Genomic DNA, 54,887 nt, shown 5'->3' with positions numbered 1-54,887 from the left:
AACCCGGAGACCCGGCGCATGTTGCAGGTCGGCATCGAGGATGCGATCGCGGCTGACCAGATGTTCTCGATGTTGATGGGCGAGGCGGTCGAACCACGCCGCGACTTCATCGAGGCGAACGCGCTGAAGGTCGCCAACCTGGACATCTGAGCCGTCTCCGCCGGCGCGATCGCATCCAACGATGGCCCCGGCGTGCGTGCCCATTGGAGCAGGTGAGCGCACGGAATGACGGCCGATGAAATGCAAATAATCGCCGCGTGGGCCAGGGAAGGTCGCCAAGTAATTGATTTTTAACAGGCTTTGATGCGGCGCTGCAACTTGTTATCCCTTGCCGGGTCGAGTTACGCTTCGTAATCCCCCGCGTCATTACGACACGCCCAGAACAGATGAGGATCACCATGAAGCATGTCCGAGGGTTAACCGCGCTGGCGAGCATTGCCTTGCTGCTGGGTGTGGCCAGCAGCCCGGTGATGGCGCGCAAGAGCGACGATGCCAAACCCAAGAAGGAAGTGCTGTATCCGAACGCGACCCGCGCCGAGCCGAAGCTCGACCTGACCAGCGAGAAGGATCAGAAGAACCTCAACGAAGGCCTGGATGCGGTCAACGCCGGCGACAAGGCCAAGGCCCAGCAGATGCTGCAGCCGATCATCGACAGCAGCAAGAGCAAGTACGCGCAGGCGCTGGCGCTGCAGGGCATGGCCAGCCTCCACTACAACGACGGCGACTACAAGGGCGCGATCAGCTCGCTGCAGCGCTCGCTGGCGCTCGGTGTGATGCCGAACGACACCTACTTCCAGCTGATGTACATGCTGGCGCAATTCCAGATGGCCGACGAGCAGTACCAGCCCGCGCTGGACACGATCGCCAAGTGGCGCGCCGAGGGCAAGAAGGAAACCGCCGATTCGTACGCGCTCGAGGGCAATGCCGAGTACCGGCTGGGCAAGTACCCGGAGGCGATCGCTTCGATCAACAAGGCCAAGTCGCTCACCGACAAGCCGCAGCCGACCTGGGACCAGATCCTGATGGCCAGCTACGCCGAGTCCGGCCAGGATGAGAAGGCCGCCGAGCTGGCCAAGAGCCAGCTCAGTTCCAATCCGAGCGATCCGAACGCGCTCAACAACGCGGTCGCGGTGCTGATGCAGGCGCACAAGTACCCGGAAGCAATCCAGATGATGGAAAAGGCGCGTGCCGAGGGCAAGCTCAGCAAGGACACGCAGTACGTGAACCTGGCGAAGCTGTACCTGGTCACCGGCCAGGAAAGCGCCGATCCGGCGCCGAACGCGACCAAGGCCCAGCAGGTGCTCGAGGAAGGCATGAGCAAGGGCGTGGTCAAGCCCGACGCGGAAACCTACGTGCTGCTGGGCCAGTCCGCCGAGATCGCGAACAACATCGACAAGGCGATCGGCTACTACAACAAGGCGCAGCCGATCGCCACCGATGGCGAGGCCGCACTGCGCGCCGGACGCCTGCTGCTGAGCGAGAACAAGTACAGCCAGGCCAAGGGCCTGATTCAGCAGGCGCTCGACAAGGGCGTGAAGCACAAGGGCACGGCGTACATGCTGCTGGCCGAGTCCGAGCGCGGCTTGAAGAACAAGCCTGCCGCGATCGATGCAATGAAGAAGGCCGCACAGGACCCGGAGACGGCGGCAAAGGCAAAGGATTGGCTGAAAAAGACCGGTGCTGGCTGACCGGCTGAAGCACTTGGCAAACCGCGGGGTGGATGGACGTCCATATCGTCTACCCCGCGGTGCTATACAAATGCCATGTGCTGTTGTACCGTTGAAACCTTTCCCTAGCGTCTCCCCAGTGGCTAAGTTCCCTCCGGGTCCGTCCAGGCATCAGACGGTTTCGGGCCAAGCCCTGCGGCAACGTTCTCCTTCGGTTTGATCAGCTTCAGATAGTGACAGATGGCCTCAAGTAACGAAGAAATCGGGCGCGAGCCGTTTAGTTGGAAACGCACCTGGGCATTGGCAGTTGCCATCGGGCTGCATGCGTTTGCATTCCTGTTGATCGTGGCGCCCATGGCGCCGCCGAATCAGAACCACAAGGAAAAGGAGCGCATCGTCCAGGTGAACTTCATCGAGCCGCCGCCGCCGCCGCCGCCGCCACCGCCGCCGCCGCCGGAGCCGCCGAAGCAGCCACCGCCGAAGATCATCCAGCAGATCAAGCCGCCGCCGACCCCGCCGCCGCCGACCCCGCCGCCACCGGTGGAAGAGGTTTCGGCGAATGCGACCCCGGCACCGCCGCCGGCACCGCCAGCTCCACCGGCGCCGCCTTCGGATATCACGGCCAGCTCGGATCTCAGCTACAACAGCCGTCTTCAGCCGAAGTATCCGCCGCAGGCGATCCGTCAGCGGCATGAAGGTACGGTGGTGCTGATGATCCTGGTGGGCGTGGATGGTTCGCCGAAGGACATCAAGGTCGACCGGTCCAGCGGTTATCACGAACTCGATCGTGCTGCCATGGATGCCGCACGTCGTTGGCGCTTCAATCCAACGATTCGAAATGGACAAAAAGTTGAAGGGTACGCGCGCGTTCCGGTCAACTTCAATCTCAACCAGCTGTAACCAGGTTCGTCTGGTTTACAGTTACAGTTCACGCTTGACTTCCCTAGGGTAGCGTTATGTTCCTACAGACTCCTGCAACGACCGATGCCGCACAGGCCTTGGGTGGCAATACCAACGCCGAAGCCATGAAGCAGATGGGCTTCGACAACCTGATCCAGAACTTCGACTGGCTCGGCTGGGTCGTCTTCGTGACCCTGGTCGTGATGTCGTTCCTGTCGTGGTACTTCATCATTGCCAACGGCATCCGCAATGCGACGGTGAAGGCTCGCGCCGACAAGGTCATCAACGGTTTCTGGGGCAACGGCTCCACCCAGGACGCGATCCGCGAACTGGAAGCCCAGCCGCGCAGCGAGCCGTTCTCCAAGATCGCACTCGACGCCGCCTCGGCAGTGGCCCACCACCAGCAGGCCACCTCGGCGGCAGGCACCACGGGCCGTCTGGCCGAGTCGCTGAGCCGTTCGGAGTTCATCGACCGCGCCCTGCGTCAGGCCGTGGCTCGCGAGAGCATGCGCCTGGAAGGCGGCATGACCCTGCTCGCCACGGTCGGTTCCGCTGCGCCGTTCGTCGGTCTGCTCGGTACGGTGTGGGGCATCTATCACGCCCTGATCCGCATCGCCGCTTCCGGCAACGCGTCGATGAACGCGGTGGCCGGTCCGGTGGGCGAGGCGCTGATCATGACCGCGTTCGGTCTGTTCGCCGCGATCCCGGCGCTGTTCGCCTACAACTTCTTCAGCCGCTCGAATCGCGTGGTCTACGCCCGCTTCGACGAGTTCGCGCACGACCTGCACGACTTCTTTGCGACTGGTTCGCGCGTCGAAAGCCAGAAGTGAGGGATTGACCCATGTCGATGAGCGTAGGAGACAATTCCGGCGGCCCGATGTCGGAGATCAACGTCACGCCGCTGGTCGACGTGATGCTGGTCTTGCTGATCATCTTCATGATCACCGCGCCGCTGATGTCCCACTCCATCACGATCGATCTGCCGATTGCGAATCCCAAGACGAAGGATGCGGAGCTGCCGGTGGCGCCTCTGGATCTGGCGGTCAAGCAGGATGGCAGCATGTACTTCAATGACCACCTGGTCACCGAAGCCGAGTTGCGGGCGCAGTTTGTGGTGAATGCGCAGAAGTCGCCCCAGCCGGAGCTGCAGATTCGTGCGGACAAGAACACCGAGTTCAAGGTCGTGAAGAAGGTCATCGGCGACGCCAAGGACTCGGGCATGGTGCATGTCGGCTTCATGACCACTGATGCGCCGAAGGGGTGATCTGAAATGGCTTTCACTACCAAAACCAGCGGTCCGATGTCGGAGATCAACGTCACGCCGCTGGTCGACGTGATGCTGGTGCTGCTGATCATCTTCATGATCACGGCACCGGTGCTGGCGCACAAGATCCAGGTCGACCTGCCCCAGCCGAACCCGAACCCCACGCCGCCCACCACGCCACTGGAGCCGATCCATTTGAAGATCGACCAGGCCGGTGCGCTGTACTGGAACGACACACCGGTCGACGAGCTGGGCCTGAAGGCACAGCTCGCGGTGATCGCCCAGCAGAGCAATCAGCCGGAAATCCAGATCGCCGCGGACGACGCGGTGGCCTACCAGTACGTGGCACGGGTGCTGGCGGACGCGAAGAGCTACAACCTGGTCAAGATCGGTTTCACCGAAAACTTCTGACCCGGCGCTGCCGCGGCAGCACGCAACATCAAGACCCCCGCCTGGTGCGGGGGTTTTTGTTTGTGCGGCGGATGTGGCGGTGCAACGGTCAGCGCAGGATCTGCAGATAGTTGCGCACGGTGGTGGCCAAGCCCTCGTACAGCGCCTCGCCGATCAGGGCGTGGCCAATGGATACCTCGGCCAGACCGGGAATCGCCGCCTTGAACGTACCCAGATTCGCCTGGCTGAGGTCGTGTCCCGCGTTCACCGCCAGCCCGGCCTGTTGCGCGCGCCGCGCGGTGTCGGCACACGTCGCCAGGGCTGCCGCGGGCTGGCCGTCGGCGAATGCCTCGGCGTAGGGACCGGTGTAGATCTCGATGCGCTGCACGCCGATCACCGCGGCCAGGTCGAAATCCTGGCTGCCGGCGTCGACGAACAGGCTGACCCGGCAGCCGAGATCGCATAGCTCGCCGACCAGCGGGCGCAGCTGTGCGATGTCGCGACGCAGGTCGAAGCCGTGGTCGGAGGTGATCTGGCCGTCGCTGTCCGGCACCAGGGTCACCTGGGTCGGGCGCACTTCCCGCGCCAGCGCGAGCAGGCCCGGATAGTCGCCGCGGGCGCCGGCGAACGGGTTGCCCTCGATGTTGTACTCGACCCGCCCGCGCAGCATCGCAGCCAGCGCACGCACGTCGTGCGGCTGCACGTGGCGCATGTCCGGGCGCGGGTGCACGGTGATGCCGCCGCAGCCGGCCTCGATGCAGGTCTGGGCGGCGCGGCAGATATCCGGTTCCCGGCCGCCGCGCGAGTTGCGCAGCACGGCGATCTTGTTGAGGTTGACGCTGAGCAGGGTCATGGCGGACGGACGATCCTGGGCGGTTGAAAACGGTCGGCATCGCTGGCCCCGGGCTTGCGCGGGGCCGGTCGATGGACCGGAAACAGTGCGCCGATCAGGCGCCGCTGGCAAGCGTGCCGAGCCGGATCCGGCGCTCGCCGCCGCGCCACGCCAGTGTCGCGACCAGGCTGCTGTCGATGTCCAGCCGCTGCAACTGCCAGGCGCCGACGTCGTCGCCCTCCAGCCGCTGCAAGTGCAGGCGGTCGATGGCGCTGGCGATGCTGAGCCGATCCAGGCCGAATGCGATGCCGCGTCCCAGCGCCTTCAACACCGCCTCCTTGGCGGTCCACAACTCGAGGAAGGCGGCGCTGCGCTCGGCCTCCGGCAGTGCGGCCAGGGCCGCGGCCTCGTCGACGCTGAAATAACGTTCGGCGATCTCCAGTGCACGTGCGCGCGGGCGCAGGCGCTCGAGATCGATCCCCGGCGCGATGTGCCGGCCGATGGCGATCAGCGCCTGCCCGTCGCTGTGCGACCAGTTGAAACCGAGTGACGGATCGAGCCCGGCGGCGAGCGCCGGGCGGCCGTGTTCGCCATCGGTCAACGCGACCCGCTCCGCGGCGATACCGAGGTAGGCGGCCAACACCCCGCGCAGCGGCGCCCGCTGGTGCGACGGCCGGTAGTCCAGCCGCCACACATGAATCTCGTCATCGCGCAGGTGCTCTGCTACGTTGGCAAGCGTCGGTACGTGCGCGGCGGTCATCCGTGCATGGTGCCGCCGGCACCGCCATGGCACAAGCGCGCGGCTGGTGCCGGCGTAGCGGTTGTCGATCGATCCGTCTGGCTGGGGAGAACGAGGCTTGATCCAGGGCTGGCTGCTGTTGCTGGTGTCGCTGCTGTACGTCGGGCTGCTGTTCGTGGTGGCCTACGCGGGCGACCGTCGGCCGCTGTATCCGCGTCAGCCGCGCCTGCGTCCGATCGTCTACAGCCTGGCGCTGGCGGTGTACTGCTCGTCGTGGACGTTCTACGGCGCGGTCGGCACGGCGGCGCGCGACGGCCTGGCCTACCTGCCGATCTACCTTGGGCCGATCCTGCTGTTCGTGTTCGGCTTCGGCCTGCTGCGCCGGCTGGTGCAGGTGGTGAGGCAGCGCAACATCACCTCGATCGCGGACTTCATCGGTGCGCGTTTCGGCAAGTCGCACGGACTGGCCGCGCTGGTGGCGGTGATTGCGGTGATCGCGGTGGTGCCGTACATCGCGCTGCAGTTCAAGGCGGTGGCGATGTCGTTCGGCGTGCTCGGCGGCGTCCGGCACGGCATGGTGACGGCCGGCGGCATCGACAGCGCGATGTGGTGCGCGGCGCTGCTGGCGGTATTCGCGATCCTGTTCGGCACGCGCAGCATCGACGCCACCGAGCATCACCACGGCATGATGCTGGCGATCGCGCTGGAGTCCCTGATCAAGCTGCTGGCGTTCGTGGCGCTGGCCGGCTACGCGCTGTGGCAGGGGCCGGGGCTGGCCAGCACGGTGCAGCTGCCGGTCACGCAGTTGGGCCACGGCCTGTCGCCGGGTTTCCTGGCGCAGACCATGCTGGCGTTCTGCGCGATGTTCTGCCTGCCGCGGCAGTTCCAGATCGGCATGGTCGAGTGCGAGGACGCCGGCGACCTCACCCGCGCGCGCTGGATGGTGCCGCTGTACCTGGTCATCGTCAGCGTGGCGGTGCTGCCGATCGTGGCGGCCGGCGCGCACATGCCGCTGGTGCGCGATGGCGCCGCCGACGCGTGGGTGCTGACCTTGCCGATGGCGTACGGCGATCGCGGCATGGCGCTGCTGGCCTTCATCGGCGGTTTCTCGGCGGCGACCGGCATGGTGATCGTGGCCTCGGTGGCGCTGTCGACGATGATCAGCAACGACCTGGTGATGCCGGCGCTGCTGCGCATCCGCCGGCTGCGGCTGGAGCAGCGCAGCGACCTGTCGCAGCTGGTGCTGGGCGTGCGCCGGGTGGCGATCATCCTGTTGGCGGTGATGGCCTACGCCTACTACCGGGTCGCCGCGAACGCGGAGAACCTGGCCGCTACCGGCCTGCTCGCGTTCGCCGCGGTGGCGCAGTTCGCACCGGCGCTGATCGCGGCGCTGTACTGGCGCGGCGCCAGCCGCCGCGGCGTGATGGTGGGCCTGGTCGGCGGCTTCGTGGTGTGGCTGTACACCTTGCTGCTGCCGGCGCTGATCCGTTCCGATCAGTGGCTGCAGGCCGGGCCGTTCGGCTGGGACTGGCTGCGCCCGCAGGCGCTGTTCCACCTCAGCGGCTGGGAGCCGGTGATGCACGGCACGTTCTGGTCGCTGCTGGTCAACGTGGGCTGCCTGGTGTTCGTCTCGCTGCGCCTGCGGCCCAGCCTGGAGGAACGCCTGCACGCGGCGATGTTCATGGACGCCGATCCGGCCAGCCGCAGCGGCAGCGGCGACTGGCGTGGCCGCGTGGTGGTGGCCGACCTGCGCACCATCGCCGAACGCATCGTGGGCGAGCGCAGCAGCGTGCGCGCCTTCGAGGAATACGGCCAGCGCCGCGGCAAGCCGTTGCTGCCCGGCGAGGCGGCCGACCGCGCCTTGATCCAGTACACCGAACGGCTGCTGGCCTCGGCGGTGGGCGCGGCCAACGCGCGGCGCATCCTGATCAGCGCGCTGTCCGGCAGCGGCCTCGACGTGGCCGAGTCGATGGCGCTGCTGGACGAAGCGTCGCAGGAGCTGCGCTTCAATCGCGAGCTGTTGTCCACCACGCTGGAAAACGTCTCGCAGGGAATCAGCGTGGTCGACGCGCAGATGCGCCTGGTGGCGTGGAACCGGCGCTACCTGGAGTTGTTCGACTATCCCGACGGCATGGTGCACGTGGGCGTGCCGGTGGCCGAGCTGATCCGCTGGAATGCCGAGCTGGGCGAATGCGGGCCCGGCGAGGTGGATGGCCACGTGGCCAAGCGCATCGACTACATGCGCGCCGGCTCGTCGCACCTGTTCCAGCGCATCCGCCCGGACGGCACGGTGATCGAGATGCGCGGCCGCGCGCTGCCCGGCGGCGGCTACGTCACCACCTACACCGACGTCACCGCGTACAAGCATGCCGAGCAGGCGCTGATCGAGGTGAACGAGACGCTGGAGCAGCGTGTCGAGCAGCGCACCGCCGAACTGTCCGAGGCGCTGGTCGCCACCGCGCAGGCACGTCGTGCGGCGGAGACCGCGAACATCTCCAAGACCCGCTTCCTCGCTGCGGCCAGCCACGACCTGCTGCAGCCGTTGAATGCGGCGCGCCTGTTCACCTCGGCGCTGCGCCAGCATCCCGGCCTGGATGCGGAAGCGAGCGGACTGGCCGAACGCATCGACGCCTCGTTCCGTGCCGCCGAAGACCTGCTCGATGCGTTGCTCGACGTCTCGCGGCTGGATGCCGGCAGCTACCATCCGGAGGTCGGTGGCTTCGCGCTGGCCGAACTGTTCGATTCGCTGAGGGCGCAGTTCGCGGTGGTCGCCGAGCAGCGCGGATTGCGCCTGCGCGTGGTGCCGACCGCTCTGGCGGTGCGCAGCGACCCGCAGTTGCTGCGCCGTATCCTGCAGAACTTCCTCTCCAATGCCTTGCGCTACACCAGCAAGGGCAGCGTGCTGCTGGGCGCACGGCGGATGGGCGCCGACGAGGTGCGCATCGAGGTATGGGATTCCGGCCCCGGCATCGCGGCAGAACAGCGCGCGAGGATCTTCGGCGAATTCCAGCGGCTGGAGCAGCCTTCGCCGTGGGGCGAGAAGGGGCTGGGCCTGGGCCTGTCGATCTGCGATCGCCTGGCCAGCATCCTCGGCCACCGGCTCGACCTGCATTCGCGGGTCGAGCACGGCAGCTGCTTCGCGGTGACGGTGCCGCGCAACGAGGCGGTGCCGGCGCGCCGCCAGCGGGTGCAGCGCGCCGGTCCGGACAAGCAGCTGCCGTTGACCGTGCTGTGCCTGGACAACGACGCCGCCATTCTCGACGGCATGCGTGCCCTGCTCAGCCGCTGGGGCGTCGATTGCCGCATCGCGCTGGATGTGGAACAGGCCCGCGCGGAGCTGGCGCGGGGCCCGATCGACCTGGTCCTGGCCGACTACCACCTGGCTGATGGCGTCGATGGCCTGCAGGCGCTGCAACAACTGGGCGGCGTGCTGGGCGAACTGCCGCCGGTGGCGATGATCACCGCCGACGGCAGCAGCGAACTGAAGCAACGCGCCCGCGCGCTCGGCTATCCGGTACTGCACAAGCCGGTGAGGCCGGCCGCGTTGCGTGCGTTGTTGACCGCTCTGCTGCGCCGCTAGCCGGGCGTCAGCCTTCGCCGTCGGGCAGCGCCGGCATGCTCCCCTGATCGACCGCCAGCTGGCTGGCGAGCAGCGCGACCTGGGTGCGGTTGTTGACCCCGAGCTTGCGCATGATCGCGGTCATGTGCGCCTTCACGGTGGCTTCGGAGACGCCGAGTTCCCACGCGATCTGCTTGTTCAGCAGTCCTTCGGCGATCATCGTCATCACGCGGAATTGCTGCGGCGTCAGCGCGGCGATCTGCGCGGCGGCGGCGGCTTCGTCGGGCCGCAGTTCGCCGGGGGTGCCGAGCAGGGCCGGCGGCAGCCAGACGTCGCCGTCGAGCACGGCGCGGATCGCCGCCACGATGTCGGCGCCGGCGGTGGACTTGGGGATGTATGCCGAGGCGCCATGCGCCAGCGCGCGGCGCGCCACCTGCGCCTCTTCGTGACCGGACACCACGATGGTCGGCAGCCCGGGGTACTGCCCGCGGATATGCGCCAGCGCGGAGTAGCCGCGCGCGCCCGGCATGTGCAGGTCGAGCAGCAGCAGTTCGGCGTCGGGGAATTGCTCGATCAGGCCGAGCAGGGTGTGCACACTGTCCGCACTGTGCACGCGCGCCTGCGGCAATGCGGTCAGCACCGCCCGCTGCAGGGCGTCGCGGAACAGCGGATGGTCGTCGGCGATCAGGATGTCGGGCATAAGGCGAGTAGTGAGTGGTGAGGAGCGAGAAACGAGAGACAGCGTAGTCGGCATTTGCTCACTTCTCACGCCTCATCATTCACTCCTGCTCACTTGATCAGTCGCTCGTCGACCAGGTTCTTCACCACGCTGGGATCGGCCAAGGTGGTGATGTCGCCGAGTTGGTCGGGCAGGTTCTCGCCGATCTTGCGCAGGATCCGGCGCATGATCTTGCCGGAGCGGGTCTTCGGCAGGCCGGGCGCCCACTGCAGGTAGTCCGGCGTGGCGATCGGGCCGATCTCCTTGCGCACCCAGGCGATGAGTTCCTTGCGCAGCGCGTCGCTGCCGGTTTCGCCGGCGATCAGAGTGACGTAGGCGTAGATGCCCTGGCCCTTGATCTCGTGCGGGCAGCCGACCACGGCGGCTTCGGCCACCTTCGGGTGCGATACCAGCGCGCTCTCCACCTCGGCGGTGCCCAGGCGGTGGCCGCTGACATTGATCACGTCGTCGACGCGGCCGGTGATCCAGTAGTAGCCGTCCTCGTCGCGGCGCGCGCCGTCGCCGCTGAAGTAGTTGCCGGGGTAGGCGCTGAAGTAGGTTTCGATGAAGCGCTGGTGGTCGCCGTAGATGGTGCGCACCTGGCCCGGCCAGGAGTCGGTGATCAGCAGGTTGCCCTCGGCCACGCCCTCCTGCACGGTGCCTTCGGCGTCGACGATCGCCGGCTTGACGCCGAAGAACGGCAGCGTGGCCGAACCCGGTTTGGTGCCGATCGCGCCGGGCAGCGGCGAGATCATGATGCCGCCGGTTTCGGTCTGCCACCAGGTGTCGACGATCGGGCAGCGCTCGTCGCCGACCACGCGGTAGTACCACTCCCACGCTTCCGGATTGATCGGTTCGCCGACCGAGCCGAGCAGGCGCAGGGACGCGCGCGAGGTCTTCTTCACCGGCGCCTCGCCTTCGCGCATCAGTGCGCGGATCGCGGTGGGCGCGGTGTAGAACAGGCTGACCTTGTGCTTGTCGATCACCTGCCAGAAACGGCTGAAGTCCGGGTAGTTCGGCACGCCCTCGAACATCACCGTGGTCGCGCCGTTGCACAGCGGCCCGTACACCACGTAGCTGTGGCCGGTGACCCAGCCGACGTCGGCGGTGCACCAGTAGACGTCGTCCTCGCGCAGGTCGAACACCAGTTCATGCGTGTAGCTGATGAACACCAGATAGCCGCCGGTGCTGTGCAGCACGCCCTTCGGCTTGCCGGTGGAGCCAGAGGTGTACAGCACGAACAGCGGGTGTTCGGCCCCGACCGGGGTCGGCGCACAGTCGGCCGACTGCCCTTCCATCAGCGTGTGGTAGTAGCGGTCGCGCGGCGACTGCATGTTGATCGCGCCGCCGGTGTGGCGCACCACGATCACGGTCTCCACGCTGTTGGTGCCCGGCCGTTCCAGCGCCGCGTCCACGTTGACCTTGAGCGGGATGCGCTTGCCCGCGCGCAGGCCCTCGTCGGCGGTGACCACCACCTTGGCGGCGGAGTCGGCGATGCGTCCGGCCAGCGAGTCGGGGGAGAAGCCGCCGAACACCACCGAGTGGATCGCGCCGAGGCGGGCGCAGGCCAGCATCGCCACCGCCGCCTCGGGGATCATCGGCAGGTAGATCGCCACGCGGTCGCCCTTGACCACACCCAGGTGTTTCAGCGTGTTGGCGAACTTGCACACTTCGGCATGCAGCTCGCGGTAGGTGATCTTGCGCGACGCCTTCGGGTCGTCGCCTTCGAAGATGATCGCCACCTTGTCGCCGCGCTCGGCCAACTGGCGGTCGAGGCAGTTCGCCGAGACGTTGAGCTCGCCGTCCTCGTACCAGCGGATGTGCAGGTCCTTGGCATCGAACGAGACGTCCTTGATCTTCGTCGGCGGCTTGATCCAGTCCAGGCGCTGGCCGATGCGGCCCCAGAAGCCTTCCGGGTCGTTGACCGACTCGGCGTAAAGGCGCGTGTAGTCGTCGTGGCGCAGGCGCGCCGCAGCGGCAAACGAGGGGTTGACCGGATAGAGCTTGGACATGGCTGGGCTCCTGCTGGCTCGGCGTGGAAGGTGGCGACAGGGATACCGCGGCAGGCATCGGCGCCCGGCGGTGTGCGGACTTCGAGTGTAGCCCGATCGATACGGAGGCGGCGGCGCAGGGCCGGCTCGACTTTGGTCGAAGTTCGACCAATGGCGAATAGTCGCCCGCGCTGCAGCATGGCCATGCTCGGCCCGTCATCGACCTCGGGGAGACGCACGCATGACCACGCGACACACCCATCGTTACTCCGCGCTTGCCCTGAGCATGGCTTGCGCCCTGATGCTTCCGCTGGCTGGCCACGCGCAGAGCGACACGCGCGAGCAGCAACTCGAACAGCGCGTGGCGCAGCTCGAACAGCAGTTGAATGAATTGAAGGCGATGATCCAGGCGCAGAAAGCCGCGCCCGCAGCGCCGGCGGCACCCGCGCAGAATGTCGCGGCGGCTCCGGCCGCCGCGACGCCGGTGTTCAGCAGTGCCCCCGGCGTGTCGGTGGCGCTGCACGGCTTCGTCAGCGCCAGCGCCTTCAGCCAGAACAAGAGCTTCACCTACGGCAACGGCCAGAACGCGCTGTTCCCGATACCCGGCTCGAAGGGTTCGCTGAGCGGCGTCGACGTGCGCAACACGCGCTTCTGGCTCGATTTCAAGGGCGCCAAGTTCGCCGGCAACTGGAGCGGCGGCGGGCGCATCGAGATGGACTTCTTCGGCGGCTTCAACGGCACCGGCGCGTACAGCCAGCAGCAGCCGACGCCGCGGCTGCGCCAGGCCTACATGGACCTGACCAACCCCGAGAGCGGCACCACGGTGCGCATCGGCCAGCAGTGGGACCTGATGTTCCCGATCGACAACTCGCCCACTTCGCTGGCGCACATCGCGTTCCCGCTGGGCTTCGGCTCCGGCTACGGCGGCTGGCGCTTCCCCGGCGTGGTGGTGATGCAGGACCTCAACCACGGCAGCACCGGCGCGCAATGGCGGCTCGACGTGGGCGTGTTCGAAGGCACCTGGAGCGGGCCCGGCAACAACGTCAACTACCTCACCGCCGGCAGCGCCGGCTTCCGTCCGCAAGTCGAGGCGCGCCTGCACGTGCAGGACAAGAACTGGCTGGCGTACTTCGCCGCGCACTACAGCAAGGTCGACCTGCGCGGCGTGGACGGCACCGCACCCACGCCGATCCGTTCCGACGTGAAGAGCGTGGGCTACGAGGTCGGCGGCCAGTGGAAACCCGGCCCGTGGACGTTCAAGGGGCTGGCCTATGCCGGCAACGGCCTCGGCGAGATCTTCGGCGCGATGTCGCAGTTCGGCGACATCAAGGAGCGCGGCGGCTTCGTGCAGGCGGGCTACAGCTTCACGCCGAACTGGAGCCTGTACGCGTTCTACGCGTACAGCAAACCCGATAGCGGCGACGTGATCACCTGGATGGGTAATGGATCGACCGGCCTGCTCAGGAACCGCCAGACGGCGTTGAGCCTGCAGTACACCGCCGGTTCCTATGACCTCAGTGCCGAATGGATGCACGACAAGCTCGACTCCACCAGCAACGGCGTGGATCGCAAGACCACCACCGGCAACCAGTTCAGCCTCAACGCGCTTTATCGCTTCTGAACCTCAGGCGGCGTACCGCGCGTGCGCCGCCCGTTGATTACCCTCCCGTCGCGTCGGGAGGATGACGGGGTGCGGTCCGGTTCGAGGAACGACCGCATCTCCCAACTTCTCCCCAGGGTTTCTGGGAGAGGCATCTCACTATCTCGAGAGGGGAAACATCATGGCCACAAATGCGATTGACGCGACCGGCGGCGGGGTTGGCGCCAAGCTCGACGTCAGCCACAAGCGGGTGATCCTGGCGTCCAGCCTGGGCACCGTGTTCGAGTGGTACGACTTCTATCTGTACGGCTCGCTCGCCGTGATCATCGGCCACCAGTTTTTCTCGGGCTTGAACGAGGCGAGCCAGCTGGTGTTCGCCCTGCTCGCGTTCGCCGCCGGCTTCGCGGTGCGCCCGTTTGGTGCGCTGGTGTTCGGCCGGGTCGGCGACCTGGTCGGGCGCAAGTACACGTTCCTGATCACCATCGTGATCATGGGCCTGTCGACCTTCTTCGTGGGCCTGTTGCCCAGTTACGGCTCGATTGGCATGGCGGCGCCGGTGATCCTGATCCTGTTGCGCATGCTGCAGGGCCTGGCGCTGGGCGGCGAGTACGGCGGCGCGGCCACCTACGTGGCCGAACACGCACCGAAGGGCAAGCGCGGCCTGTACACCAGCTTCATCCAGATCACCGCCACCTTCGGCCTGTTCCTGTCGCTGCTGGTGATCCTGGGCTGCAAGTGGTTGCTCGGCGACAAGTTCGACGACTGGGGCTGGCGCATTCCGTTCCTGCTGTCGTCGCTGCTGCTGGCGATATCGGTGTACATCCGCCTGCAACTGGCCGAGTCGCCAGTGTTCAAGCAGATGAAAGAGGAGGGCAAGCAGTCGAAGGCGCCACTGACCGAGTCGTTCGCGCGCTGGGGCAACCTCAAGCTGGTGATCCTGGCCCTGTTCGGCGCCACCGCCGGCCAGGCCGTGGTGTGGTACTGCGGCCAGTTCTACGCGATGTACTTCCTCGGCAGCACACTGAGGATCGACGCCACCACCACCCAGCTGCTGATTGCCGCGGCACTGTTGATCGGCACGCCGTTCTTCGTGGTGTTCGGCTGGCTGTCCGACAAGATCGGCCGCAAGCCGGTCGTGCTCGCCGGCTGCCTGCTCGCCGCGCTGACCTACTTCCCGATCTTCAAGGGGCTTACCCACTACGGCAACCCGGGTGCGGAGACGGCACGTGCCACGGCACCGGTCACCGTGCTCGCCGACCCGGCCACCTGCCATCTGCAGATCAACCTCACCGGCACGCAGGTCTTCACCAGTTCCTGCGACGTGGCCAAGAGCTACCTGGCCAAGCGCGGCGTGCCATACGACAACGTGGCGGCGCCGGCCGGTTCGCTGGCAAAGGTGACCGTGGGCGGGGCCAGCCACGAGGCGTTCGAGGGCAGCAGCCTGAGCAAGGCGGACTTCGCCGAGCAGAACAAGGCGTTCACCACCAGCCTCGGTGCCTCGCTCGACCAGGCCGGCTATCCGGCCAAGGCCGACCCGGCGCGTACCAACTACCCGATGCTGATCGTGTTGCTGACCTTGCTGGTGCTGTACGTGACCATGGTCTACGGCCCGATCGCAGCGTGGCTGGTGGAGATGTTCCCGACCAGGATCCGCTACACCTCGATGAGCCTGCCGTACCACATCGGCAACGGCTGGTTCGGCGGCTTCCTGCCTTCGGTGTCGTTCGGCATCGTGGCGCTCACGGGCAACATCTACTCCGGCCTGTGGTACCCGGTGGTGATCGCGATGATGACCTTCGTGATCGGCCTGCTGTTCGTGAGCGAAACCAAGGACGTCGACCTCAGCGACTGAGTGCGGCCATCAAGGTACGGAAAACGCAGCGGCCCGTGCCGCTGCGTTTTTCTTTGCCGCCGTGAACCGGGCGGGTCGTCAGGCGCGCTTGATCAGTCCGATGATCACCAGCAGCACGATCGCGCCGATCATCGCGTAGACGATGCTGGTGACGATCGGGCTGCCGAGACTGAAGCCGATGCCGAGCATCGGCAGCAGCCAGCCGGCGAGGAACGCGCCGATGATGCCGACCACGATATTGCCGAGCAGGCCGAAACCGAAACCGCGCACGATCAGGCCGGCCAGCCAACCCGCGATCGCACCAATCAGCAGAAAGATGATCAAGCCGGATGCAGTCATCGTGAACTCCCAGGGAATGCGGGGCGGCGGGATGCCGCGCCGTGACGTTAGCGCAAGCGTCCTTGTTCCGCCGTGCAGCGATCGTGATTGAAGGGTGACGCTGCCCGTCCTGCGCCATGCACGCGCAGCGGCGATCCGGACGCCAGCGCGGGCGCTATGCTGGCAGCCGGATTCCGCACGATGACTATGGGGGAGCACCGATGAGTGCCGCACCAAGTTACGTCCATGGCGCCAACGCGAAACCGTTGCTGGGCGACACGCTGGGCTCACTGGTCGACCGTATCGCCGCCGCCCATCCCGAGCGTCCGGCGCTGGTGGTGCGCGCGCAGAACGTGCGCATGAACTACCGCGAATTCCATGCCGAAGTGGAACGCGTTGCCGCCGGCTTGCTGGCGCTGGGACTGCAGCGTGGCGATCGTGTCGGCATCTGGTCACCGAACCGGGCCGAATGGGTGGTGCTGCAGTTCGCCGCGCCGAAGGCCGGACTGATCCTGGTCAACATCAACCCGGCCTATCGTACGCACGAGTTGGAATATGCGCTCACCAAGGTGGCGTGCCACACGCTGGTACTGCCGCGGCGCTTCAAGGCCTCGCATTACCTGGACATTCTCGGCGAGCTGGCGCCGGAACTGGCCGCCAGCACACCCGGCCAGTTGCATGCGGCACGGCTGCCGGCGCTGCGCGAAGTGATCCTGCTTGACGAGGTGGCGGCCGCGGGGACGCGTAGCTGGCAACAACTGGTGGCGTGCGGCGATGCAGCCGCGCTGGCGCAGCTGCATGCCGTGGAGCCGGAACTGGGTTTCGACGACCCGGTGAATATCCAGTTCACCTCCGGCACCACCGGCGCGCCGAAGGGTGCCACGCTGACCCACCACAACATCATCAACAACGGCTGGTTCATCGGCGAGGCGATGCGTCTCACCGAGCATGACCGGCTGTGCATCCCGGTGCCGTTCTACCACTGCTTCGGCATGGTGTTGGGCAATCTCGCCTGTGTCACCCATGGCGCCTGCATGGTGATCCCGGGCGAGGGCTTCGACGCGCTGGCCACGCTGGAAACGGTGGCGACGGAAAAGTGCACCGGCCTGCACGGCGTGCCGACGATGTTCATCGCCGAACTCGAGCATCCGCGCTTCGCCGAGTTCGACCTGAGCAGCCTGCGCACCGGCATCATGGCCGGCTCGCCGTGCCCGATCGAGGTGATGCGCCGGGTGGTCGAGGAGATGCACATGGACCAGGTCACCATCGCCTACGGCATGACCGAGACCAGCCCGGTGAGCTTCCAGACCGTGCCCGACGATCCGCTGGAGCGCCGCGTCGACAGCGTCGGCCGGATCCATCCGCAGCTGGAAGTGAAACTGGTCGACGAACGCGGTCGGGTGGTGCCGCGCGGCACGCCGGGCGAGCTGTGCACGCGCGGCTACTCGGTGATGCTGGGCTACTGGGACGACGAGGCGCGCACTCGCGAGGTCATCGACGAAGCGCGCTGGATGCATACCGGCGACCTCGCGGTGATCGACGCGGACGGCTACTGCAGCATCGTCGGCCGGCTCAAGGACATGATCATCCGCGGCGGCGAGAACGTATATCCGCGCGAGATCGAGGAGTTCCTGTACACCCATCCGAAGGTGCTCGACGTGCAGGTGTTCGGCGTGCCCGACGCGAAGTTCGGCGAGCAGGTGTGCGCGTGGATCCGTCTGCGCGAAGGCAGCGAGGCCAGCGTGGCCGAGATTCAGGATTACTGCCGCCGTCACCTTGCCTACTACAAGGTGCCGCACTACGTGCGCTTCGTCGACGCGTTCCCGATGACGGTGACCGGCAAGGTGCAGAAGTTCCTGATGCGCGAGGCGATGGTGGCCGAGCTGGAGCGGTAGGAACGCACCCTGTGCGCGATGCTTTCCGGCCACCTCGCGAGAGATCCGTAGGGCGGGCAGTGCCCGCCGTGCTTTTCAACGATGCGCACAGTCAAGAGCGGCGGGCAGTGCCCGCCCCACGAAGCCGGAACGAACCGCATCATGGATACCTTACCGATCCGGGCGCCCGTACTTCAGCGGATCCTTGCCCTCGCGCAGCCGCTTCAGGTCGTACTCGGACAGGCTGTCGTCACGCGCACTGCCGGCGATGCGCGCCTGCACGAAGGCCAGCGTGGTGGCGAAGATGCCGATCAGCCCGACCAGCATCCAGAAACCCCAAGCGCCGGCGCCGTGGCGGGTGAAGCACAGCACGAATGCAAACACGGTAAGGGCGAGCAGCAGCCAGCGCATGAGGAAGCCCCGACAGGTGGAAACGCGCCGCCTGCGGCGGCGGACGGCCGCATCATAACGCCGCCACGGCACGTTCGGCGCGAGCCGGATCACGCCGCGAAAAGATGTCGCGACGGCTGAGACATCGCTGCGCGACACTGTGCCGATGGACGATCCCTCGCCCCCACCGACCCCGCTGGAACGGCTCCCGGCGACGCGCCTGCTCAAGGGCCGCGGCGCCGCCTCCAATCCGGAAGGCCGCTTCGAAAGCATCCGCCACCAGGCCGAGGACGACGGCTGGCAGAGCGCGCTGCTGGACGAGGATGCGCCGCGCCCGCGCACCGAGGTCACCGAGGAACGCGCGCGCAGCGTGATCAGCCGCAACGACTCACCCGACATCGCCTTCAGCCAGGCGATCAATCCGTACCGCGGTTGCGAACACGGCTGCATCTACTGCTTCGCGCGACCCTCGCACAGCTACCTCAACCTCTCGCCCGGACTGGATTTCGAGACGAAGCTGCGCGCGAAGGGCAACTTCGCCGAGGTGCTGCGCGCGGAACTGGCGAAGCCCGGTTACGCGATCAGCCCGATCAACATCGGCAGCAACACCGATCCCTACCAGCCGGTCGAGAAACGTTGGCGATTGACCCGCGCCGCGCTGGAGCTGCTGGCCGAATGCCACCACCCGTGCACCATCGTGACCAAGAACGCGCTGGTCGAGCGCGATCTCGACATCCTGGTACCGATGGCGCGCGAAAAGCTGGTGCAGGTATTCGTCTCGGTCAATTCGCTGGACAACCACCTCGCCGCGAAACTCGAGCCGCGCGCCAGCGCGCCGCACCGGCGGATCAAGGCGATCCGCACCCTGGCCGACGCCGGCGTGCCGGTCGGCGTGCTGGTGGCGCCGATCATTCCCGCGCTCAACGACCGCGACATGGAAGCGGTGATGGCGCAGGCCGCGGACGCCGGCGCGCGCTGCGCCGGCTACACCACGCTGCGCCTGCCATACGAGCTGAAAGCCCTGTTTCGCGAATGGCTGGCCCTGCACGCGCCGCAGCGCGCCGAGCACGTGATGAGCCTGGTGCAACAGATGAACGGCGGCCGCGACTACGACAGCAACTTCGCCACCCGCATGCGCGGCTCAGGCGTGTTCGCCGACCTGCTGCGCCGCCGCTTCGACGTCGCCTGCCGCAAGCACGGCTTCGGCCGCGCCCGCGAGCTCACCCTCGACACCTCGCGCTTCGTGCCGCCGCGCAAGGCATCGCCGCAGGGCGAACTGTTCTGAAGCCAGCCGCGTTCACGCGTCGATGATGACGGTCCGGGTCAAATCAGGCTTCGCGGCAACCCCGCCGATGCCCTGGAGGCAATGATGTCCTCATTCGCGCTTTACCTGATCGGCATGATCGTGGTGATCGGCGGGCTGGTTTACGCGGCGTGGCTGATGCACGTGCCCACGCAATGGCTCGTCGTCGGCGTGCTGGTGCTGCTGGGCATCGGCATCGTGGGCGCGGTCACCCATACCCGACGGCGCGACCCGCCCGAATCATGAGCAGCGGTGCCTTCCGGCACGGGCTGGAAGGAACCGCGTCGCATGCACTCAGCCGCCAGCCGGCAGATATTTCGTGAACCAGCCCAGCGCTCGCTGCAGCACGTCGCGCTGGTGGGCGGGGTCGACGAAGTGATGCCCTTCGTTCGGATACACCACCAGCGACGTCGTGCCGCCCTGGGCGCGCAGCGCGTGCCACATCTCGAACGACTGCGGCGCCGGGCATTCGGCGTCGCGGTCGCCGACCACGATCAGCATCGGCGTCTTCACCTGCTTGATGAAGTTGATCGCCGAACTCTTGGCGTACACCGCCGGGTCGTCGTACACGGTGGCGCCGAAGAACGGCGGCATCCACTGGTCGATCAGGTTCTGGCCGTAGTAGCTCTGCCAGTTGGAGATGCCGGCGCCGGCGACCACGGCGCGGAAGCGCTGGGTCTGGGTCGGCGCGAACATGCTCATGAAGCCGCCGTAGCTCCAGCCGGTAAGGCCGAGCCGCTTGTCGTCCACCGGGACCTTCTTCTCCACCGCGTCGACGCCGGCGAGGATGTCGCGCAGGTCGCCGTAGCCGAAATCCTTGCGGTTCGCCTGCACGTATTTCTCGCCCTGCCCGAAGCTGCCGCGCGGGTTCGGCTCGAACACGAAATAGCCCAATGCGGACAGCGGCGCGGCGCCGTAGCCGACGCCCGGCCAGCGCGGGATCACCGCGCTCGACGGCCCGCCGTGCACCACCACGACCATCGGGTAGGTCTTCTTCGGATCGTAGTGGGCCGGGTACAGCAGCCAGCCCTGCACGTGGAAACCCTCGTTGTTCCACTCCACCGACTCGGCCTTGCCCCAGGCCGGCTTCAGCGCGGCATTGAACGAGGTCACCGCCGGCGGCGGCGTGCTGCCTAGCGCGCCGGCGTGCACCTCGGTGGCGACGGCGTACGAGCTTTGCAGGAAGGCAACGCGCTTGAGGTCGCCCGAGAGCGACATCGCCATCGACGCGCTGCCGTCGCTGATGCTGGCCGGGAGGGTGAAATGCACGCGCTGCTGCTGCGCGCGCGTGGCGGAAACCGCGTAATCCGCCAGCTGGCTCTGGCCGTTGCTGACCTGGCTGACCAGCATCGACTGCGGCCCGGTCCAGCGCAGCCACGACGGCGTGACGCGGATGCCCGGGGTGAGATTGACCGGCGCGCCGTCGCCAGCCGCCACCGCGTAGATGTCGCCGCCGGTGGCGCCCTGGTCGCTCATCAGGCCGCCGATGAAGGCGATCCGCGCCGCATCCGGCGACCAGCGCGGCAAGGCGATCTGCAAGCCGTGCAGGGAGCCGCTGTCGGTGCCGGCCGGATCGACCAGCACGCTGGCGCCGGCGTCGGCTTGCGCGCTCTGCACGTAGAGCTTCGCGATCCACCAGTTGTTGTCGCCCGGCGGCGGCGCGGCGGTATAGGCGATGCGCGAACCGTCCGGCGACCAGTCGAATTCGTACGCGTACATGCTGGCCGGGGTCAGCTCGCGCAGGGCGCCACTGGCCACGTCGAGGCTGGCCACGCGTTGCACTTCCATACCGCTCACGCCGATTTCGCCGGCGGCCGGCTTGGCCGCGGCCACCGCGCTGGCGTGGCGGGTGGCGCCGGGCACGTAGAGGAAGCCGAGCGACTTGCCGTCGGCAGTCCATTGCAGCGAACGCACGTAGCCTTGCAGTTCGGCCAGCCGCGCCGGCGCGCCGTTGCCGTGCGTGTCGGCCAGGTAGATGGCGTTCTGCATCACCTTGGTGCTGGTGAGGTCGACACTGCAATTGGAGACGAAGGCAAGGCGGCGCGAATCGGGCGCCCAGGCGATGTCGGATTCGGCACAGCTGCCTGGCTTGGCCGTGACGCTGACCCGATGCGCATGGCGGCCATCGGCATCGGCCACCTCGACCGTCGGCTTGCCGTCATGGCGAATCACCCACGCCAGCTGTTTGCCGTCCGGCGAGATCGCCACGGCCTGGATCGACTGTGCCTTGCCCAGCTGCGCCAGCACCTGTTCGATGCGCGGATCGACCTCGGGCGCGGCGGCGAAGGCATTCGGCGCCAGCGCGAGGGCCAGCAGCAACAAGGGAGCGGGCAGGTGCGGGCGTTTCAGCATGGGGAGGATTCCGGCACGGGGAATCCGCACGCTACAACCCGCGGGTCACCTGCGCCAAGTGCAGGACGGCATGGCTCAGGGCGCGGCCGTGGCCGCGGCGGCCCGGCGCGCCGCGAGCATCGCGGCAAGCTTGGCGCGGATCGCCGGCATCGCCGCCAGCGCGGCCTTCTCGCCTTCGAGGATAGCCTGGTTCTTCTGCTCGAAAGCGGTCGGACCGATGCCGCGCAGGTCGGGCCGGATCACCACGTCGGCGCGCGCGCTTTCCTGCGCGGCCAGTTGCCGGCCCATGATGTCGATGGACTGGCCGACGATGTTCATCATGCCCTGCGGGTTGCTGCCGTCGGGTGCGGCGGAAATGTCCACCGCGATCACGAAGTCGGCGCCGAGCTGGCGCGCCGCGTCGACCGGGATCGGGCTGACCACGCCGCCGTCGACGTAATGCTTGCCGTGGATCTCGACCGGCTCGAACACGCCGGGGATGCTCGAGGACGCGCGCACGGCGCGGCCGGTATTGCCGCGCACGAACACCGTGCGCGTGCCGCTTTCCAGCTCGGTCGCCACCGCGGCGAACGGCATCTTCAGCTGCTCGATCGGCTGCTTGTGCAGCAGCTGGTTGACGTAATCCTGCAACGCCTGGCCCTGCACCAGGCCACCGGAGAACAGCCGCACGTCGCGGATCTTCGCCTCATCGAGACCGAACGCGGTCTGCTGCAGCGCGAACGCGTCCATGCCGCTGGCGTACAGCGCGCCGACTACGCTGCCGGCGCTGGTGCCGGCGACCACGTCCGGGTGGATGCCGCTGGCCTCCAGCATCTTGATCACGCCGATGTGCGCGAAGCCCTTGGCCGCACCGCCGCCGAGGGCCAAACCGATTTTCAGCTTCACCGGCGGCGGCGCGACGATCGGTGGTGGCACAGGTTTGCTGGCATGGAAGCAGCCGCTCAACAGGAGCGTGGCAAACAGTGGCAGCAGGCGGCGAAGGGGCATGGGTCGATAGTGGCGGGAAGTTCAGGATCAGTCTCCTCCCCCTGCAAGGCAGGGGGAGGTCGGGAGGGGGTGCTTTTGATGTTGGGGCGAAGAGCGACCCCTCCCCGGCCCTCCCCTGCTTTGCAGGGGAGGGAGCAGAGCGTCAGCCAACTGCGCCGTCGGCCTCCTGGTGGTAGTGCGTGGCCAGTTCGACTTCCTGCTTCGAGCCGAGGAACACCGGTACGCGCTGATGCAATCCGGTCGGCTGCAGCTCCATGATGCGGCTGCGGCCGGTGGTCGCCGTGCCGCCGGCCTGTTCGACGATGAAGGCCATCGGGTTGGCCTCGTACATCAGCCGCAGCTTGCCGCCCTGCTGGAGGATCTTCGCGTCCAGCGGGTAATAGAACACGCCGCCGCGGGTCACGATGCGGTGCACGTCGGCCACCATCGAGGCGACCCAGCGCATGTTGAAGTCCTTGCCGCGCGGGCCGTCCTTGCCGGCCAGCAGCTCGCCGACGTAGCGCTGCATCGGCGCCTGCCAGTGGCGTTGGTTCGACATGTTGATGGCGAACTCGGCGGTCTCGACCGGAATGCGGATGGCGCGCCGGCTGAGGATGAAGCTGCCGACTTCGCGGTCCAGGGTGAACTCGTGGGTGCCGTGGCCGAAGGTCAGCACCAGCACGGTGGCCGGGCCGTACACCACGTAGCCGGCGGCGAGCTGGGTGGTGCCCGGCTGCAGGAAATGTTCGGCCTTCGGTTCGGTCACGCCGTCGGGGCAGCGCAGTACCGAGAAGATGGTGCCGACGGAAACGTTCACGTCGATGTTCGAGGAGCCGTCCAGGGGATCGAACAGCAGCAAGTGCTGGCCCTTCGGATAGCCGTCCGGGATCTGCTGCGGGTCTTCCATTTCCTCCGAGGCGCAGGCGGCGAGGTGGCCGCCCCAGGCGTTCGCTTCCAGCAGGATCTCGTTGGAGATCACGTCGAGCTTCTTCTGCGCCTCGCCCTGGATGTTCATGCTCAGCGCGTCGCCGCTGCCGGCCATGCCCAGCACACCACCCAGCGCGCCCTTGTTGGTGGCCACCGCGATGCGCTTGCAGGCGCGCGCGACCACTTCGATCAGCAGCGAAAGTTCGGCATTGATGTGGCCGGCGCGGCGTTCCTCAATCAGGAACTGGATCAGCGAGATGGGCTTCATGTCGGGTCCGTGGCAGAAGGAACGCGTATTGTCCCGGCTCCGGCTGAACGGTGCCAGCCCGGCGCCGTCCGCGGCCCGTATTCGGCCCGGCTACTGACAGCACGTTGGCAGCAGGGGGCGGGCAAGCTGTACCTCCATAGCGGAGGGACACGACATGCGCGATACGGTTTATTTCCTGGTATTCGATGGCTTCGCCGACTGGCAGGCCGCGCTGGCACTGTGCGAGATCCGTCGTCCCGGCGACTGGCAGGTGCAGACGGTGGGTTTCTCGCGGGCGCCGGTGACCTCGATGGGCGGGCTCTGCGTGCAGCCCGACTTGTCGCTGGCCCGGCTCGACTTCAAGCGGGCGGCGCTGCTGATCGTGCCCGGCGGCCACCTGTGGCAACGCGGCGAAGGCGATCCGGCGGTGGCGGCGATCCGCCAGCTGTATGCGGCCGGCGCGCCGGTGGCCGGCATCGACAGCGGCGTACTCGCGCTGGCCCGCGCCGGCCTGCTCGACCACTGCCGTCACACCGGCAACTGGAATGGGCAGATCGCCGCGCAGGTGCCCGGTTATGCCGGCGTCGAGCAATACGACAGCGAGGTGCTGGCGGTCAGCGACGGCGGCGTGATCAGCGCCAGCCACCTCGGCAGCGTGGAATTCGCCCGCGAGGTGATCCGCACGCTCGACCTGTACAGCCCCAGCGATCGCGAACATTGGTACCGCCTGTTCAAGCATGCCCAGCTGCCGCCCTGGTGCGTCGGCGAAGCCATGGCGGCGTGAGGAGAAGACCATGCATTCACTACTGCAACGCACCCTGATGGCCTACCGCCCGCTTTATCTGAATGGCCTGCTGCTGGACGGACAGTACAAGCTGCCCAAGGCCGATCCCACGGATGGTGCGGCGGGATCGCCGTGTCCGCCCCGACCGCGCCGGCGCATCCTGCTGGCCGCGCTGACCCACATCGTCTTCCGTCCCCGCGGCAAGTGACGACCGGGACCGGCCACGACAATTGACGTCGGCGCCGGCGCGAAACGCGGCATCGCTGATGTCGACCACACCAACAGGGTTTCCATGATCATCGACCACATCAGCCTGCCGGTCAGCGACCTCGCCCGCAGTCACGCCTTCTTCGGCCCGGCGCTGGCCCCGCTGGGCATCGCCGTGGTGAAGGAATATCCCGGCGAAATCGGCATGGGCCGCGACGAGCCGGAGTTCTGGCTGGCCGAGAGCCCGGCGGCACCGACCCCGCTGCACGTGGCCTTCGTCGCCGGCAACCGCGCGCAGGTGGATGCCTTCCACACCGCCGCGCTGCTCGCCGGCGCCAGCGACAACGGCGCGCCGGGCCTGCGCACGCACTATCACGCGAACTATTACGCCGCCTTCGTGATCGACCCGGACGGGCACAACATCGAGGCGGTCTGCCAGCTTCCGCAGGACTGAATCAGCGTATCGACCAGGAGCATCCAGCATGGACACGACACCCCGCGTCACCTTCTTCCATTCGCCACAGAGCCGCTCCGCCGGTACCCGTGCGCTGCTCGAGGAACTCGGCGCCGACTACGACCTGCACGTGCTCAACCTGAAGGCCGGCGAGCAGCGCGGGCCGGCGTATCTCGCCGTCAACCCGATGGGCAAGGTGCCGGCTATCCATCACGGCGGCGCGCTGGTCACCGAACAGCCGGCGGTGTTCATCTACCTGGCCGACCTCTACCCCGCGGCGAAACTGGCGCCGCCACTCGGTGACCCGTTGCGCGGACCGTACCTGCGCTGGCTGGTGTTCTACGGCTCGTGCTTCGAGCCGGCGGTGACCGACAGGTCGATGCAGCGCGAGCCGGCGCCGCCCTCGACCTGCGGCTATGGCGACTACGACACCATGCTGAAGACGCTCACCGAGCAGCTGGAAAAAGGCCCCTACCTGCTCGGCGACACCTTCAGCGCGGCCGACGTGCTGTGGGGTACCGCGCTGAACTGGACCACCATGTTCAAGCTGGTGCCGGAACTGCCGGTGATCCGCGCCTACATCGATCGCGTGCTGGCGCGCCCGGCGATGCAGCGTGCCGCGGCGAAGGATGCCGAGTTGCTGGCCACGCAGACGGCCTGATGCCATGAGCCGTGACCTCCGGCGCTGTTCGCCATCGTCCGCCTCGGCGATGATGCACGGATGCGCCGAGCCGATCGCCTGTTCCTCATCATCCACGCCCTGCGCGGCCGGCGTACCGCGCTGCAGGCGCGCTCGCTGGCGCAGACGCTGGGCGTCTCGCTGCGCACCGTGTACCGCGACGTCGCCGACCTGCAATTGTCCGGCGTGCCGATCGAGGGCGAGGCCGGCGTCGGCTACGTGCTGCGCAAGGGTTCGGACATCCCGCCGCTGATGTTCACCGCGAACGAGCTCGAGGCTCTGGTGGTCGGCTCGCGCTTCGTGCGCGCGTTCGCCGGCACCCAGCTGGCCGAAAGCGCGCAGTCCGCCCTGCTGAAGATCGAGGCGGTGCTGCCGCCGGAGTTGCGCGAGCGCGCCACGCGCACGCGGATCTTCGCACCGGTGTGGCGCGACCAGCACCGCGAGGATTTCGCCGCGTTGATCGACCGGCTGCATGCGGCGATCCTGGGCAACCGGGTGTTGCGGCTGGAGTATCGCGACGAGAGCGGCAACGCCAGCACGCGCGAGGTCGAGCCGCTGTGCCTGTCGTTCTGGGGCGGCAAGTGGACGCTGGGCGCGTGGTGCCGGCTGCGCCAGGACTTCCGCAATTTCCGCCCGGACCGGATCGCCGCCTGCGTGCCGAGCGACGAAGTCTTCGTGGAGACCGACGAACGCAACCTGGCCGCCTACCTGAGCGCGGTCGGCGTGGGCAAGCTCGATCTCGGCTGAGCGCTGGATCGTGTTGCCATGCCGCGGGATGAAGGCGAGGATAGGCGTCCATGTCACTTCGCGTAATGCATGCCGACGTCGTCCCGCAACAAGGAATCCGTGTGAACAAGCCCCTGATTATGGCGCGGCTGGCCGCGCTCGCGCTGGCCTGCAGCGTCGTGCCGCTGCACGCCGCAAGCACGCCCCCGGCCAGCACCGCCGCCAGCGCCGATGCGCGTTTCAAGAACATCTATAGCGCCGAGTGGGCCTGGCGCACCGGCCAGGCCGGGATCAGCACTTCCGGCGAGCCGCAGCTGAACAGCGGGCGGCTCGACCAGGTCGACGCGGCCAGCCAGCAGCGGCGGCTGGACTACTGGCAGGGCGTGCTGAAGCGGTTGGCCGGCGTCGACGCCGCGCAGCTGTCGCCGGCGAACCGGGTGAACTACGCGATCTACCGCGAGCAGATCGGCAACTTCGTCGCCGGGCAGCAGTTCAAGACCTGGCAGATGCCGTTCAACAGCGACTCCGCCTTCTGGTCCGACATCGGCTACGTGCTGGGCGGCGACCGCTTGCGCACGTCCGCCGATTACGACCGCTACCTCGACCGGCTCGGCCAGATCCCGGCCTACTTCGACCAGCAGATCGCGAACATGCGCGCCGGCCTCAAGCGCGGCTTCAGCGTGCCGCGTGCGGTGCTGGACGGGCGCGACGTGTCGATCGCCGCGGTGGCCGACCTGAAGGATCCGACCCAGAGCAGCTTCTACGAGCCATTCAAGCAACTGCCGGCGACGATCCCGGCCGACCGCGCGCAGGCGCTGCAGGGCCAGGCGTTGCGCCACATCCGCGACGAGGTGATTCCCGCCTACGCGAAGCTGCTGGCGTTCTTCCGCGACGAATACGTGCCGCAGGCGCGCACCACGCTGGCGGCCGAGGCGCTGCCGGACGGCAAGGCGTTCTATCGCCAGCAGATCCGCGAGTACACCACGCTCGACCTCGATCCCGACGAGATCCACCGGATCGGCCTCGACCAGGTGGCGAAGATCCATGCGCAGATGCTGGAGGTGATGCAGGACACCGGCTTCAAGGGCAGCTTCACCGACTTCCTGCAGTTCCTGCGCACGGACCCGCAGTTCTATGCGAAGACGCCGGAAGAGCTGCTGATGCGCAGCGCCTGGGTGGCCAAGCAGGTGGACGGCCAGATGCCGCGCTACTTCGGCCACTTGCCGCGCGCGCACTTCACCATCAAGCCGGTGCCGGACGACATCGCGCCGTACTACACCTCCGGCCGCGGCGGCGCGGATACCTACCTGGTCAACACCTACGACCTGAAGTCGCGGCCGCTGTTCAACGTGCCGGCGCTGACCCTGCATGAGAGTTATCCCGGCCACGCGCTGCAGCTGGAGCTGGCCGACGAGCAGCACGACCAGCCCGCGTTCCGCCGCAACAGCTACATCTCCGCCTACGGCGAGGGCTGGGGGCTGTACTCGGAATACCTCGGCGACGAGATGGGCATCTACCACACGCCGTACGAGCGCTTCGGTTACCTCACCTACCAGATGTGGCGCGCCTGCCGGCTGGTGGTCGATACCGGCATCCACCATCTCGGCTGGACGCGCCAGCAGTCGATCGACTACCTGACCGAAAACACCGCATTGTCCGCGCGCGAAATCGCCAACGAAGTGGACCGCTACATCAGCTGGCCGGGCCAGGCGCTGTCGTACGAGCTGGGCTACCTGAAGATCCGCGAGTTGCGCGCGAAGGCGGAGCAGGCGCTGGGCGCGAAGTTCGACCTGCGCCATTTCCACGACACCGTGCTGTCCACCGGCTCGGTGCCGCTGCCGGTGCTGCAGCAGCGCATCGACCGCTTCATCGCCGACGGCGGCCCGGAGCCGGACTACGCGTGCGACTGCGCGAAGGCGAGCGGCATTTCAGGGCATTGAATCCGGGGCGGCGGCCCGTTGGCCTTTACTGCATTTATGGAGTAATATTTCACGTAACTTCACAGGGAGAGCGAGTGCCATGACTGCTCATTCGACCCGCATCGCCGAAGTCGCGCCGCGTCATGCAGCGCCGGATACGCTCGCCGATCCGGCGTTGCGTGCGTTCTTCAAGCTCGCCGAGCACTGGAAACTGCGCATCGCCGACCAGCGCAGGCTGCTCGGCGATCCGCCGGAGTCGACCTTCTACAAGTGGAAGCGCCAGCAGGGCGGTGCCCTGGGACGCGACACGCTGGAGCGGATCAGCTACCTGCTGGGCATCTGGAAGTCGCTGCAGATCCTGTTCCCGGATCCGGCCCAGGCCGATGCCTGGCTGCACAAGCCGAACACGGCGCCGCTGTTCGGCGGCCACTCCGCGCTGGAACGCATGCTGTCCGGCAACGTCGCCGACCTGTATGTGGTGCGCCAGTACCTGGATGCGCAGCGCGGCTGAGCGAAGCGCATGCGCGGTCGCGATCGACGAGACGGTTGCGAGACACGCTTGGCTCCTCCCCCTGCAAGCAGGGAGGCTGGAAGGGAGCACATTAGGGAGCCCTGATGCCAATTGAACTGCCGCCCGTCAAACGCATCCGCTGGAACCAGGCCTACCGCATCGTGCCCAGCCGCTTTCCGCCGGTCGGGGTGTACGACCGCATCGCCGACCCGGCCGACCTCGACGCGCTGTTCGCGATCGAGGCGCTGACCAATCCGCGCCTGCGCGAGGAAGCCGGCGCGCTGAAACAGGTGCCGCGGGAACATCGCATCAGCGGGCCGGGCTCCACGCCGGTGATGGCCGCGTTCACCCATCTCAACCCGGAGGGCAGCCGCTTCTCCGACGGCACGTGGGGCGTGTTCTACGCCGCGCACAGCGTCGCCACCGCGGTCGAGGAAACCGTGTATCACCGCGAGCGCTTCCTTGCCGCCACCGCCGAACCGGTCTGCGACATCGAGATGCGCTGTTACCGCACCAGCGTCGACAGCAAGCTGCACGATATCCGCGGCGGTTGGAAGGCCGAGCACGATCCGGACGCCTATACGGCCAGCGTCAAACTGGCGCGCGAGCTGCGCGATGCGGGCTCCAACGGCATCGTCTACGACAGCGCCCGCCATCGCGGCGGCGAATGCCTGGCCGCGTTTCAGCCCGACGCGGTGGCGCCGTGCACGCAGGCGCAGCATCTGGTGTACCGCTGGGACGGCACGCGCATCGCGCAGGTGCTGGCGGTTTCGGAGTTGCCGCGGCAGCGCTAGGCTGTGGGCGTACCCGACGAGGCGAGCCGATGAAGACCCTGCGCAATCTGCTGCTGTTCCTGCTGCTGTGGCCGTTGCTGGCGGCGGCGCGCGACAACCGCGAGAACGACCACGCGCAATGGAACGCCGAGATCGCCGCATTCCAGGCCGGCGACCGCGCGCATCCGCCGGCGCCTGGCGCGGTGCTGTTCATCGGCAGTTCGTCGATCCGCATGTGGACCTCGCTGGCGGCGGATTTCCCCGGCGTGCGCACGCTCAACCGCGGCTTCGGCGGCTCGGAGATCGACGATGCCACCTTCTTCGCCGACCGCATCGTGGCGCCGTACCATCCGCGCGCGATCGTGATGTACGCCGGCGACAACGACCTGCAGGACGGCGACAGCCCGGCACACGTGCGCGATGACTTCGCCGCCTTCGTGCGCAAGGCGCGTTCGCTCGATCCCGGCGTGCCGATCGCCTTCATCGCGATCAAGCCCAGTGTGGCGCGCCAGGCGCTGTTGCCGAAGATCCGCGAGGCGAATGCGCTGGTGCGATCGTACGCGGCGAACCAGACGGGCGTTGCTTATCTGGACGTCTTTACGCCCATGTTGGGCAAGGACGGCCAGCCGCAGTCGCGATGGTTCATCGCCGATGGCCTGCACATGAACCGCCAGGGCTATGCACTGTGGATCGGGGTGGTGAAGCCCTGGCTGGACGCGACGCTGCGCTGATCCGCGCTCAGGTATCCGCGTTGGTGGCCCAGCCCACGCGATCGCCACGGGTGAACACGCGGTCGCTGTCCAGCACGTCGCCGGCCGCATGTGCGGGCTGTTGCTTGAGCTCCGCGTAGATCGGCGTGAAGTCGGGATGGGTCGCCTCGAACAGCTGCTCGAAGCTGTCGATCACGAAGTAGGTCTGCTGGTAGGTGTCGATGCGGTAGCGCGTGCTCATCACGCGTTCCAGGCCGAAGCCGATGCGGTTCGGCGAGGGCGAATCCAGGCTGTAGATCGACTCGCCCTTGGAGCTGACGATGCCGGCGCCGTAGATGCGCATGCCCTCGCTGGTGTTGATCAGGCCGAACTCCACCGTGTACCAGTACAGGCGGGTCAGGTTCATCAGCGCGTCGGGGCCGATCGCGAATGCCTTCATGCCGCCGCGGCCGTAGGCTTGCATGTAATCGGCGAACACCGGATTGAGCAGCAGCGGCACGTGGCCGAACAGGTCGTGGAACAGGTCCGGTTCGCTGAGGTAGTCGAGCTGGTCGGGTTTGCGGATCCACCAGCTGACCGGGAAGCGGCGGTTGGCCAGGTGGTCGAAGAACACCTCGTCCGGCAGCAGGCCTTCCACCGCCACCAGCTCCCAGCCGGTGGCGGCGCCAAGCACCTTGTTCAGCTCGGCGAATTTCGGGATGCCGCCGTCGCCGAGGCCGAAGCGCTCCACGCCGGCCATGAACTCCTTGCAGGCACGCCCGGGCAGCAGCTCACGCTGGCGCTTGTACAAGGTGTCCCACACCTCGTGGTCGGTCTTGCTGTAGCTGGCCCACGGCTGCTCGACCACGCCGGTGGCGTACACCGGCACGTAGCCGCGGTCGGTCTGCTGGTGTTCGACTTTGCGGGGCGTGTCCATGGCGTACTCCGATGCGGCTTGGGCAGGCTTCCAGCATACGGCGGTTTCGCCGCACCAGGGTTGTTTTGTTGCCCTGATTGGCGTAGTGAATGCACTATTCTTGCTTGAATCGATGCATTGTGTGAGGTTTATTGCACATGACGACACTCGACCGCACCGACCTGCGCATGCTCGCCGTGCTGCAGAGCGAAGGCCGCATCACCAACGCCGAACTGGCCGAGCGGGTCAGCCTGTCGCCGTCGGCCTGCCTGCGCCGGCTGCAGCGGCTGGAGGCGGATCGGGTCATCACCGGCTATGCCGCGCAGGTCGATCCGCAGGCGGTGGGGCTCGGCCTGCAGGCGTTCGTGCGGGTGCAGCTGACCAAGCACGAGAGCGCGGCGATCGAAGGCTTCGTCGAGCACGTCAACGGCTGGGACGAGGTGGTCGCCTGCCACGCGCTGACCGGCGACATGGATTACCTGCTGCATGTCTATGTGGCCGACCTCAAGGACTTCTCGCGCTTCCTGCTCGATCATCTGCTGAACGCCGCGGGGGTGGCCGACGTCAATTCCAGTTTCGTGCTGCGCACGGTGAAGCGTTCGCCGTCGTTGCCGCTGGCCCAGCTCGAACGTTGAGTCTCTCGCGCGCATCAACTGACGCTAAACTAACCGACTGATGAGCATCGATACCGCCACCGAGCCCGACCGCGACCTGCTGCGCCCGCTGCGTTACCTGTGGCGGGTGCCGTTGCTGCTGCTGCACATCGTGCTGGGCATCCTGCTGTGCTCGCTGATCCTCAGCTGGAACCAGCATGTGGTGATGAAAAACGGCCGTGAGCCGTTCGCGCACCGCATGATCCGCTGGTGGTCGGTCAATCTGCTGCGTGTCTTCGGCCTGCGCTCGGTGCGCATCGGCGAGGCGCAGCGCGACCCGGTGCTGTTCGTCGCCAACCACACCTCGTGGATCGATATCGTGATGCTGCACAGCCAGCGCGCTGCCTGCTTCGTGGCCAAGGCGGAGATCGCCGGCTGGCCGCTGGTCGGCTGGCTGGCACGGAACGGCGGCACCATCTTCCATCGCCGCGGCAGCAACCATTCGCTGTCCACGGTGATGCAGGCGATGGTCGAGCGGATGCGCAGCGGCCGTTCGGTGGCGGTGTTCCCGGAAGGCGGCACCGGCTACAACGGCGTGCTGAAGATCTTCCACGCGCGCATCTTCCAGGCCGCGCTGGATGCCGAAGTGCCGGTGCAGCCGGTGGCGTTGCGCTTCGCCCGCGACGGACGCCGAGCGATCGATGCCGGCTTCCGCGAGGACGAGAGTTTCCTGCACAACATCGTGCGCATGCTGGGCGAGGCGCCGATGGATGCCGAGGTGCACTTCCTGGCGCCGGTACCGGCCGCACCGGATGCACGCCGGCGCATGGCCGAGCTGTCGCGCGAACGCATCGCCGCCGCGCTGGAAGACCGCCCCGGATGAGCCTGCTGCACGGAAAGGATTTCCGACCGCCCTGGCCGCTGCGCAGTGGTCACATCCAGACCATGCTGTCCTCCAGCGGGGTGCGCCGCCTCCTGTTGCCGCGCGCCGCGAAAACCGTGCTGCAGGGCGCCGAGGCGGTGGTGGTCGACGGCGGCGGCGGCGTGCGCCTCACCGGCGCGTATACCGCGCAGCAGACCCGGGCGCAGTCGCGCGGCCTGGCCGTGCTGTTCCATGGCTGGGAAGGCAGCGTCGATTCCACCTATGTGCTGCAGACCGGCAGCCGCCTGCTCGCCGACGGCTGGGACATCTTCCGGCTGAACTTCCGCGACCACGGCGACAGCCACGGGCTCAACGAGGCGCTGTTCCACTCCTGCCGCCTCGACGAGGTGGTGCACGCCTTGGGCGACATCGCCGAGCGCTGGCCGGCGCGGCCGATGGCGCTGGCCGGCTTTTCGCTGGGCGGCAATTTCGCGCTGCGCGCGGCGATGCAGACCTCGCTGGTCGGCGTCCCGCTGAGCTACGTGCTGGCGGTGTGCCCGATCATCGACCCCGGCGAGGGCCTGTTCTCGCTGGAGGAATCCGCGCCGTGGTTCTACCAGGCGTACTTCATGCGCAAGTGGCGGCACTCGCTGCTGGCCAAGCAGAAGGCGTTCCCGCAGCACCAGTATTTCGAGATGTCCGAGTTGAACCAGCATCTGCGCGGGCTGACCGAGTCGATGGTACGGCGGCATACCGACTTCAAGTCGCTGCAACAGTATCTGGACGGCTATTCGGTGGCCGGCGACATCATGCAGGCGATGCAGATTCCCGCCACCATCCTCACCGCCAAGGACGATCCGGTGATCCCGGTCAGCGGCTTCGAGAAGCTCGAACTGCCGGCCAACGTCGAGCTGGACATCGCGCCGTACGGCGGCCACTGCGGTTTCATCCGCGGCTACGGCATGACCAGCTACACCGACGACTACATCGCCACGCGCTTCAATGCGGTGGCGGACGCCGCCCCGGCCACCAGCTGACCGGGCTGCCGTCCGGTCCGCCGCGAATGCTGCGGCGCGGTTTGACAGAACAAATTTGGATCGATACAAATCCCGTCATGCCGGCGTTTCCATGCCTCTGGCCATCACATGCCGGCCGGCGCGACCGCACGAAATACCGTTGCTCTCATCGACACCGAGGCTGGCCGTGACCGCATTGCCATCGACGACATTCGCCCATGCCCGCCGCCACCTGCGCCGCGGGCTATGGCTGGCCTGCGCGGTGCCGATGCTGGCGATCGCGGCCACGCCCGGAGCAACGTTCCTGCGCTCGTTCGAGCCGGCGGAGCCGGCACCCATGGCATCGCCGGCCCCGTCGTCGTTCTCCGCCGAAGTGGCCGGGGGCCCCGCGGCAGCGGCGGCGCTCACCGCCAAGCCCGGGGTCGGCTTCAGCGGGCTGCATGCGCTGCACTATCGCGGCAGCGCGGGTGGCCCGCAGACGGCGGAACTGTATGCGGTGAACCTGCCGGTGCAGGCGGACACGCAGCTGTCGTACCTGATCTTCCCGGTGTCGAATGCGGGCGACCTGCGCAATCCTTCCACCTATGTGGCGGTGGACCTGCTGTTCGACGACGGCAGCCGGCTGTCCACCCGCGGCGCACGCGACCAGCATCGGGTCGGCGCCTCGGCGCGCGCGCAGGGCGACGGCCGCACGCTGTATCCGGACCAGTGGAACTACCTGTCGATCGACGTGGGCGCGGTCGCCGCCGGGCGCACGATCAAGCGCATCGTGCTGATGCACGACGGTCCGGCCGCCAGCTTCGAGGGCTACCTGGACGACCTGCGCCTCGGCGCCTCGCCCGCCGATACGCGCCGGCGGCCCAGCGACTTCGTCGACACCCGCCGCGGCACGAACTCCAACGACCGCTTCTCGCGCGGCAACAACTTTCCCGCGGTGGCCGTGCCGCACGGTTTCAACTTCTGGACGCCGGTGACCGATGCCGGCTCGAACTGGATCTACCAGTACCAGCAGCGCAACGGCGCCGACAACCGCCCGCGGCTGGAAGCCTTCGCGCTGTCGCACGAACCGAGTCCGTGGATGGGTGACCGGCAGACCTTCCAGCTGATGCCGGCCGCGGTGGCCCGCGGCGCGCCGAGCGCGAATCGTGCGGCGCGCGCGCTGAGCTTCAGCCATGCGAACGAGACCGCGCACGCCCACACCTATCGCGTCGCCTTCGACAACGGCATCGTCACCGAGATCGCGCCGACCGACCACGCCGCGATGTTCCGCTTCACCTTCAGCGGCGACCGCGCGCAGCTGGTGTTCGACAATCGCGACGACCGCGGCGGCATCGTGCTGGATCCGTCCGGGCGCAGCTTCAGCGGCTGGTCCGACGTGAAAAGCCGGCTCTCCGCCGGCGCCACCCGGCTGTTCTTCTACGGCACGCTCGACCGGCCGGTGCGCGAGAGCGGCCGGCTTCGCGGCGAAGGCCGCGACCGCGTGGCCGCCTGGTTCGGCTTCGACACCACGAAGACGAAAGTGTTGAACCTGCGCATCGCCACCTCGCTGATCAGCCTGGAACAGGCGCGGCGCAACCTGGCACTGGAGATCGCACCGCACGAAACCTTTGACGACGTGCGCGAACGCGCGCAGCGGCAGTGGGATGCGCAGCTCGGCATCGTCAAGGTGCGCGGCGCCAGCCGCGACGAGCTGACCACGCTGTACTCCAACCTGTACCGGCTGTTCCTGTATCCGAACGCCGCCTACGAGAACACCGGCACGGTGACGCAGCCGCACTACCGCTACGCCAGCCCGTTCTCCGCGCCGGTCGGCCCGGACACGCCTACGCAGACCGGCGCGCGCGTCGTCGACGGCAAGCCCTACGTCAACAACGGCTTCTGGGACACCTACCGCACCGCGTGGCCGGCCTACGTGCTGCTCACGCCGACCAAAGCTGGCGAAATGATCGACGGCTTCGTGCAGCAGTACCGCGACGGCGGCTGGATCGCACGCTGGTCGTCGCCCGGCTACGCCGACCTGATGGTTGGCACCAGCGCCGACGTGGCATTCGCCGACGCGTGGCTGAAGGGCGTGCGCAACTTCGACGTGCGCGCGTTCTACCAGTCCGCGCTGAAGGATGCCACCGTGGTCAGCCCGCTCGCGGGCACCGGCCGCAAGGGGCTGGAACACGCCATCTTCAACGGCTACACCGACAGCAGCGTCGACGAAGGCCTGTCCTGGTCGATGGACGGCTACATCAACGACTTCGCGATCGGCAATCTCGCGGCCGCGCTGGCGGCCGCGCCGGCCGCGGACGACCCGTACGCCGCGCACTACGCCGATGACGCGGCGTACTTCCGCCAGCGCGCGCTGGGCTACGCGAACCTGTTCGATCCCGCCGTCGGCTTCTTCGTGGGTCGCGACGCCGCCGGCACGTGGCGCTACGACCCGAAACATTTCGACCCGCTGCGCTGGGGCGGCGACTACACCGAGACCAACGCCTGGAACATGGCCTTCCACGCGCCGCAGGACGGCGCTGGCCTGGCCGCGCTGTACGGCGGCCGCGCCGCGCTGGCGGCGAAGCTTGATGCGTTCTTCGCCACGCCCGGCGAGTTCCACGTCGGCAGCTACGGCGAGCCGATCCACGAGATGCTGGAGGCGCGCGACGTGCGCATGGGCCAGTACGGCCACAGCAACCAGCCCTCTCACCACATCATCTACATGTACGACTACGCGGGCCAGCCGTGGAAGACGCAGGACAAGGTGCGCGACGTGCTGAGCCGCCTCTACGTCGGCAGCGAGATCGGCCAGGGCTACCCGGGCGACGAGGACAACGGCGAGATGTCCGCCTGGTACCTGTTCAGCGCCGCCGGTTTCTATCCGCTGCGCATGGGCACGCCGGCATACGTGATCGGCGCGCCGTACTTCCCGCACATGGACATCGCGCTGGAGAACGGCAAGCACCTGGTGATCGACGCGCCTGCGGTCAGCGACCGCAACCGCTACGTGCAGGGATTGCGTGTGAACGGCCGGCCATGGCACCGGCTGACCCTGCCGCACGCGCTGCTGGCGCAGGGCGCCACGCTGGAATTCACGATGGGGCCGCGCCCGTCGCGCTGGGCCAGCGACGAAGACGCCTTGCCGCCGTCGCTCACCGGCGATGGCCGGCCGCAACCGTTGCACGATCTCGTCGAAAAGCGACTGGGCCGGGCTCGCAGCATCCCCGTCATCCCGGGCCTGCCACTGCTGTTCGACAACGACTCCGGCACCGAAGTGGCGTGGCCCACCGCCACGGCCACGATCGACTGGTACTTCGGGCTGCCGCGCCGGGTGACGATGCTTACGCTGACCGCGGGCAGCACGGCCGCGGTGCCATCGGCCTGGCGGTTGCAGGGATCCGCCGACGGGCAGCACTGGTCCACCCTCGATACGCGCCACGACGAACGCTTCGCCTGGCCGCAACAGACCCGCGCCTTCGCCGTGCGGGAACCGGGCGAGTACGCGTACTACCGCCTGCAGGTCGACGCGGCGACGACGAACGCCAGGCGCGTCCTGGCCGAGATCGAGTTACTCGGTGCCGATTCCCCCTAGGCGGAGATGTCGAACAGATGCTCAGCCGGCCGCGCCGAGCGCGCGCTGCCGCATCCAGCAGGCGATGCTCAGGCGGTCGCGCGTGGCCGGCAACACCTCGTGCTCGAACTGCGCGGAGAGGAACAGCAACAGGCTGCCGGCGTGCGGGAGGATGTCGCGGTACCCGCCGTCTTCCAGATAGAGCCGCAGCGCGCCGCCGTCGGTTTCCTGCCAGCTCTCGTTGAGGTAGAACACCGCCGACACCACCCGCGCGTCGCTGTCGCGCAGGCGATCCAGGTGCCGCGCGTAGCCGGCGCCGGGCGGATACACCGCGTAGTGCGCCTCGCACTCGACCAGGCCCAGCATCAGCTTGCGGTTGAGCGCGACCCGCAGCGCATCGAGACGGTCCATGAACGCCTGCTGCGCCGCACTCATCGCCCCGGCCGGGAACCATTGCGTACTGTCGCCGCGCAAGGGCGTGGCCGTGCGCGCGATGCCCACTCGCGCCGGCGCCAGCCGGCGCGCCTCGTGCAAGGCGCGGCATTCGGCGGCCAGCGCCTGCGTCTGCGCAGCCGACAACAGACCCGGCAGCACGCACCAGCCATCCGCGGCCAGCGCGTCCGTCACGCGGCCGAATGCGTTCGAGTCGATGTTCATCGGCGCCAGTGTAACCATGCGCGGCCGCGCTATCGCTTGCGCAGCGGATCGAGCAGCGCCGACAGCCCGTTGTGGTCCAGTTCCAGCATCAACGCCAGCAACCGGCCCAGCTCGCCCTTCGGAAAGCCCTTGCGCGCGAACCACGCGAGATACGCGCCGGGCAGGTCGGCGATCAGCCGGCCCTGGTACTTGCCGTAGGGCATGCGCACCGTCACCAGTTTCTGCAGGTCCTGCGCTTCCATCGGCGCCTACTTCGCGAACAGCTGCGCGCGATCGGCGAACGCCTTGAACTCCAGCGCGTTGCCGCAGGGATCGAGCAGGAACATCGTGGCCTGCTCACCCACCTGGCCCTGGAAGCGGATGTGCGGCTCGATCACGAAACGCGTGCCCGCCGCCCGCAACCGTTCGGCCAGCGCCCGCCACGCGTCCATGTCGAGCACCAGGCCGAAATGCCGCACCGGCACGTCGTCGCCATCCACGTCGTGCGCCACCACCGCGCGGGCTTCCTGCGGCGCCAGGTGCGCCACGATCTGGTGGCCATGAAAATCGAAGTCGACCCAGCTGTCGCTGGAGCGGCCTTCGGGGCAGCCCAGCAGTTCGCCGTAGAACGCGCGTGCATCGGCGAGCGAGGTTACCGGGAAGGCAAGGTGGAAAGGCGGCAATTTATGCATGGTGGCATGTAAGCATGGGGAGAGGCCGAGAGCCAGCTCCTCACGGCTTCACAAACCTCAACGTCATCCGATCCGACTCGCCGATCGCCTTCATCTTCGCCTGCTCGCTGTCAGGTCCGGACAGATCCGGTGGCAGGCGATGCACGTTGATGTCTTCCGGGTCTGTCGGATTGGCGTTGATCTGCGACACGCCGGCCACGCGGAAGCCGGTCTTGAGGGCCAGCGCGATCAGGTAATCCTCGGGAAGGCGGTGCAGTGCCCCGGCGCTTTCCACGCCATCGGCGAACGGTTTGGCGCGATGTTCGGTGACGCCGAATACGCCGCCGGGCTTGAGCACGTTGAACGCGGCTTTGAACACTGCATCGAGCGTGGTCGGACTGTGGTTGAGCCAGTCATGCGTGTTGCGGAAGGTGAGCACCATGTCGGCGGAGTTGTCAGCGCCCAGGTTCACCTGGTCCGGTGGGGCGAAGGGGATGACTTTTGCGATGTGTCCGTACACCGCCGGATCGGCCTTGAGCTTGGCGGCGAACTTCGTGGCTGATGGTGGCACCGCTTCGATCAAGTGGCCGCGCGCGTGGAGGAAGGGCGCGAGGATCTCGGTGTACCAGCCGCCGCCGGGTGCCAGCTCGATCACCGTCATGTTCGGCTTGATGCCGAAGAACTGCAGGGTCTCGATCGGATGCCGATATCTGTCGCGGGCCCGGTTCGCGTCGGAACGCCAGTGGCCGTTCACCGCTTGCTGCAGTGCCGCCGTGGTGCTGTCCGGCGAGGTGGCGGAAGCAGCACCGGCGACGGCGGGGAGCCAGGCGGTGCCGATGAGCAGGATGAGCAGCTTGCAGGTGTGGCGGAACATGGTTCGACCCTCCTGATGATGAGCGTCCCAGACTACGCCGAAAGAGAGCCGGCTTCAGGTCGCCAAGGGTCGTTCAATCCGCTGCCACGCACCGCCCCTGCGCCCACGCGCGCAGCGCTTCCACCTGCTCGCGCATCAGCACCGACAGCGGGCGGGTCTGCTTCAACGCATGGAGCAGGGTCGGCTGGTCCGGCGGCGTGCCGTTGCCGGCGGCGTCGTACAGCGCGCTGACGATGGTCTGTTCGATCTCGGCGCCGGAGAAGCCGTCGCTGGCGGCGGCGAGGGCGGGCAGGTCGAAGCCGGCGGGGTCGAGCTTGCGGCGCGCCAGGTGCATGGCGAAGATCTCGCCGCGCACGGCTTCGCGCGGCAGGTCGACGAAGAAGATCTCGTCGAAGCGGCCCTTGCGCAGCAGCTCGGCAGGCAGTTCGTGCACCGCGTTCGCGGTGGCGACGACGAAGACCTTGGCCTTGCGTTCGGCCATCCAGGTCAGCAGGTAGCCGAGCACGCGGCGCGACACGCCGCCGTCATCGCCGCCGCCGGCCAGGCCCTTCTCGATCTCGTCGATCCACAGCACGCACGGCGCCAGCAGCTCGGTGCTGGCCAGCGCCTCGCGCAGGTTCTTCTCGGTCTCGCCCTGGTACTTGTTGTACAGCGTGCCGAAGTCCAGCCGCACCAGCGGCACGCCGAAGCCGCCGGCGATCGCCTTCGCCGCGAGGCTCTTGCCGCAACCCTGCACGCCGAGCAGCAGCACGCCCTTGGGCGGGTCGAGCGCGGGGTCGGGCGTGGCGGCGAGAAACACCGCGCGCCGCCGCTGCACCCATTCGCGCACGCGGCCGACCCCGGCGATGTCGGCGAAGCTGGCGGTGGCGTATTCGTAGTGCAGCAGGCCGGAGCGGTTGAGCAGGTCGAACTTCGACTGCATCAGCTCGGGCAGGTCCTGCGGGCCCAGCGCGCCGTCGTTGTAGATCAGCTTGCGCACGATGCGCCGCGCGTCGGGCGCGGACAGGCCGAGCAGGTTGCGCACGATGGTGCGCGCGGCATCGTTGTCGACCGTGACGTTGCGGCCTTGCTCGCGCTGCCAGGCCACCGCCTCGCCGCGCAGGATACCGGCCAGTTCCTTGAGGTCGGGCAGTGACAGCGGCACGCGCAGGGCCAGCGCTTCGAGTTCTTCCGGCAGCTCGACCCGGGCGCCGACCAGCACGATGGTGTGCGCGGCCGAACGCTGCCGCTGCACGATCTCGCGCAGCTGGCGCAGGCTCATCGCGTAGCGCAGCAGGCTGTGGAAATCGAACATCAGGTAGATGCCGCGCTCGTCCTGCGCGCGGATCGCGTCCAGCGTGGCGGTGGCGTCCGGCGCCACCTCGGCGCCGGTTTGCGCGAAGTCGAGCCGGCCCAGGCCGTCGGTGAGCGTCCAGCGCCACAGCGGGTGCAGCGCCTGCGCGATCACGTGGCGGAAGCACTCGATCACGCGCTGCTCGTCCACCGTCTCGATCACCAGCAGCGGCGTGGCCGCGCGCACCAGCGTGGTGAGATCCTCCAGTTCGCTCATGTGTCCCCCTTGGAAGGGTGCAGTTTACAGAGCGCCGCCACTTCTGGCTGCGCGCGCGCCGTTATACCCTGCAACTTCCCCACGCCAAGGAGCATTGCCATGCGCCTGCTGCTGTCGTTGTTGCTGGTGGTCCTGTCCCTGCCGGTGCAGGCCGCGTTGCCGCTGGACCGGCTGACCCTGCCGCCGGGTTTCCATATCGCCGTCTATGCCGACCAGGTGCCGAACGCGCGCGAGATCGCGCTGGGCGCGAAGGGTACGGTGTTCGTCGGCTCCAACAGCGCCGGCAAGGTCTACGCGCTGACCGACGCGAACGGCGACGGCGTCGCCGAGAAGACGCGGGTGATCGCCAGCGGCCTGCAGCTGCCGGTGGGCGTGGCGTTCAAGGGCGGCGACCTGTACGTCTCCGCAGTGAGCCGGATCTACGTGCTGCGCGACATCGAGAACCACCTGGACGACCCGCCGAAGCCCGCGCTGGTCACCGACAAGCTGCCCACCGAGACGCACCACGGCTGGAAGTTCATCGCGTTCGGCCCGGACGGCAAGCTGTACGTGCCGATCGGCGCGCCATGCAACATCTGCGATCCGGCGCCGGCGCACGGCAAGCTGATCCGCATGAACCCCGACGGCAGCGGCTGGGAAGACGTGGCCCGCGGCATCCGCAACACGGTCGGCTTCGACTGGCAGCCGGGGTCGAAGCGCCTGTGGTTCACCGACAACGGCCGCGACCTGCTCGGCGACGACGTTCCCAGCGACGAACTGAACGAGATCACCCGCCCCGGCGAGCACTTTGGCTATCCGTACTGCCACCAGGGCGACATCCTCGACCCCGAGTTCGGCAAGGGCCACAGCTGCAAGGACTACGTGCCGCCGGTGTTGAAGCTCGGCGCGCACGTGGCCTCGCTAGGCATGCGTTTCTACGAAGGCAAGCAGTTTCCGGCCAGCTACAAGGGCGCGATCATCGTGGCCGAACACGGCTCGTGGAACCGCACCAAGAAATCCGGCTACCGGGTGATGACGGCGCGCCTGAACGGCAGCAAGGTGGTGTCGTACGAGCCGCTGATCACCGGCTTCGAGCAGGACGAAAGCGCCTGGGGCCGCCCGGCCGACGTGCAACCGCTGCCTGACGGGAGTCTGCTGGTCAGCGATGACCTGGCCGGGGTGGTGTACCGGGTGACCTACAAGCCGTGAGGGCGGCGCCGTCTTGTTGCAAAGTGCGATTCCTGCCTGCGCAGGAATGACGACTTGGGGGTTATGTGCGAACGGACAGGTTCTTTTATCTTGTCATTCCTGCGCAGGCAGGAATCGCACTTCAATGCGAGGCATAGCCATGGACCGGCGACAACCCTGCGTCTACATGCTGGCGAGCAAGAAGAACGGCGTCCTCTACATCGGCGTCACCAGCGATCTGGTCAAACGCATCTGGCAGCACAGGAACGATGCGGTCGAGGGTTTTACCCACCGCTATCGCATTCATACGTTGGTCTGGTACGAGCTTCACCCGACCATGGAATCGGCGATCCTGCGCGAGAAGACGCTCAAGCGGTGGAAGCGCGACTGGAAGATGCGCTTGATCGACGCGGGCAATGCCGCATGGCGGGACTTGTATCCGACTATTCTGTAGCCGTTGAAGTGCGATTCCTGCTTTCGCAGGAATGACAACGGTGGGCGCAAGTCGCATCTTTTACCGTCATTCCTGCGAAAGCAGGAATCGCACTTGCATACGCAACATGCAACCCGATTGGAGACACCCATGCAACTACGCAGCGACAATTTCGATGACGGCCAGCCGATTCCCGCCGAGTTCGCGTTCGGCAAGCGCGCCGACCCGTTCGCGCTGTCGGACAACCTGAGCCCGCACCTGGCCTGGAAGAACGCGCCATCCGCCACCCGCTCGTTCGTGCTCACCTGCATCGACACCGACGTGCCCAGCCGCGGCGACGACGTGAACCAGAAAGGCCGCAGCGTGCCGGCGGACCTGCCGCGGGTGGAATTCACGCACTGGCTGATGGCGAACATTCCCGCCGAATGCGGCGAGCTCGCCGCCGGTGCCTGCAGCGACGAAGTCACCCCGCGCGGCAAGCGCGAGCCGTTCGGTCCGCCGGGCAGCGTGCAGGGCGTGAACGACTTCACCGGCTGGTTCAGCGGCGATGCCGACATGGGCGGCGAATACCTCGGCTACGACGGCCCGTGCCCGCCGTGGAACGACGCGTTGCTGCATCACTATCACTTCAAGATTCACGCGCTCGACGTGGCCGCGCTGCCCCTGATCAAGGGCTTTTCGCTGGCCGAACTGCGCGCGGCGATGGTCGGCCACGTGCTGGCCGAAGCGGAGCTGGTCGGCACCTACAGCCTGAACCCGGCCGTCGCCGGCTGAACGCACGCGAGCGCAAACGTCGGCATCGCGTGCAGGGTGGTGCCGGCTCTCTTCACACCCGCATGGCACGGGCTGTGGGTGAATGACGGCACGCGGTTTCCCCACAACCGTCATTCAGCAAAGAGGATGCCCCCATGCTTCACTACGCCTTGGTTTTCCTGGTCATCGCGATCATTGCCGCCGTGCTGGGTTTTGGCGGCATCGCGGGCGCCGCTGCCGGCATCGCGAAGATCCTGTTTGTCATTTTCCTGATTCTGGCGATCATCGCGTTCTTCCGCCGCGCCAGTTGATGGCCGGCCGTCGTATCGCGACTGTGCCACCATGAGTCTTCTCCGGAGCATGCAATGAACAAGCAAGTCCAGACCCCCGAACAGGCCGTCGGCGATCGCATCGACGAACGCGCCGAACGGATCAAGCAGGCCACTTCCGAGGCAGTTGCCGCTACCAAGGAAAAGGTGGATCGCGCCGCGGACCATGTCGAGGAAGGCCTGCACCACGCCACCGACAAGGCTGCCGGCGTGGCCCACAAGGCCAGTAGCAAGGCCGCACAGGCCAGCGAGCGTGGCCGCGAGGTCTACGACGAAACGATGGATCGCGCCGACGCGTGGCTGGAGCAGGTGCGCGACTACGTGCGCGAGAAGCCGGTGCAGTCGGTCGCCATCGCGCTTGGCGCCGGCTGGCTGATCGGCCGCATCCTGCGACGTTGAGCGACGCGGCACAAGGATCGGGAATGCACGACGAGGGTGAGTCACCCCGCGCAGCGGCGGCGCCGGATCCGGCGCCGTCGTCGTCTGGATTGCTGGCCGAGGTCGGCCAGCTCGCGCGCGCGGTCAAGCGGCTGTTTGGCGCGCAGATGCAACTGCTGGCGGCGGAACTGGGATTGGCGCGCAGCGCGATCTCGTGGCTGCTGCTGGCGGCGCTGGCCGCCACCGTGGCCGGGGTCGCCCTCGGCCTGACCCTGCTCGGCTTGATCGGCGTGCTGCTGGCGGCGTGGTTCGGTTCGTGGATCTGGGCATTGCTGGCGCTGGCGCTGCTGCAGGTACTGTTCCTGCTTGGTTCGATCGCACTGTTCCGCCGCTGCATGCACTGGATGAGCCTGCCCGCCACACGCGGCGAATGGAGTGCGATGATGCGCGAGACCCTGCAAAAGGCCGAAGCCGGCGACACGGCCGGGCAGGACAATAGGCAGGACAGTCAGCAGGAGGAGCGGCCGTGAGCATGTTCGATCGCGTGGCGAGGGTGCAGGCCGCCCAGTTGCGCATGCGCGCGGCACGGCACGCGTTGACCACGCCGGCGGCGGCCCTGCTGGTGCGCGGCCGCGAGCATCCGCTGACGACGGTGGGCGCGGCCGCCGGTGCCGGCTTCGTATTGGGCAGCCTCGACGTGCATCCGCTGCGGGTGCCGGGGCTGGGTCCGCTGCTTGGTGGCGGCGTGGTCGAGATGGTGGCCCATGGCGTGCGATTGATCACGGAGCTGGGCGCGATGCCGCGTGCCGCCGCTGCAGCGGATGCCGAGGGCGGCGAGCCGGCATGAGCGAATCCGAACAGGTATCTCCGCCCGCGCCGGACGGGGGCGTGGCCGAGGCTGGCGCCATCGTCATCCCGGCGGAGCCGGCGGTGGCCGAGGCGGCGGTTCGGCACGGGCTGCGCCAGTTGAATGCCGCGCGCGGCATGCGCCGGCACCTGCATGCGGTACGCATGGTGCTGAACGCGCTGCTGCTGCTGGCGTTGCTGTACACCATCACCCTGACCAAGGCCCTGCTGATTCCGCTGGTGCTGGCCGCGTTCATCGGCCTGGCGCTGAACCCGATCGTCGCCTTCGGCACGCGCATCCGCCTGCCACGCTGGCTCACCGCCAGCGTGCTGATGCTCGGCCTGATCGTCGGCATCGGCAGCGGCGTGGGCCTGCTGGCGCAACCGGCCGTCGGCTGGTTCCACGGCGCGCCCACGGCGATCCGCAGCTTCGTGCCGAAGCTGCGCAGCTTCACCAAGCCGCTGGAGGCGGCGAACCGCGCCACGCAGACCCTGGTCAGCAGCGGCTCCAGCACCCGTGCGGCCTCGCCGCAGTCCACGCCGATGTCGATCAGCGCCTGGGACGTGGTCTCGACCGCGCCGAAAGTGCTGGCGGCCGTGCTCAGCGTGCTGCTGCTGGTGTTCTTCTTCCTGGTCTACGGCGACTCGATGCTGCGCCGGCTGGTCGAGATCACCCCCAGCTTCGCCTACAAGCGGCATGCCGTGACCATCGTGCGCGGCATCCAGACCGAGGTATCGCGCTACCTGCTCACCGCACTGCTGATCAACGCCAGCCTCGGCGCGATCACCGCCGGCATGCTGTGGCTGTACAAGGTGCCCGACCCGCTGCTGTGGGGCGCAGTGGCGATGTTCGCCAACTTCATTCCCTACGTCGGCGCGATCGTCACCACCACCCTGCTGGCGGTGGTGTGCATGCTGTATGCGAACGATGCGAGCCTCGAAGTGTTCCTGCCGGTGCTGACCTTCGCCGGCATCACCGCGGTGGAGGGCAACCTGATCACGCCGATGATCCAGGGCGCCAGCATGCGGCTCAGCCCGATCGCGATCCTGCTGTGGCTGCTGGTGTGGGGGTGGCTGTGGGGCATCCCCGGCGCTCTGCTGGCGGTGCCGATGCTGACCTGCACCAAGCTGATCACCGAACGCGTGCGCGGCTGGGAATGGTTCGCGCACATCGTGCAGCGCTAGGGCGCCCTGCCTTGGCATCGTAGGGCGGGCACGGCCCGCCGGCTCGTCGACGATGCGCATGGCCGCTGCCTGTCGCCGCCGGGTCTCGATCAACGCGAGCGCCGTCCCTGGTTATGGGGTCTGCGCCAAAAAATTTCTGGATCGACTTGTCACGATGGCGGTTTCCCATGCGTCCTGGTGTCTGGCGGCCGCACGCGGCGACCGCGAAGCCAACGAACGTGAGGAGATGCCATGAACAGAAATGCCAGCCTGGTGATGCTCAAGGCCAAACCCGGCCAGCGCGACGAGGTCAGGCGCGTCTGGGAAAAATACGCCCGCGACTACATCGCCGGCAGCACGCTCGGTTTCTACTATTGCTACGATGACGGCGACCCCGACCGGATCATCGTGTTCGGGCTGGGCGACCCCGCCAGCATCCGGGAGTTCGCGCAGCAACCCTGGTTCTCCGACTATCAGCGGGACACGCAGGCGCTGCTTGCCGAGTCGGGCGAGATCCGCAGCGTGACGCCGCAGTATGTGAAAGACAACGCGTGATCAGGTGCGCCATGACCGACGGTGCGATCAATCTGAAGGACAAGCTCGCCAGGTTCTCGGAACGTTGGTCGCCCCGCGTCATTGCCGAGATGAATGACTACCAGTTCAAGCTGGTCAAGCTGCAGGGCGAGTTTGTCTTGCATGCGCACGCGGACACGGATGAAGTCTTCATCGTTCTCCAGGGCGCCATGACGCTCGAATTCAGGGACAAGGCCATCCCGCTCGCTGCCGGGGAAATGTACGTCGTCCCCAAAGGCGTGGAGCATCGCCCGGTGGCCGAGCAGGAATGCTGCGTCATGCTGGTCGAGCCACGCGGCGTGGTCAACACCGGCGATGCAGGCGGCGCGTACACCGCACAGAACGACGTGTGGGTGTAGCGCACCGCGCGGTTCAACCAGCAGCGGGCATTCATGCCGGTTTCTTCGCGGAAGCGGGATGGGCCGTGGCGGCGTTCGCCGCCGGCGTGATGCCATGCGCGCGCAGCAGGGGCGAGATGTCGAAGCGCCAGAGATTGCGCGAGCCGTTCAGCGGCGACTGCAGGCGCCGTTGCAGCGCGGCCGCATCGTCGCGCGGCTTGGGGAAGTGCACGTCGTCGCGGCGTGCGCTCGCTACGTAGAGTTCGCCGAACACCGGCCCCAGCGACGGTGCGTTTTCCAGCGTGCGGCTGTTGACGTCGCCGCCCAGGTGTTCGGGTTTGCCCCAGCCGCCGTCCGGCTGGCGGAACACGATGTAGATGTCGGCGCTGCCCAGCGCGTCGCCCTCGTTGCCGGCGTAGAGCAGGAAGCGTCCGAGCGGGTCGACCGCGGGATCCATGCGGTTGTTCGCCAGGTCGCCCAGCGCCAGCCGTTCGGGCGTGGCATGGCCGTGATCGCGCGCCACGTAGATCTGGTACGCCTTGCCGGAATCCTCTCGATGCGCCGAGAAGTAGATATCGCCGTTCGCCGCCACCGACGGGTTGTAGATCATCGCGCCGTCGTTGAGCGCGCCGTCGACGTGGAGCGGCGCACCCCATCCGCCGTTCGGTTGCCGCGCGACATACCAGAGGTTTGTGCCGGGAAAACTCCGTCCGTTCATCGTGGCAGTTACCGGCGCACCGTCAGGGTGCGGCGGCCGGTTGGAGACGAAGTACAGGCGCTGGCCGTCGGGCGACAGCGTCGGTTCGGAGTCGTGCCACTGGCCGGAGAACGCGGCCACCTGCGGCGTCGACCAGCGGCCCGCGGCGCGATGCGAGACCAGGATGGTGTCGTCCGCCTCGGCGAAATCCGAGCGCATGAAGTACACGGTGTTGCCGTCCGGCGTCAGCGCGGCCGAGGTTTCCTGCAGGCCGGTGGAGATCACGCCGGGGCCGAACAGTTCGCCGGCGGTGGCTGCTTGCGTGGCGAGCGTGGCCGCGACGCAGGCGGCGAGGACGAGGTTGCGTGGGGACACGGTCATCTCCTGGTGGGGTATCGGCGGATCGCACTGGCGATGCCGGCCGGGACGGAAGTCATCGCGAGCGGTGCGCCGCCAGCCACGGCGCCAGCGACAGCCGCCAGATATGGTTGTTGCCGTTGTCCCACGCGCGCATGCGCGCCAGGTCCGCGCGCGCCTGCGCGGGCGAGCGCGGGTAGCCCACCTTCGCCGTGTAGTTGCTGGTGAAATACAGCGTCCGTCCGTCCGGGCTCAGGTGCGAGCCCCAGGGCTCGTAGCGGTTCACCGCGTCGCCGAGGTCGATCGGCGCGCTCCAGCCATCGCCCTCGCGGAAGGCGAGGTACAGCCGGTCGGGCTTGTCCTTGCCGGCGTAGTTGGCATCGAACACGATGAAGGACTGGTCCGGCGCGATCGCCGGGTCCAGCTCGTGCGCGGCCGGATCGCCCAGCGCGAGCCGCTGCGGCGGCTGGTAATGGCCGTCGCGCCAGGCGGTGCGATAGAGACGGAACTCGTGCGTGGCGTCATCGCGGCGCTGGTAGTACACGTCGCCGTTGACCGCCACGCTCGGCGCGTAGACGCTGCTGCCCACGTTCACCGCGTCGGGCAATCGCTGCGGCTCGCCCCAACCGTTGCCACGACGATCGACCCGCCACAGCTGGCCGCCGTGCAGCGCCGGCCCGCCGCTCACGGCGGCGCGGTTGGACGTGTACACCAGGAACGAGCCATCCGGCGCCATCGCCGGATCGTGGTCCTGCCACTTCCCGGAGAACGGCGCGATCTGCGGCGTCGACCAGCCGTCGCCCACGCGGTGCGATTCCATGATGAAACCGTTCCAGCCCGCCTGCTGGTCGAAGTAGACGGTGGCGCCGTCGGGCGCGAAGGTCAGGCAATCCACGCCTGCCGGACCGGAGATCGCGCCGGGCGCGAAGATTTCCGGTGTGGCGGGTGCCATGTCGGCGGCGTGGACGCCGGCGGCGCCGCACAGGCCCAGCGCGACGATGCTGCAGGCGAACAGGGTGAGCGGGCGACGGGCCATGCGTGTTCCTCGACGCGATAATGATGCGGCCGAGTCTGCACAGCGGCGTCGGTGCACTGCCGCCGCTTTGTGACGAGCGGAGACTCGCTGTGACCAGCGGTTGTCAGCGCGGGACAATCGGCTCCGCCTCGCCGCGGAACCGTGGAAACCCCCTATCCCCCACCCCGTCATGCCTGTGAAGGCAGGCATCGCACTTCAGCCGGTACGCCTGCGGCGAGGCTGCGCGTAAAGCGAAGAGCTTTCGTCTGCCTTCGGCAGCCGAGTCACTTTTCTCTTGCGTGGCCAAGAGAAAAGTAACCCAAAGAGAAGGCCACCCCGCTTGGCGCTTGCCGGGCTTCCTGCCCGGCAAATCCGTGAGCCGGGGCCGGGCTTTTCGACAGGGCATCCTGCCCTGGCGAAAAGGCATCGACATCCCTGTCGATGCCCGCTGCGCGGCCTGTCGACCCCGACTCACCACCGCACAGGGGCCCCGGGTAGAGCGGCGGGCCATCGGGCAACTGCTCCTGCGTTGCCTCAACTCGAGCATCCATGCCCTCGCCATGGCCCGCACTCGGTGCGCAACCGCTGCGCGGTTGCGAGAGCGAAAGAGCCAAGATGCAAGGTTGCAGAATTGGGGCGATGGTTTTGCTGTTATGGATGTCTGCTTTCGGCCACAACCGGTCGTTCGCAATCTCGGCTGACATCCCCGATGGCGGACGTTCCCAAGAGGCAACTCGGCAGCGGCACCTCGGTGAAGCGCCGTGGAGGCTTCTTTTGCCTGCGTCGTGTATGGCCGGACGGGCAATTGCTGCCAAGGTGGGACATGGCGTTGCTCGTGATGACATCTGGCACGCGCGCCCAGCCCGCGCGTGGCTATTGTGTAGTACTGGTCCGCGACGGCTGCCGCGTTTGGCTCGGTACCGTCCCCACGCGCCGGTAGGCCATTGCCAGATGGGTCAAGCGCGGCGGATCTCGGCTTGCTCGTGTCTTCTGGTTTCCACCCGCCTTCGAGGGTTTTCCCGTGATTGCCATCGATCATCGTTTCCGAATTTGGCGCTGGCTCGCGCCACTGTTGCTGGTTCTGCCGCTCGCCGCATTTGCGCAAACGAACGCTGGCGTAGGTGTTTCACCCATCACGATCCATGACCCAGTCAACGGCGGCACGATGCCTGGATATGTGTTCTACCCATCCTCACAGGCCAGTCGGGTGACCAGGGTCGGAGCCTATGAATTGCATGCCACTCGGGACGCACCACCGATTGCAGGCACCAAGCCGCTGGTGGTGATTTCGCACGGCCACGGGGGAGACGACCTCGAGTTCCGCAACATGGCGATCTTGCTGGCAAGCCATGGGTTCATCGCTGCAACACTTCTGCATCCCAAGGACAATTACCTCGACAGCAGCGGCAATGGCCATGCAGCTGTGTTGGGGGGGCGCCCGATCCAGGTATCGGCCACGATCAGCATGCTGCTGAACGATCCACGCTGGAAGACATTGGTTGACCCGAACCGGATTGGCGCAGCCGGATTCTCTGCCGGTGGCTACACGGCCCTGCTGCTTGTGGGTGCGGTTCCGCGGTTCGACCGTTTGATGACCTACTGCGACGAAAATCCTGCTGACAAGGAAGGGATCTGCGAATTCCTGAAGACGCTTCCCGCGCCAGATCAAAGCTTGAAGAGCTATCTTGGCGCCCTGCAAAAAAAGTACACGCACTGGGGCAATCCCGACGACCCGCGCGTGAAGGCCGCCTTCGCAATGGCACCGTTTAGCGTTGTCTTCGGCAAAGACGGATTGGCAACCGTCAACCGTCCGGTCTTCCTCTACTACGGCCAGAACGACCACGTGCTGATCCCGCAATACAACGTTCTGCACATCGCGCCGCTGATCAAATCGCTGGATGGCATGAAGATGGTACCCAACGCCGGGCACTATGTGTTCATGGGGCCGTGCTCGCCGCAGCTGGCTAAACATCTACCGAGCCTCTGCCAAGATCCGTCGGGCGTGGATCGCGCCGCCGTTCAACGGCAGGTCAATGCCGATGCGCTGACGTTCTTCCGCAAGACGCTTGTGACACCGTCTCGTTGAGATCGCGAGTCAGCCGGGAACCCGGTTCCAGCGTCCACTGACCGTCTGTTTTGACCGTGCAAGGCACTGGCAGATCGGTACTCGAAGACGTCTTGCCTCGTGTGCTGATGGTGAGTCGACCGCAACTGCATGGCGCGAGATGGGTGCCCGTTGCGGGGGTGCGCCGTTTTCGTCCGTCAGGGCCTGCTGTCCATGTCCGGTGTTAATCGCAATCAGCCTTCCTCAAAGCAGACGCTCGCGACCGTCGCCTTGGGGCCGTAACCTGCCATCCCGCCTTTCGGGAGCCCGATCAAATTCGCCGGCGCGTCTGATCATCGAAAGTTGCGAGGCTGATGCAATCGTCGTCGATGGCGAGTACGCGGATCTGTTCCTCGTGGCGCATTCTGAGGCGCCACACCAAGTGTGAACCACATTCACCTGCCATCGGCTTGCTTGTTGTGTGGCGGCCGATGCGCGGCGGCGCTCGCTGGAATCAGGGTCGCGGTCGAGGCTTCTTGGTTGGCCCGAGCTCGACAATGGCGGCGCCAACGATGTCGGCTTCGGTAAAGATTCTTTCCAGTGCCGCCTTGCCCGCTTCGTTGACGTAGAGCACAGCCGCGGCCGTGAGCGGATCCTTGAACACAGCCGCGTCGAGGGGCAGCCTGTCCTCGAAGAATTCCTCCTTCACGAACGAACCGCTCGGGCGTTTGGCCGAGCGAGCCTCGTCGATACAAGGAATGATGTTGGTCACGTTGTAGAACCAGCGCGACTCGCCTGCGCAGTCCATCTCGAGGAACTGCCCGAAGCGCGACAGGAAGGGCTCGAGCGCAGCCTTCGCCTTGTCGTTCATGACCAGGGCGCCAGAAGTCAGCGCACTGATGTCTGCCAGCGGTTTGGGTTTCTTTCTTCCAGGTTCGACGAAGACTTCGACCTTGGGCTTCTTTGACCAGGAGAGGCTGGTGCCAGAGGTGTCGAACATGCCTGACTCGATGTCCTTGTCGCTGGCAAAGACCAGGGGCGCATAGTCATTGACGGAGCCACTTTTGAGTTCCCATACCTTCACTTCCATCACCTCAGTCAGGGCAGGCCCAAGACGCTGCGCGCCCCGGCACGAAACCGTCGACTCAGATCTAGTCGGGTGCCGTCGTGCAGGACGATCTCCGCCCCACCCTTGAACAACGGATGCACTTCGCGGATGCGCGCCAGGTTGACGAGGGTGCCGCGGTGGATGCGCAGGAAGCGCGCGGGGTCGAGTTGCAGCAGCAGGTGGCGCAGGGTGTCGCGGTGCAGGTAGCGCTCCGGGCCGACGTGGATGTGCAGGTAGTTGCCGTCGGCGCGGATCCAGTCGATGTCGTCGACGGCGAGCACGCGGATGTGTTCGCCGTGGCGCACGCTGAGACGTTGCACGTAGCCATGGGTCGGCGCCGGCTCGCCCGCTGTGCCGGTCGTCGCATGCAGGCCTTGCCAGTGCTGGTTCACCCGCGCCATCGCCTGGTCGAAGCGCGCCTGTTCGATCGGCTTGAGCACGTAGTCCAGCGCCATCGCATCGAACGCGCGCAGCGCGTGTTCGGCGAAGGCGGTGGCGAACACCACCAGCGGCAGGCGGTCGGGCGTCAGTTCGTGCAGCAGTTCGAAGCCGTCGATGCCGGGCATCTGGATGTCCAGGAACAGCAGGTCCGGGCGCAGCACGCGCACCGCCTGCATCGCCTCGGCGGCGTTGCCGCATTCGCCGACGATCTCCACTTCGGGGTGGCTGGCCAGCGCCTGGCGCAGCGCGAGGCGCGCCAGCACTTCGTCGTCGACCAGCACGGTGCGCAGGCGAGGCGTGTTGTTCATGCGACGTGCTCGGCGAACGGCAGGCGCACCTCGGCGCGCGTGCCGCCGCCGGGGATCGGGCTGAGTTCGAGCTGCGCCGCGTCGCCGAACAGCATGCGCAGGCGCGAGCGCGTGTTGCCCAGGCCGATGCCTTCGGCGGTGCCAGCCGGCGGCAGGCCGAGCCCGTCGTCGTCCACGCGCAGCTGCAGCCGGTCGCCGTCGCGGCGCGTGGAAATGCGCAGGGTGCCGGCGCCGGGTTTGTCCTGCAGGCCGTGGCGCAGCGCGTTCTCCACCAGCGGTTGCAGGATGAGGTTCGGCACCGCCGCGGCCAGCGTGTCGTCGTCCACGTCGAGTTGCGTGCTCAGCCGGTCCTGGAAACGCACCTGCTGGATGCCGAGGTAGCAGGCGAGGAATTCCAGCTCGCGCGCCAATGGCACCTGCGGCGCGTGGCGTTCCTCCAGGGTCAGCCGCAGGAAGTCGCTCAGGCGCGCGATCATCAGCCGCGCCTGCAGCGGGTCGGCCAGCGCCAGCGCCGAGATCGCGTTGAGCGTGTTGAACAGGAAGTGCGGCTGCAGCTGCATGCGCAGCGCCTGCAATTGTGCCTGCGCCAGTTGCGTCTCCAGTTGCGTGCGGCGCAGGCGCTCGTCGCGCAGGTGCCGCCGCGATTCCATCCCGCGCAGCACCGCCAGGATCACCCAGTAGGTAAGCACGGCGAGGTGGAAGCTGTAGGCGAGCTCCATGCGCAGGTACTGGCCCAGCGTGTGTACCGGCATGCGCCCGGGCCCGCTCAGGTACCAGAACAGCATCAGGTGCGCCAGCATCTGCAGCAGCGCCACGCCCAGGCTGGCTGGCACCTGCACGGCGAAGAAGCGGCCCCAGCTGCGTCCTGCCGTCTGCCGGCCCAGCCAGCCCACCAGCGGCACCAGCGCCATCCACAACCAGAAGTTGCCGAGGTTCCAGCTGAGCGCGCGTAGCCAGCCGGGAGGGTTACCCTCGCTGATCGAGGACAGCCCGCCGCTGAACGCGTAGGACAGCGCCAGCAGCGTCCAGAAGCCGAAGCTCAGGGCGAGTCGTTGCCAGCGCGAAGTGTCTTGGTCGGTCACGCGATGCTCCCGTGCACGAAGAATCAGGTGTCCTCTGTGTGCTTTACGTGGGGAGCCAGGAAACTCATGTAGTCGGCCTTGCCGAGCGGTACGCCGAGCTTGCGCAAGATGGCGTATGCCGTCGTGATGTGGAAGTAGAAGTTGGGCAGCAGGTAATCGCTCACGTATTGCCGGGCCGGCAGCTCGCAGTATCTGCCGGGACCAAGGCCGATACGCTTGATCTCCTCCAGCTTGCCGTCGCTGGCGCGGATGCCGGCAACGCGTTCCCTGGTCTGGCGGATATGCGCGCGCGCCAACGCCATGGAGTCGACGTCCGTCGCCAGGTTCTCCACCGGCTCACCGGCGCACCATTGCGAGAAACCGCGCGGCTGGTTGCACGCAAAAGCGATCTGCGTTCCGAGCGGGAACATGTCCGGCGCAAGGCGTTCCTGCAGGGCTGCCGCGGGATCGGCGAGGTGCTTTTCGCCAACGTCGAGAATGTGGTCGAGGGTGTCGAGTCGCGACAGGAAGACACGCTGAAGCTCGGCGATTTCCTGAGTGGCCATGGGGACTCCTG

Annotated in this window: 57 protein-coding genes (1 of these 57 running past the window's edge); 36 read left to right on the top strand and 21 right to left on the bottom strand. The window is 67.3% G+C overall.

What is annotated here, in order from left to right; all coding sequences use genetic code 11:
* The 6 genes from gyrB to ABIE04_RS08665 all read left to right on the top strand — a co-directional run.
* A protein-coding gene (gene gyrB, locus ABIE04_RS08690; protein WP_354548718.1) for a DNA topoisomerase (ATP-hydrolyzing) subunit B crosses the window boundary here: on the top strand, positions 1-150 show its end. 2,286 nt of this gene lie to the left of the window's left edge; 150 of the gene's 2,436 nt are visible here — the last part of the coding sequence; its start codon lies off the left edge, out of view; the stop codon is at positions 148-150.
* 248 nt (positions 151-398) lie between these two features.
* Positions 399-1,688 carry a tetratricopeptide repeat protein gene (locus ABIE04_RS08685; RefSeq protein WP_354548716.1) on the top strand — a complete coding sequence of 430 codons (1,290 nt, stop codon included), beginning with the start codon at positions 399-401 and terminating at the stop codon, positions 1,686-1,688.
* A gap of 333 nt (positions 1,689-2,021) precedes the next feature.
* Positions 2,022-2,567 (top strand): energy transducer TonB, encoded by a 546-nt coding sequence (locus ABIE04_RS08680; protein ID WP_436410362.1) that lies wholly within the window; start codon positions 2,022-2,024, stop codon positions 2,565-2,567.
* 56 nt (positions 2,568-2,623) lie between these two features.
* Positions 2,624-3,397, top strand: a complete 774-nt coding sequence (locus tag ABIE04_RS08675) for a MotA/TolQ/ExbB proton channel family protein (RefSeq protein WP_214556273.1) — start codon at positions 2,624-2,626, stop codon at positions 3,395-3,397.
* 11 nt (positions 3,398-3,408) lie between these two features.
* The gene (locus ABIE04_RS08670; protein ID WP_214556272.1) at positions 3,409-3,831 is read left to right on the top strand and encodes an ExbD/TolR family protein; all 423 of its coding nucleotides are present in this window, start codon (positions 3,409-3,411) and stop codon (positions 3,829-3,831) included.
* Positions 3,832-3,837: 6 nt separating this feature from the next.
* Positions 3,838-4,242 (top strand): ExbD/TolR family protein, encoded by a 405-nt coding sequence (locus tag ABIE04_RS08665; protein ID WP_354548712.1) that lies wholly within the window; start codon positions 3,838-3,840, stop codon positions 4,240-4,242.
* Between the two features lie 88 nt (positions 4,243-4,330).
* Here ABIE04_RS08665 and ABIE04_RS08660 read toward each other — a convergent pair whose 3' ends face one another.
* Positions 4,331-5,074, bottom strand: coding sequence for a pyridoxine 5'-phosphate synthase (locus ABIE04_RS08660; protein WP_354548710.1), 744 nt, complete (start codon positions 5,072-5,074; stop codon positions 4,331-4,333).
* 94 nt (positions 5,075-5,168) lie between these two features.
* Positions 5,169-5,813, bottom strand: coding sequence for a 4'-phosphopantetheinyl transferase family protein (locus ABIE04_RS08655; protein ID WP_354548708.1), 645 nt, complete (start codon positions 5,811-5,813; stop codon positions 5,169-5,171).
* A 97-nt stretch (positions 5,814-5,910) separates the two neighbouring features.
* On the opposite strand from ABIE04_RS08655, the gene ABIE04_RS08650 reads away from it, so the two are divergent.
* Complete coding sequence (locus tag ABIE04_RS08650; RefSeq protein WP_354548705.1) at positions 5,911-9,372, top strand: hybrid sensor histidine kinase/response regulator; 3,462 nt, start codon at positions 5,911-5,913, stop codon at positions 9,370-9,372.
* Positions 9,373-9,379: 7 nt separating this feature from the next.
* On the opposite strand, the gene ABIE04_RS08645 is transcribed toward ABIE04_RS08650, so the two are convergent.
* Positions 9,380-10,051, bottom strand: coding sequence for a response regulator transcription factor (locus ABIE04_RS08645; protein WP_354548703.1), 672 nt, complete (start codon positions 10,049-10,051; stop codon positions 9,380-9,382).
* 89 nt (positions 10,052-10,140) lie between these two features.
* Positions 10,141-12,081 carry an acetate--CoA ligase gene (gene acs / locus ABIE04_RS08640; protein WP_354548700.1) on the bottom strand — a complete coding sequence of 647 codons (1,941 nt, stop codon included), beginning with the start codon at positions 12,079-12,081 and terminating at the stop codon, positions 10,141-10,143.
* 220 nt (positions 12,082-12,301) lie between these two features.
* On the opposite strand from acs, the gene ABIE04_RS08635 reads away from it, so the two are divergent.
* Both ABIE04_RS08635 and ABIE04_RS08630 read left to right on the top strand, forming a co-directional pair.
* Positions 12,302-13,681 (top strand): hypothetical protein, encoded by a 1,380-nt coding sequence (locus tag ABIE04_RS08635; protein WP_354548698.1) that lies wholly within the window; start codon positions 12,302-12,304, stop codon positions 13,679-13,681.
* 160 nt (positions 13,682-13,841) lie between these two features.
* Complete coding sequence (locus ABIE04_RS08630) at positions 13,842-15,512, top strand: MFS transporter (protein ID WP_354548696.1); 1,671 nt, start codon at positions 13,842-13,844, stop codon at positions 15,510-15,512.
* 78 nt (positions 15,513-15,590) lie between these two features.
* Here the strand turns inward: ABIE04_RS08630 and ABIE04_RS08625 are convergent, their stop codons facing one another.
* Positions 15,591-15,851 (bottom strand): GlsB/YeaQ/YmgE family stress response membrane protein, encoded by a 261-nt coding sequence (locus ABIE04_RS08625; protein ID WP_354548693.1) that lies wholly within the window; start codon positions 15,849-15,851, stop codon positions 15,591-15,593.
* Positions 15,852-16,051: 200 nt separating this feature from the next.
* On the opposite strand from ABIE04_RS08625, the gene ABIE04_RS08620 reads away from it, so the two are divergent.
* Positions 16,052-17,725, top strand: coding sequence for an AMP-binding protein (locus ABIE04_RS08620; RefSeq protein ID WP_354548691.1), 1,674 nt, complete (start codon positions 16,052-16,054; stop codon positions 17,723-17,725).
* Positions 17,726-17,875: 150 nt separating this feature from the next.
* On the opposite strand, the gene ABIE04_RS08615 is transcribed toward ABIE04_RS08620, so the two are convergent.
* On the bottom strand, positions 17,876-18,115 hold the full coding sequence (locus tag ABIE04_RS08615) for a hypothetical protein (RefSeq protein WP_354548689.1): 240 nt from the start codon (positions 18,113-18,115) through the stop codon (positions 17,876-17,878).
* A gap of 145 nt (positions 18,116-18,260) precedes the next feature.
* Here ABIE04_RS08615 and ABIE04_RS08610 point away from each other — a divergent pair, with 145 nt between their 5' ends.
* Positions 18,261-19,379 (top strand): PA0069 family radical SAM protein, encoded by a 1,119-nt coding sequence (locus ABIE04_RS08610; RefSeq protein ID WP_354548686.1) that lies wholly within the window; start codon positions 18,261-18,263, stop codon positions 19,377-19,379.
* A gap of 84 nt (positions 19,380-19,463) precedes the next feature.
* Positions 19,464-19,643, top strand: coding sequence for a hypothetical protein (locus ABIE04_RS08605; RefSeq protein WP_354548684.1), 180 nt, complete (start codon positions 19,464-19,466; stop codon positions 19,641-19,643).
* Between the two features lie 48 nt (positions 19,644-19,691).
* Here ABIE04_RS08605 and ABIE04_RS08600 read toward each other — a convergent pair whose 3' ends face one another.
* The 3 genes from ABIE04_RS08600 to ABIE04_RS08590 form a co-directional block, all read right to left on the bottom strand.
* Entirely contained in the window at positions 19,692-21,749 is a 2,058-nt protein-coding gene (locus ABIE04_RS08600) for an alpha/beta hydrolase family protein (RefSeq protein WP_354548682.1), read from the bottom strand.
* Between the two features lie 75 nt (positions 21,750-21,824).
* Complete coding sequence (locus ABIE04_RS08595; protein ID WP_354548680.1) at positions 21,825-22,736, bottom strand: patatin-like phospholipase family protein; 912 nt, start codon at positions 22,734-22,736, stop codon at positions 21,825-21,827.
* Positions 22,737-22,878: 142 nt separating this feature from the next.
* A complete protein-coding gene (locus tag ABIE04_RS08590) occupies positions 22,879-23,910 on the bottom strand; it encodes a class 1 fructose-bisphosphatase (protein WP_354548677.1) in 1,032 nt (343 codons plus the stop codon).
* A gap of 154 nt (positions 23,911-24,064) precedes the next feature.
* On the opposite strand from ABIE04_RS08590, the gene ABIE04_RS08585 reads away from it, so the two are divergent.
* The 9 genes from ABIE04_RS08585 to ABIE04_RS08545 all read left to right on the top strand — a co-directional run bounded on the left by ABIE04_RS08585 (position 24,065) and on the right by ABIE04_RS08545 (position 30,673).
* Positions 24,065-24,673 carry a DJ-1/PfpI family protein gene (locus ABIE04_RS08585; protein ID WP_354548675.1) on the top strand — a complete coding sequence of 203 codons (609 nt, stop codon included), beginning with the start codon at positions 24,065-24,067 and terminating at the stop codon, positions 24,671-24,673.
* 10 nt (positions 24,674-24,683) lie between these two features.
* Entirely contained in the window at positions 24,684-24,881 is a 198-nt protein-coding gene (locus tag ABIE04_RS08580; protein ID WP_354548672.1) for a hypothetical protein, read from the top strand.
* An 84-nt stretch (positions 24,882-24,965) separates the two neighbouring features.
* Positions 24,966-25,334 (top strand): VOC family protein, encoded by a 369-nt coding sequence (locus ABIE04_RS08575; RefSeq protein WP_354548669.1) that lies wholly within the window; start codon positions 24,966-24,968, stop codon positions 25,332-25,334.
* A gap of 28 nt (positions 25,335-25,362) precedes the next feature.
* Entirely contained in the window at positions 25,363-25,995 is a 633-nt protein-coding gene (locus tag ABIE04_RS08570; protein ID WP_354548666.1) for a glutathione S-transferase family protein, read from the top strand.
* A 60-nt stretch (positions 25,996-26,055) separates the two neighbouring features.
* On the top strand, positions 26,056-26,760 hold the full coding sequence (locus ABIE04_RS08565) for a helix-turn-helix transcriptional regulator (protein ID WP_354548664.1): 705 nt from the start codon (positions 26,056-26,058) through the stop codon (positions 26,758-26,760).
* A 101-nt stretch (positions 26,761-26,861) separates the two neighbouring features.
* Positions 26,862-28,679, top strand: coding sequence for a DUF885 domain-containing protein (locus tag ABIE04_RS08560; RefSeq protein ID WP_436410361.1), 1,818 nt, complete (start codon positions 26,862-26,864; stop codon positions 28,677-28,679).
* A 79-nt stretch (positions 28,680-28,758) separates the two neighbouring features.
* A complete protein-coding gene (locus tag ABIE04_RS08555; RefSeq protein WP_354548662.1) occupies positions 28,759-29,169 on the top strand; it encodes an MbcA/ParS/Xre antitoxin family protein in 411 nt (136 codons plus the stop codon).
* Positions 29,170-29,273: 104 nt separating this feature from the next.
* A complete protein-coding gene (locus ABIE04_RS08550) occupies positions 29,274-29,963 on the top strand; it encodes an RES family NAD+ phosphorylase (protein ID WP_354548660.1) in 690 nt (229 codons plus the stop codon).
* 29 nt (positions 29,964-29,992) lie between these two features.
* The gene (locus ABIE04_RS08545; RefSeq protein WP_354548658.1) at positions 29,993-30,673 is read left to right on the top strand and encodes an SGNH/GDSL hydrolase family protein; all 681 of its coding nucleotides are present in this window, start codon (positions 29,993-29,995) and stop codon (positions 30,671-30,673) included.
* 7 nt (positions 30,674-30,680) lie between these two features.
* Here the strand turns inward: ABIE04_RS08545 and phhA are convergent, their stop codons facing one another.
* A complete protein-coding gene (gene phhA / locus ABIE04_RS08540; protein WP_354548656.1) occupies positions 30,681-31,568 on the bottom strand; it encodes a phenylalanine 4-monooxygenase in 888 nt (295 codons plus the stop codon).
* Between the two features lie 137 nt (positions 31,569-31,705).
* Here phhA and ABIE04_RS08535 point away from each other — a divergent pair, with 137 nt between their 5' ends.
* The 4 genes from ABIE04_RS08535 to ABIE04_RS08520 all read left to right on the top strand — a co-directional run bounded on the left by ABIE04_RS08535 (position 31,706) and on the right by ABIE04_RS08520 (position 37,589).
* Complete coding sequence (locus ABIE04_RS08535) at positions 31,706-32,182, top strand: Lrp/AsnC family transcriptional regulator (protein WP_354548653.1); 477 nt, start codon at positions 31,706-31,708, stop codon at positions 32,180-32,182.
* A gap of 40 nt (positions 32,183-32,222) precedes the next feature.
* On the top strand, positions 32,223-33,023 hold the full coding sequence (locus ABIE04_RS08530; RefSeq protein ID WP_354548651.1) for a lysophospholipid acyltransferase family protein: 801 nt from the start codon (positions 32,223-32,225) through the stop codon (positions 33,021-33,023).
* Positions 33,020-34,039 (top strand): YheT family hydrolase, encoded by a 1,020-nt coding sequence (locus tag ABIE04_RS08525; RefSeq protein ID WP_354548648.1) that lies wholly within the window; start codon positions 33,020-33,022, stop codon positions 34,037-34,039. Before ABIE04_RS08530 ends, ABIE04_RS08525 begins: the two co-directional genes overlap by 4 nt.
* 247 nt (positions 34,040-34,286) lie before the next feature.
* The gene (locus ABIE04_RS08520; RefSeq protein WP_354549838.1) at positions 34,287-37,589 is read left to right on the top strand and encodes a GH92 family glycosyl hydrolase; all 3,303 of its coding nucleotides are present in this window, start codon (positions 34,287-34,289) and stop codon (positions 37,587-37,589) included.
* Between the two features lie 21 nt (positions 37,590-37,610).
* On the opposite strand, the gene ABIE04_RS08515 is transcribed toward ABIE04_RS08520, so the two are convergent.
* The 5 genes from ABIE04_RS08515 to ABIE04_RS08495 all read right to left on the bottom strand — a co-directional run bounded on the left by ABIE04_RS08515 (position 37,611) and on the right by ABIE04_RS08495 (position 41,298).
* The gene (locus ABIE04_RS08515; protein WP_354548646.1) at positions 37,611-38,225 is read right to left on the bottom strand and encodes a 2OG-Fe(II) oxygenase; all 615 of its coding nucleotides are present in this window, start codon (positions 38,223-38,225) and stop codon (positions 37,611-37,613) included.
* A 29-nt stretch (positions 38,226-38,254) separates the two neighbouring features.
* Positions 38,255-38,467, bottom strand: a complete 213-nt coding sequence (locus ABIE04_RS08510) for a DUF3820 family protein (RefSeq protein WP_354548644.1) — start codon at positions 38,465-38,467, stop codon at positions 38,255-38,257.
* Positions 38,468-38,473: 6 nt separating this feature from the next.
* A complete protein-coding gene (locus tag ABIE04_RS08505; protein ID WP_354548641.1) occupies positions 38,474-38,896 on the bottom strand; it encodes a VOC family protein in 423 nt (140 codons plus the stop codon).
* A gap of 40 nt (positions 38,897-38,936) precedes the next feature.
* A complete protein-coding gene (locus ABIE04_RS08500; protein WP_354548639.1) occupies positions 38,937-39,749 on the bottom strand; it encodes a class I SAM-dependent methyltransferase in 813 nt (270 codons plus the stop codon).
* A 73-nt stretch (positions 39,750-39,822) separates the two neighbouring features.
* Positions 39,823-41,298 carry an AAA family ATPase gene (locus ABIE04_RS08495; protein ID WP_354548636.1) on the bottom strand — a complete coding sequence of 492 codons (1,476 nt, stop codon included), beginning with the start codon at positions 41,296-41,298 and terminating at the stop codon, positions 39,823-39,825.
* A 99-nt stretch (positions 41,299-41,397) separates the two neighbouring features.
* On the opposite strand from ABIE04_RS08495, the gene ABIE04_RS08490 reads away from it, so the two are divergent.
* The 10 genes from ABIE04_RS08490 to ABIE04_RS08445 all read left to right on the top strand — a co-directional run bounded on the left by ABIE04_RS08490 (position 41,398) and on the right by ABIE04_RS08445 (position 47,300).
* Positions 41,398-42,486 (top strand): PQQ-dependent sugar dehydrogenase, encoded by a 1,089-nt coding sequence (locus tag ABIE04_RS08490; RefSeq protein ID WP_354548634.1) that lies wholly within the window; start codon positions 41,398-41,400, stop codon positions 42,484-42,486.
* Positions 42,487-42,625: 139 nt separating this feature from the next.
* Positions 42,626-42,919 carry a GIY-YIG nuclease family protein gene (locus ABIE04_RS08485; protein ID WP_354548631.1) on the top strand — a complete coding sequence of 98 codons (294 nt, stop codon included), beginning with the start codon at positions 42,626-42,628 and terminating at the stop codon, positions 42,917-42,919.
* Positions 42,920-43,048: 129 nt separating this feature from the next.
* On the top strand, positions 43,049-43,672 hold the full coding sequence (locus tag ABIE04_RS08480) for a YbhB/YbcL family Raf kinase inhibitor-like protein (protein ID WP_354548629.1): 624 nt from the start codon (positions 43,049-43,051) through the stop codon (positions 43,670-43,672).
* Positions 43,673-43,806: 134 nt separating this feature from the next.
* A complete protein-coding gene (locus tag ABIE04_RS08475) occupies positions 43,807-43,962 on the top strand; it encodes a DUF1328 domain-containing protein (protein ID WP_007809737.1) in 156 nt (51 codons plus the stop codon).
* Between the two features lie 54 nt (positions 43,963-44,016).
* Positions 44,017-44,379 carry a DUF883 family protein gene (locus ABIE04_RS08470; protein ID WP_354548626.1) on the top strand — a complete coding sequence of 121 codons (363 nt, stop codon included), beginning with the start codon at positions 44,017-44,019 and terminating at the stop codon, positions 44,377-44,379.
* A 23-nt stretch (positions 44,380-44,402) separates the two neighbouring features.
* Entirely contained in the window at positions 44,403-44,888 is a 486-nt protein-coding gene (locus ABIE04_RS08465; protein ID WP_354548623.1) for an ABC transporter ATP-binding protein, read from the top strand.
* Positions 44,885-45,205, top strand: coding sequence for a glycine zipper domain-containing protein (locus tag ABIE04_RS08460; RefSeq protein WP_354548620.1), 321 nt, complete (start codon positions 44,885-44,887; stop codon positions 45,203-45,205). The genes ABIE04_RS08465 and ABIE04_RS08460 overlap by 4 nt, the downstream gene beginning before the upstream one ends.
* Positions 45,202-46,389 carry an AI-2E family transporter gene (locus tag ABIE04_RS08455; protein ID WP_354548618.1) on the top strand — a complete coding sequence of 396 codons (1,188 nt, stop codon included), beginning with the start codon at positions 45,202-45,204 and terminating at the stop codon, positions 46,387-46,389. The genes ABIE04_RS08460 and ABIE04_RS08455 overlap by 4 nt, the downstream gene beginning before the upstream one ends.
* Positions 46,390-46,620: 231 nt before the next feature.
* Positions 46,621-46,923: a putative quinol monooxygenase gene (locus tag ABIE04_RS08450; protein ID WP_354548616.1), complete on the top strand. Its 303-nt coding sequence runs from the start codon at positions 46,621-46,623 to the stop codon at positions 46,921-46,923.
* An 11-nt stretch (positions 46,924-46,934) separates the two neighbouring features.
* On the top strand, positions 46,935-47,300 hold the full coding sequence (locus ABIE04_RS08445; protein ID WP_354548614.1) for a cupin domain-containing protein: 366 nt from the start codon (positions 46,935-46,937) through the stop codon (positions 47,298-47,300).
* Positions 47,301-47,331: 31 nt separating this feature from the next.
* Here the strand turns inward: ABIE04_RS08445 and ABIE04_RS08440 are convergent, their stop codons facing one another.
* Both ABIE04_RS08440 and ABIE04_RS08435 read right to left on the bottom strand, forming a co-directional pair.
* Entirely contained in the window at positions 47,332-48,357 is a 1,026-nt protein-coding gene (locus ABIE04_RS08440) for a hypothetical protein (protein WP_354548612.1), read from the bottom strand.
* 52 nt (positions 48,358-48,409) lie between these two features.
* Positions 48,410-49,369 (bottom strand): TolB family protein, encoded by a 960-nt coding sequence (locus ABIE04_RS08435; RefSeq protein WP_354548610.1) that lies wholly within the window; start codon positions 49,367-49,369, stop codon positions 48,410-48,412.
* 1,000 nt (positions 49,370-50,369) lie between these two features.
* Between ABIE04_RS08435 and ABIE04_RS08430 the strand changes: the two genes are divergently transcribed.
* Positions 50,370-51,434, top strand: coding sequence for an alpha/beta hydrolase family protein (locus ABIE04_RS08430; RefSeq protein ID WP_354548607.1), 1,065 nt, complete (start codon positions 50,370-50,372; stop codon positions 51,432-51,434).
* A gap of 472 nt (positions 51,435-51,906) precedes the next feature.
* Here ABIE04_RS08430 and ABIE04_RS08425 read toward each other — a convergent pair whose 3' ends face one another.
* The 4 genes from ABIE04_RS08425 to ABIE04_RS08410 are packed head-to-tail and all read right to left on the bottom strand — an operon-like array spanning position 51,907 to position 54,876.
* Entirely contained in the window at positions 51,907-52,482 is a 576-nt protein-coding gene (locus ABIE04_RS08425) for a hypothetical protein (protein WP_354548605.1), read from the bottom strand.
* A gap of 8 nt (positions 52,483-52,490) precedes the next feature.
* The gene (locus ABIE04_RS08420) at positions 52,491-53,249 is read right to left on the bottom strand and encodes a LytR/AlgR family response regulator transcription factor (RefSeq protein ID WP_354548603.1); all 759 of its coding nucleotides are present in this window, start codon (positions 53,247-53,249) and stop codon (positions 52,491-52,493) included.
* On the bottom strand, positions 53,246-54,331 hold the full coding sequence (locus ABIE04_RS08415; protein ID WP_354548600.1) for a sensor histidine kinase: 1,086 nt from the start codon (positions 54,329-54,331) through the stop codon (positions 53,246-53,248). Before ABIE04_RS08415 ends, ABIE04_RS08420 begins: the two co-directional genes overlap by 4 nt.
* 23 nt (positions 54,332-54,354) lie before the next feature.
* Positions 54,355-54,876: a DUF1993 domain-containing protein gene (locus ABIE04_RS08410; RefSeq protein ID WP_354548597.1), complete on the bottom strand. Its 522-nt coding sequence runs from the start codon at positions 54,874-54,876 to the stop codon at positions 54,355-54,357.
* Between the last annotated feature and the right edge of the window lie 11 nt (positions 54,877-54,887).

Origin of the sequence: Rhodanobacter soli, assembly GCF_040548735.1 — a bacterium.
GTDB lineage: Bacteria > Pseudomonadota > Gammaproteobacteria > Xanthomonadales > Rhodanobacteraceae > Rhodanobacter > Rhodanobacter soli_A.
Note: the sequence above shows the minus strand (reverse complement) of the source record. Positions and strands in the feature narration are given on the sequence as shown.

Excerpts from the sequence above, each read along its gene's own strand:
- ABIE04_RS08555 (WP_354548662.1), top strand. The coding sequence starts at position 28,759 with ATGACTGCTCATTCGACCCGCATCGCCGAAGTCGCGCCGCGTCATGCA.
- ABIE04_RS08450 (WP_354548616.1), top strand. The coding sequence starts at position 46,621 with ATGAACAGAAATGCCAGCCTGGTGATGCTCAAGGCCAAACCCGGCCAG.
- ABIE04_RS08495 (WP_354548636.1), bottom strand. The coding sequence starts at position 41,298 with ATGAGCGAACTGGAGGATCTCACCACGCTGGTGCGCGCGGCCACGCCG.
- ABIE04_RS08670 (WP_214556272.1), top strand. The coding sequence starts at position 3,409 with ATGTCGATGAGCGTAGGAGACAATTCCGGCGGCCCGATGTCGGAGATC.
- ABIE04_RS08435 (WP_354548610.1), bottom strand. The coding sequence starts at position 49,369 with ATGGCCCGTCGCCCGCTCACCCTGTTCGCCTGCAGCATCGTCGCGCTG.
- ABIE04_RS08455 (WP_354548618.1), top strand. The coding sequence starts at position 45,202 with ATGAGCGAATCCGAACAGGTATCTCCGCCCGCGCCGGACGGGGGCGTG.
- ABIE04_RS08480 (WP_354548629.1), top strand. The coding sequence starts at position 43,049 with ATGCAACTACGCAGCGACAATTTCGATGACGGCCAGCCGATTCCCGCC.
- ABIE04_RS08590 (WP_354548677.1), bottom strand. The coding sequence starts at position 23,910 with ATGAAGCCCATCTCGCTGATCCAGTTCCTGATTGAGGAACGCCGCGCC.
- ABIE04_RS08445 (WP_354548614.1), top strand. The coding sequence starts at position 46,935 with ATGACCGACGGTGCGATCAATCTGAAGGACAAGCTCGCCAGGTTCTCG.
- ABIE04_RS08550 (WP_354548660.1), top strand. The coding sequence starts at position 29,274 with ATGCCAATTGAACTGCCGCCCGTCAAACGCATCCGCTGGAACCAGGCC.
- ABIE04_RS08620 (WP_354548691.1), top strand. The coding sequence starts at position 16,052 with ATGAGTGCCGCACCAAGTTACGTCCATGGCGCCAACGCGAAACCGTTG.
- ABIE04_RS08665 (WP_354548712.1), top strand. The coding sequence starts at position 3,838 with ATGGCTTTCACTACCAAAACCAGCGGTCCGATGTCGGAGATCAACGTC.
- ABIE04_RS08630 (WP_354548696.1), top strand. The coding sequence starts at position 13,842 with ATGGCCACAAATGCGATTGACGCGACCGGCGGCGGGGTTGGCGCCAAG.
- ABIE04_RS08530 (WP_354548651.1), top strand. The coding sequence starts at position 32,223 with ATGAGCATCGATACCGCCACCGAGCCCGACCGCGACCTGCTGCGCCCG.
- ABIE04_RS08570 (WP_354548666.1), top strand. The coding sequence starts at position 25,363 with ATGGACACGACACCCCGCGTCACCTTCTTCCATTCGCCACAGAGCCGC.
- ABIE04_RS08500 (WP_354548639.1), bottom strand. The coding sequence starts at position 39,749 with ATGTTCCGCCACACCTGCAAGCTGCTCATCCTGCTCATCGGCACCGCC.
- ABIE04_RS08585 (WP_354548675.1), top strand. The coding sequence starts at position 24,065 with ATGCGCGATACGGTTTATTTCCTGGTATTCGATGGCTTCGCCGACTGG.
- ABIE04_RS08625 (WP_354548693.1), bottom strand. The coding sequence starts at position 15,851 with ATGACTGCATCCGGCTTGATCATCTTTCTGCTGATTGGTGCGATCGCG.
- ABIE04_RS08420 (WP_354548603.1), bottom strand. The coding sequence starts at position 53,249 with ATGAACAACACGCCTCGCCTGCGCACCGTGCTGGTCGACGACGAAGTG.
- ABIE04_RS08490 (WP_354548634.1), top strand. The coding sequence starts at position 41,398 with ATGCGCCTGCTGCTGTCGTTGTTGCTGGTGGTCCTGTCCCTGCCGGTG.
- phhA (WP_354548656.1), bottom strand. The coding sequence starts at position 31,568 with ATGGACACGCCCCGCAAAGTCGAACACCAGCAGACCGACCGCGGCTAC.
- ABIE04_RS08410 (WP_354548597.1), bottom strand. The coding sequence starts at position 54,876 with ATGGCCACTCAGGAAATCGCCGAGCTTCAGCGTGTCTTCCTGTCGCGA.
- ABIE04_RS08580 (WP_354548672.1), top strand. The coding sequence starts at position 24,684 with ATGCATTCACTACTGCAACGCACCCTGATGGCCTACCGCCCGCTTTAT.
- ABIE04_RS08600 (WP_354548682.1), bottom strand. The coding sequence starts at position 21,749 with ATGCTGAAACGCCCGCACCTGCCCGCTCCCTTGTTGCTGCTGGCCCTC.
- ABIE04_RS08515 (WP_354548646.1), bottom strand. The coding sequence starts at position 38,225 with ATGAACATCGACTCGAACGCATTCGGCCGCGTGACGGACGCGCTGGCC.
- ABIE04_RS08655 (WP_354548708.1), bottom strand. The coding sequence starts at position 5,813 with ATGACCGCCGCGCACGTACCGACGCTTGCCAACGTAGCAGAGCACCTG.
- ABIE04_RS08610 (WP_354548686.1), top strand. The coding sequence starts at position 18,261 with ATGGACGATCCCTCGCCCCCACCGACCCCGCTGGAACGGCTCCCGGCG.
- ABIE04_RS08645 (WP_354548703.1), bottom strand. The coding sequence starts at position 10,051 with ATGCCCGACATCCTGATCGCCGACGACCATCCGCTGTTCCGCGACGCC.
- ABIE04_RS08680 (WP_436410362.1), top strand. The coding sequence starts at position 2,022 with ATGGCGCCGCCGAATCAGAACCACAAGGAAAAGGAGCGCATCGTCCAG.
- ABIE04_RS08485 (WP_354548631.1), top strand. The coding sequence starts at position 42,626 with ATGGACCGGCGACAACCCTGCGTCTACATGCTGGCGAGCAAGAAGAAC.
- ABIE04_RS08565 (WP_354548664.1), top strand. The coding sequence starts at position 26,056 with ATGCGCCGAGCCGATCGCCTGTTCCTCATCATCCACGCCCTGCGCGGC.
- ABIE04_RS08615 (WP_354548689.1), bottom strand. The coding sequence starts at position 18,115 with ATGCGCTGGCTGCTGCTCGCCCTTACCGTGTTTGCATTCGTGCTGTGC.
- ABIE04_RS08520 (WP_354549838.1), top strand. The coding sequence starts at position 34,287 with ATGCTGGCGATCGCGGCCACGCCCGGAGCAACGTTCCTGCGCTCGTTC.
- ABIE04_RS08470 (WP_354548626.1), top strand. The coding sequence starts at position 44,017 with ATGAACAAGCAAGTCCAGACCCCCGAACAGGCCGTCGGCGATCGCATC.
- ABIE04_RS08545 (WP_354548658.1), top strand. The coding sequence starts at position 29,993 with ATGAAGACCCTGCGCAATCTGCTGCTGTTCCTGCTGCTGTGGCCGTTG.
- ABIE04_RS08440 (WP_354548612.1), bottom strand. The coding sequence starts at position 48,357 with ATGACCGTGTCCCCACGCAACCTCGTCCTCGCCGCCTGCGTCGCGGCC.
- ABIE04_RS08510 (WP_354548644.1), bottom strand. The coding sequence starts at position 38,467 with ATGGAAGCGCAGGACCTGCAGAAACTGGTGACGGTGCGCATGCCCTAC.
- ABIE04_RS08575 (WP_354548669.1), top strand. The coding sequence starts at position 24,966 with ATGATCATCGACCACATCAGCCTGCCGGTCAGCGACCTCGCCCGCAGT.
- ABIE04_RS08425 (WP_354548605.1), bottom strand. The coding sequence starts at position 52,482 with ATGGAAGTGAAGGTATGGGAACTCAAAAGTGGCTCCGTCAATGACTAT.
- ABIE04_RS08465 (WP_354548623.1), top strand. The coding sequence starts at position 44,403 with ATGCACGACGAGGGTGAGTCACCCCGCGCAGCGGCGGCGCCGGATCCG.
- ABIE04_RS08675 (WP_214556273.1), top strand. The coding sequence starts at position 2,624 with ATGTTCCTACAGACTCCTGCAACGACCGATGCCGCACAGGCCTTGGGT.
- ABIE04_RS08525 (WP_354548648.1), top strand. The coding sequence starts at position 33,020 with ATGAGCCTGCTGCACGGAAAGGATTTCCGACCGCCCTGGCCGCTGCGC.
- ABIE04_RS08535 (WP_354548653.1), top strand. The coding sequence starts at position 31,706 with ATGACGACACTCGACCGCACCGACCTGCGCATGCTCGCCGTGCTGCAG.
- ABIE04_RS08660 (WP_354548710.1), bottom strand. The coding sequence starts at position 5,074 with ATGACCCTGCTCAGCGTCAACCTCAACAAGATCGCCGTGCTGCGCAAC.
- ABIE04_RS08475 (WP_007809737.1), top strand. The coding sequence starts at position 43,807 with ATGCTTCACTACGCCTTGGTTTTCCTGGTCATCGCGATCATTGCCGCC.
- acs (WP_354548700.1), bottom strand. The coding sequence starts at position 12,081 with ATGTCCAAGCTCTATCCGGTCAACCCCTCGTTTGCCGCTGCGGCGCGC.
- ABIE04_RS08505 (WP_354548641.1), bottom strand. The coding sequence starts at position 38,896 with ATGCATAAATTGCCGCCTTTCCACCTTGCCTTCCCGGTAACCTCGCTC.
- ABIE04_RS08595 (WP_354548680.1), bottom strand. The coding sequence starts at position 22,736 with ATGCCCCTTCGCCGCCTGCTGCCACTGTTTGCCACGCTCCTGTTGAGC.
- ABIE04_RS08685 (WP_354548716.1), top strand. The coding sequence starts at position 399 with ATGAAGCATGTCCGAGGGTTAACCGCGCTGGCGAGCATTGCCTTGCTG.
- ABIE04_RS08605 (WP_354548684.1), top strand. The coding sequence starts at position 19,464 with ATGTCCTCATTCGCGCTTTACCTGATCGGCATGATCGTGGTGATCGGC.
- ABIE04_RS08635 (WP_354548698.1), top strand. The coding sequence starts at position 12,302 with ATGACCACGCGACACACCCATCGTTACTCCGCGCTTGCCCTGAGCATG.